At 65.2% G+C, this 57,671-nt stretch carries 52 protein-coding genes and 2 pseudogenes (1 of these 54 running past the window's edge); 30 read left to right on the forward strand and 24 right to left on the reverse strand.

Features of this window, described 5'->3' with window-relative positions; genetic code table 11:
• Positions 1-20: 20 nt before the first annotated feature.
• Positions 21-155 carry an SDR family oxidoreductase gene (locus tag VKI00_RS12945; protein WP_324438014.1) on the forward strand — a complete coding sequence of 45 codons (135 nt, stop codon included), beginning with the start codon at positions 21-23 and terminating at the stop codon, positions 153-155.
• 53 nt (positions 156-208) lie between these two features.
• Here VKI00_RS12945 and VKI00_RS12950 read toward each other — a convergent pair whose 3' ends face one another.
• Positions 209-637 carry a hypothetical protein gene (locus VKI00_RS12950; RefSeq protein WP_324437907.1) on the reverse strand — a complete coding sequence of 143 codons (429 nt, stop codon included), beginning with the start codon at positions 635-637 and terminating at the stop codon, positions 209-211.
• 209 nt (positions 638-846) lie between these two features.
• Between VKI00_RS12950 and VKI00_RS12955 the strand changes: the two genes are divergently transcribed.
• The 10 genes from VKI00_RS12955 to VKI00_RS13000 all read left to right on the forward strand — a co-directional run bounded on the left by VKI00_RS12955 (position 847) and on the right by VKI00_RS13000 (position 11,053).
• Positions 847-1,125: a hypothetical protein gene (locus VKI00_RS12955; protein ID WP_324437910.1), complete on the forward strand. Its 279-nt coding sequence runs from the start codon at positions 847-849 to the stop codon at positions 1,123-1,125.
• A 110-nt stretch (positions 1,126-1,235) separates the two neighbouring features.
• Positions 1,236-1,391: a hypothetical protein gene (locus VKI00_RS12960; RefSeq protein ID WP_324437912.1), complete on the forward strand. Its 156-nt coding sequence runs from the start codon at positions 1,236-1,238 to the stop codon at positions 1,389-1,391.
• 75 nt (positions 1,392-1,466) lie between these two features.
• A complete protein-coding gene (locus VKI00_RS12965; RefSeq protein ID WP_324437914.1) occupies positions 1,467-1,778 on the forward strand; it encodes a hypothetical protein in 312 nt (103 codons plus the stop codon).
• A 23-nt stretch (positions 1,779-1,801) separates the two neighbouring features.
• A complete protein-coding gene (locus VKI00_RS12970) occupies positions 1,802-3,610 on the forward strand; it encodes a dihydroxy-acid dehydratase (RefSeq protein ID WP_324437916.1) in 1,809 nt (602 codons plus the stop codon).
• Positions 3,607-4,335 carry a haloacid dehalogenase type II gene (locus VKI00_RS12975; RefSeq protein ID WP_324437918.1) on the forward strand — a complete coding sequence of 243 codons (729 nt, stop codon included), beginning with the start codon at positions 3,607-3,609 and terminating at the stop codon, positions 4,333-4,335. Before VKI00_RS12970 ends, VKI00_RS12975 begins: the two co-directional genes overlap by 4 nt.
• 21 nt (positions 4,336-4,356) lie before the next feature.
• Positions 4,357-6,006, forward strand: coding sequence for an alpha-keto acid decarboxylase family protein (locus VKI00_RS12980; RefSeq protein ID WP_324437920.1), 1,650 nt, complete (start codon positions 4,357-4,359; stop codon positions 6,004-6,006).
• A gap of 459 nt (positions 6,007-6,465) precedes the next feature.
• Positions 6,466-8,469 (forward strand): glycoside hydrolase family 172 protein, encoded by a 2,004-nt coding sequence (locus tag VKI00_RS12985; protein ID WP_324438016.1) that lies wholly within the window; start codon positions 6,466-6,468, stop codon positions 8,467-8,469.
• A gap of 95 nt (positions 8,470-8,564) precedes the next feature.
• A complete protein-coding gene (locus VKI00_RS12990; RefSeq protein ID WP_324437922.1) occupies positions 8,565-10,049 on the forward strand; it encodes an MFS transporter in 1,485 nt (494 codons plus the stop codon).
• Positions 10,050-10,159: 110 nt separating this feature from the next.
• Positions 10,160-10,480 (forward strand): DUF732 domain-containing protein, encoded by a 321-nt coding sequence (locus VKI00_RS12995; protein WP_324437924.1) that lies wholly within the window; start codon positions 10,160-10,162, stop codon positions 10,478-10,480.
• 171 nt (positions 10,481-10,651) lie between these two features.
• On the forward strand, positions 10,652-11,053 hold the full coding sequence (locus VKI00_RS13000) for a DUF732 domain-containing protein (RefSeq protein ID WP_324437926.1): 402 nt from the start codon (positions 10,652-10,654) through the stop codon (positions 11,051-11,053).
• Between the two features lie 18 nt (positions 11,054-11,071).
• Here VKI00_RS13000 and VKI00_RS13005 read toward each other — a convergent pair whose 3' ends face one another.
• Positions 11,072-11,236, reverse strand: a complete 165-nt coding sequence (locus tag VKI00_RS13005) for a hypothetical protein (protein WP_324437928.1) — start codon at positions 11,234-11,236, stop codon at positions 11,072-11,074.
• Between the two features lie 634 nt (positions 11,237-11,870).
• Here VKI00_RS13005 and VKI00_RS13010 point away from each other — a divergent pair.
• On the forward strand, positions 11,871-12,848 hold the full coding sequence (locus VKI00_RS13010; protein WP_324437930.1) for a Gfo/Idh/MocA family oxidoreductase: 978 nt from the start codon (positions 11,871-11,873) through the stop codon (positions 12,846-12,848).
• Positions 12,849-12,851: 3 nt separating this feature from the next.
• Here VKI00_RS13010 and VKI00_RS13015 read toward each other — a convergent pair whose 3' ends face one another.
• Positions 12,852-13,697, reverse strand: a complete 846-nt coding sequence (locus tag VKI00_RS13015) for an SDR family oxidoreductase (RefSeq protein WP_324437932.1) — start codon at positions 13,695-13,697, stop codon at positions 12,852-12,854.
• A gap of 124 nt (positions 13,698-13,821) precedes the next feature.
• Here VKI00_RS13015 and VKI00_RS13020 point away from each other — a divergent pair, with 124 nt between their 5' ends.
• Positions 13,822-14,568, forward strand: coding sequence for a GAP family protein (locus VKI00_RS13020; RefSeq protein ID WP_324437934.1), 747 nt, complete (start codon positions 13,822-13,824; stop codon positions 14,566-14,568).
• Positions 14,569-14,580: 12 nt separating this feature from the next.
• On the opposite strand, the gene VKI00_RS13025 is transcribed toward VKI00_RS13020, so the two are convergent.
• Entirely contained in the window at positions 14,581-15,228 is a 648-nt protein-coding gene (locus tag VKI00_RS13025) for a PASTA domain-containing protein (RefSeq protein WP_324437936.1), read from the reverse strand.
• Between the two features lie 78 nt (positions 15,229-15,306).
• On the opposite strand from VKI00_RS13025, the gene VKI00_RS13030 reads away from it, so the two are divergent.
• The gene (locus VKI00_RS13030; protein ID WP_324437938.1) at positions 15,307-17,553 is read left to right on the forward strand and encodes a molybdopterin-dependent oxidoreductase; all 2,247 of its coding nucleotides are present in this window, start codon (positions 15,307-15,309) and stop codon (positions 17,551-17,553) included.
• Between the two features lie 124 nt (positions 17,554-17,677).
• Here the strand turns inward: VKI00_RS13030 and VKI00_RS13035 are convergent, their stop codons facing one another.
• Entirely contained in the window at positions 17,678-17,989 is a 312-nt protein-coding gene (locus VKI00_RS13035; protein WP_324437940.1) for a hypothetical protein, read from the reverse strand.
• Positions 17,990-18,175: 186 nt separating this feature from the next.
• Here VKI00_RS13035 and VKI00_RS13040 point away from each other — a divergent pair, with 186 nt between their 5' ends.
• From VKI00_RS13040 to VKI00_RS13055, 4 genes are read left to right on the forward strand one after another with little or no spacing between them, the layout of a single operon-like run.
• On the forward strand, positions 18,176-19,798 hold the full coding sequence (locus VKI00_RS13040; RefSeq protein ID WP_324437941.1) for a class I adenylate-forming enzyme family protein: 1,623 nt from the start codon (positions 18,176-18,178) through the stop codon (positions 19,796-19,798).
• Positions 19,785-20,558 (forward strand): class II aldolase/adducin family protein, encoded by a 774-nt coding sequence (locus tag VKI00_RS13045; protein WP_324437943.1) that lies wholly within the window; start codon positions 19,785-19,787, stop codon positions 20,556-20,558. The genes VKI00_RS13040 and VKI00_RS13045 overlap by 14 nt, the downstream gene beginning before the upstream one ends.
• A gap of 17 nt (positions 20,559-20,575) precedes the next feature.
• Complete coding sequence (locus VKI00_RS13050) at positions 20,576-21,844, forward strand: amidohydrolase family protein (RefSeq protein WP_324437945.1); 1,269 nt, start codon at positions 20,576-20,578, stop codon at positions 21,842-21,844.
• Between the two features lies 1 nt (position 21,845).
• Positions 21,846-22,184 carry a hypothetical protein gene (locus VKI00_RS13055; protein ID WP_324437947.1) on the forward strand — a complete coding sequence of 113 codons (339 nt, stop codon included), beginning with the start codon at positions 21,846-21,848 and terminating at the stop codon, positions 22,182-22,184.
• 3 nt (positions 22,185-22,187) lie between these two features.
• Here VKI00_RS13055 and VKI00_RS13060 read toward each other — a convergent pair whose 3' ends face one another.
• On the reverse strand, positions 22,188-23,174 hold the full coding sequence (locus VKI00_RS13060; RefSeq protein WP_324437949.1) for an LLM class flavin-dependent oxidoreductase: 987 nt from the start codon (positions 23,172-23,174) through the stop codon (positions 22,188-22,190).
• A 52-nt stretch (positions 23,175-23,226) separates the two neighbouring features.
• Here VKI00_RS13060 and VKI00_RS13065 point away from each other — a divergent pair, with 52 nt between their 5' ends.
• Entirely contained in the window at positions 23,227-23,991 is a 765-nt protein-coding gene (locus VKI00_RS13065; RefSeq protein ID WP_324437951.1) for an SDR family oxidoreductase, read from the forward strand.
• Between the two features lie 14 nt (positions 23,992-24,005).
• On the forward strand, positions 24,006-24,836 hold the full coding sequence (locus tag VKI00_RS13070; protein WP_324438018.1) for a sugar phosphate isomerase/epimerase family protein: 831 nt from the start codon (positions 24,006-24,008) through the stop codon (positions 24,834-24,836).
• Between the two features lies 1 nt (position 24,837).
• Here the strand turns inward: VKI00_RS13070 and VKI00_RS13075 are convergent, their stop codons facing one another.
• Entirely contained in the window at positions 24,838-28,089 is a 3,252-nt protein-coding gene (locus VKI00_RS13075; protein WP_324438019.1) for a LuxR family transcriptional regulator, read from the reverse strand.
• Between the two features lie 203 nt (positions 28,090-28,292).
• On the opposite strand from VKI00_RS13075, the pseudogene VKI00_RS13080 reads away from it, so the two are divergent.
• Positions 28,293-29,453, forward strand: a pseudogene (locus VKI00_RS13080) (cytochrome P450); the annotation flags it as partial.
• Between the two features lie 90 nt (positions 29,454-29,543).
• Here the strand turns inward: VKI00_RS13080 and VKI00_RS13085 are convergent.
• The 6 genes from VKI00_RS13085 to VKI00_RS13110 form a co-directional block, all read right to left on the reverse strand.
• Complete coding sequence (locus VKI00_RS13085; RefSeq protein ID WP_324437953.1) at positions 29,544-30,140, reverse strand: hypothetical protein; 597 nt, start codon at positions 30,138-30,140, stop codon at positions 29,544-29,546.
• A 117-nt stretch (positions 30,141-30,257) separates the two neighbouring features.
• Positions 30,258-30,944: an alpha/beta hydrolase gene (locus VKI00_RS13090; protein ID WP_324437955.1), complete on the reverse strand. Its 687-nt coding sequence runs from the start codon at positions 30,942-30,944 to the stop codon at positions 30,258-30,260.
• A gap of 1 nt (position 30,945) precedes the next feature.
• Positions 30,946-32,034, reverse strand: coding sequence for a diacylglycerol kinase (locus VKI00_RS13095; protein WP_324437957.1), 1,089 nt, complete (start codon positions 32,032-32,034; stop codon positions 30,946-30,948).
• 104 nt (positions 32,035-32,138) lie between these two features.
• A complete protein-coding gene (locus VKI00_RS13100; protein ID WP_324438021.1) occupies positions 32,139-32,891 on the reverse strand; it encodes a cutinase family protein in 753 nt (250 codons plus the stop codon).
• 122 nt (positions 32,892-33,013) lie between these two features.
• Positions 33,014-34,120: a DUF1214 domain-containing protein gene (locus VKI00_RS13105; protein ID WP_324437959.1), complete on the reverse strand. Its 1,107-nt coding sequence runs from the start codon at positions 34,118-34,120 to the stop codon at positions 33,014-33,016.
• Entirely contained in the window at positions 34,117-34,692 is a 576-nt protein-coding gene (locus VKI00_RS13110) for a TetR/AcrR family transcriptional regulator (RefSeq protein ID WP_324437961.1), read from the reverse strand. The genes VKI00_RS13105 and VKI00_RS13110 overlap by 4 nt, the downstream gene beginning before the upstream one ends.
• Before the next feature lie 28 nt (positions 34,693-34,720).
• On the opposite strand from VKI00_RS13110, the gene VKI00_RS13115 reads away from it, so the two are divergent.
• Complete coding sequence (locus tag VKI00_RS13115; protein WP_324437963.1) at positions 34,721-35,968, forward strand: sulfotransferase; 1,248 nt, start codon at positions 34,721-34,723, stop codon at positions 35,966-35,968.
• 12 nt (positions 35,969-35,980) lie between these two features.
• Here VKI00_RS13115 and VKI00_RS13120 read toward each other — a convergent pair whose 3' ends face one another.
• The 3 genes and pseudogenes from VKI00_RS13120 to VKI00_RS13130 form a co-directional block, all read right to left on the reverse strand.
• Complete coding sequence (locus VKI00_RS13120) at positions 35,981-36,496, reverse strand: peptidoglycan endopeptidase (RefSeq protein ID WP_324437965.1); 516 nt, start codon at positions 36,494-36,496, stop codon at positions 35,981-35,983.
• A 316-nt stretch (positions 36,497-36,812) separates the two neighbouring features.
• On the reverse strand, positions 36,813-38,480 hold the full coding sequence (locus tag VKI00_RS13125) for a DUF4407 domain-containing protein (protein ID WP_324437967.1): 1,668 nt from the start codon (positions 38,478-38,480) through the stop codon (positions 36,813-36,815).
• 177 nt (positions 38,481-38,657) lie between these two features.
• Positions 38,658-39,673: pseudogene (locus tag VKI00_RS13130) on the reverse strand (DNA topoisomerase IB).
• Positions 39,674-39,824: 151 nt separating this feature from the next.
• On the opposite strand from VKI00_RS13130, the gene VKI00_RS13135 reads away from it, so the two are divergent.
• Positions 39,825-40,388 carry a hypothetical protein gene (locus VKI00_RS13135; RefSeq protein WP_324438023.1) on the forward strand — a complete coding sequence of 188 codons (564 nt, stop codon included), beginning with the start codon at positions 39,825-39,827 and terminating at the stop codon, positions 40,386-40,388.
• A gap of 75 nt (positions 40,389-40,463) precedes the next feature.
• Positions 40,464-40,892 carry a type II toxin-antitoxin system Rv0910 family toxin gene (locus VKI00_RS13140; RefSeq protein ID WP_324437969.1) on the forward strand — a complete coding sequence of 143 codons (429 nt, stop codon included), beginning with the start codon at positions 40,464-40,466 and terminating at the stop codon, positions 40,890-40,892.
• A 38-nt stretch (positions 40,893-40,930) separates the two neighbouring features.
• Here VKI00_RS13140 and VKI00_RS13145 read toward each other — a convergent pair whose 3' ends face one another.
• Positions 40,931-41,227, reverse strand: a complete 297-nt coding sequence (locus tag VKI00_RS13145; protein ID WP_324437971.1) for a LapA family protein — start codon at positions 41,225-41,227, stop codon at positions 40,931-40,933.
• Positions 41,228-41,279: 52 nt separating this feature from the next.
• On the reverse strand, positions 41,280-41,462 hold the full coding sequence (locus tag VKI00_RS13150) for a hypothetical protein (RefSeq protein WP_324437973.1): 183 nt from the start codon (positions 41,460-41,462) through the stop codon (positions 41,280-41,282).
• On the opposite strand from VKI00_RS13150, the gene VKI00_RS13155 reads away from it, so the two are divergent.
• The gene (locus VKI00_RS13155) at positions 41,441-42,112 is read left to right on the forward strand and encodes a hypothetical protein (protein WP_324437975.1); all 672 of its coding nucleotides are present in this window, start codon (positions 41,441-41,443) and stop codon (positions 42,110-42,112) included. The two genes, VKI00_RS13150 and VKI00_RS13155, sit on opposite strands and share 22 nt — an antisense overlap.
• Before the next feature lie 30 nt (positions 42,113-42,142).
• Here the strand turns inward: VKI00_RS13155 and VKI00_RS13160 are convergent, their stop codons facing one another.
• Both VKI00_RS13160 and VKI00_RS13165 read right to left on the reverse strand, forming a co-directional pair.
• Positions 42,143-43,249 (reverse strand): PDR/VanB family oxidoreductase, encoded by a 1,107-nt coding sequence (locus tag VKI00_RS13160; protein ID WP_324437976.1) that lies wholly within the window; start codon positions 43,247-43,249, stop codon positions 42,143-42,145.
• Between the two features lie 11 nt (positions 43,250-43,260).
• Positions 43,261-44,160, reverse strand: a complete 900-nt coding sequence (locus tag VKI00_RS13165) for a metal-dependent hydrolase (protein ID WP_324437978.1) — start codon at positions 44,158-44,160, stop codon at positions 43,261-43,263.
• A 97-nt stretch (positions 44,161-44,257) separates the two neighbouring features.
• On the opposite strand from VKI00_RS13165, the gene VKI00_RS13170 reads away from it, so the two are divergent.
• A complete protein-coding gene (locus VKI00_RS13170; protein ID WP_324437980.1) occupies positions 44,258-45,457 on the forward strand; it encodes a glycosyltransferase in 1,200 nt (399 codons plus the stop codon).
• A 97-nt stretch (positions 45,458-45,554) separates the two neighbouring features.
• Complete coding sequence (locus VKI00_RS13175; RefSeq protein WP_324437982.1) at positions 45,555-46,739, forward strand: glycosyltransferase; 1,185 nt, start codon at positions 45,555-45,557, stop codon at positions 46,737-46,739.
• Positions 46,740-46,741: 2 nt separating this feature from the next.
• Here the strand turns inward: VKI00_RS13175 and VKI00_RS13180 are convergent, their stop codons facing one another.
• Genes VKI00_RS13180 through malQ form a run of 3 tightly spaced genes read right to left on the reverse strand, consistent with a single transcriptional unit; the run spans position 46,742 to position 50,269 of the window.
• Positions 46,742-47,212, reverse strand: a complete 471-nt coding sequence (locus VKI00_RS13180) for a nuclear transport factor 2 family protein (RefSeq protein WP_414687185.1) — start codon at positions 47,210-47,212, stop codon at positions 46,742-46,744.
• A complete protein-coding gene (locus VKI00_RS13185) occupies positions 47,212-48,093 on the reverse strand; it encodes an LLM class F420-dependent oxidoreductase (protein ID WP_324438025.1) in 882 nt (293 codons plus the stop codon). Before VKI00_RS13185 ends, VKI00_RS13180 begins: the two co-directional genes overlap by 1 nt.
• A 22-nt stretch (positions 48,094-48,115) precedes the next feature.
• A complete protein-coding gene (malQ, locus tag VKI00_RS13190; RefSeq protein ID WP_324437986.1) occupies positions 48,116-50,269 on the reverse strand; it encodes a 4-alpha-glucanotransferase in 2,154 nt (717 codons plus the stop codon).
• A 412-nt stretch (positions 50,270-50,681) separates the two neighbouring features.
• On the opposite strand from malQ, the gene eccB reads away from it, so the two are divergent.
• Both eccB and eccCa read left to right on the forward strand, forming a co-directional pair.
• Positions 50,682-52,199: a type VII secretion protein EccB gene (eccB, locus tag VKI00_RS13195; protein WP_324437987.1), complete on the forward strand. Its 1,518-nt coding sequence runs from the start codon at positions 50,682-50,684 to the stop codon at positions 52,197-52,199.
• Positions 52,196-56,416: a type VII secretion protein EccCa gene (gene eccCa / locus VKI00_RS13200; RefSeq protein WP_324437989.1), complete on the forward strand. Its 4,221-nt coding sequence runs from the start codon at positions 52,196-52,198 to the stop codon at positions 56,414-56,416. The genes eccB and eccCa overlap by 4 nt, the downstream gene beginning before the upstream one ends.
• A gap of 30 nt (positions 56,417-56,446) precedes the next feature.
• Here eccCa and VKI00_RS13205 read toward each other — a convergent pair whose 3' ends face one another.
• Entirely contained in the window at positions 56,447-56,686 is a 240-nt protein-coding gene (locus tag VKI00_RS13205) for a hypothetical protein (RefSeq protein ID WP_324437991.1), read from the reverse strand.
• A 358-nt stretch (positions 56,687-57,044) separates the two neighbouring features.
• Here VKI00_RS13205 and VKI00_RS13210 point away from each other — a divergent pair, with 358 nt between their 5' ends.
• A protein-coding gene (locus VKI00_RS13210) for a PPE family protein (RefSeq protein WP_324437993.1) crosses the window boundary here: on the forward strand, positions 57,045-57,671 show its 5' portion. It continues 624 nt past the right edge of the window; the window shows 627 of its 1,251 coding nt (coding positions 1-627); it begins with the start codon at positions 57,045-57,047; its stop codon lies beyond the right edge, outside the window.

The following is a 57,671-nucleotide window of genomic DNA, read 5'->3' on the forward strand; positions in this document are numbered from 1 at the left end:
CGGACGGCAATGACGCGCTGATCGCCAAGGTGCCGATGCGTCGAAGGGGAGAGCCCGAGGAAATCGCGAACGCCGTCGTGTTCATTTCGTCCCCCGAGGCTTCCTACATTTCCGGCACAGTGTTCGAAGTGGATGGTGGCACGTCGGCCGCCTGATTACCCACCCCTGAACTAGCCAGGGCCGCAACAATGTTCGCAAGCGTTCACCCTCAAGATGGAATCTTCCGGCCTCGTACGTAGGACCCGACGATGTACAACAGGGCACCCAAGAGTATTGCGAACTTGATGATCGCCGCGCCGCGAGCCCGACGCGCGTTGAGGTCGATGTTGTTGCCCGCCAGAACTTTTAAGAGCGCAACGCCCTCCACCGCGTCGGTGATAACAGCGGGAGCGACGCCAAGCCGAACTGCGGCTGGGTGGCCCAGCCGGCGCCGGGCGCCGTCCACCAGCAATGTGGTCAAAGCGCCATAGGTGGCCATGTAGCCGAAGTCGAGCTGAAGGGAACGACGCGCCGCCCGTCGACCATCATCTCCCCACGCGCTCATAATCCGTTGTGCGCGTTCGCCGTTGCCCGTCAATTCGAAAGCAATGATGCCCGGTCCGCCGCAACGGTGCATCTTTCGCTCGAGCGCCAGCATCACCGACGTGTAACCGGCGAAAGCCGATAGGGCCCAAATCAGGCGATTGCCGAAAAAGCTCACGCGAGGTTGCCTGAGGCATTGACGCTCCTTCCTCCAGACTTGACTACCTAGGAGCGAACCACGGTCGGCGCCAAACCGGTACCGGCGATGAGGAATACGACGGATCTGTACAAGCGACCGCGAACCGATCGCTTCATCCTTGAAAGGTGTTGTACGAATCCAAGATCGCGCCCGAGTTGGACCATGTGCAAGAGACATTGCTGATTCCGCTGTACGCCAGGGCGCGTGACGCGGCTCGGCGTCACGCGGTGCTTCACGATGAACGGGCGCGCGAGCTTGTCGACGGCATCGACTATGACTTCACCCCGTTCGGCGGCCCCTCGCTGCCGGGTTGCGTGCTTCGATCGGCCATCCTCGACGGCTGGGTGCGCGGGTTCATGTCTCGGCATCCAGCTGGAACCGTCGTCGAACTTGGTACGGGCTGAACACCCGGTTCGATCGGCTCGACAACGGCGCGGTCCGGTGGTTCGATCTCGATCTTCCCGACGCGATTGCGCTGCGCCGACGGTTCTTCGCCGACCGACCGCGGTGCACAATGCTGGCGGGTTCGGTGCTTGACACCGATTGGTTCGACACCGTTGCCGCTACTCGCGGTCCGTATTTGTTCGTCTGCGAAGCCGTCTTCGTCTACCTGGCCGAGGAACAGGTCCGCAGTGTGCTGTCGCATGTTAGGGCCCGCAGCTACGCTTAGCCACACCGTGCGTTTAGAGGCGAAGCGGCGGGTACGGGTGCGATGAAGCTGGTTGACCGGCGGGCCGAGTGCAGCATGCTGGACCGGCTGGTGGAGGCGGTGTGCGCTGAAAACGGCGTGAGTTGTGCGGCCATCCCCGCCGAGGCGACTGAGCGCACCGTGGGCGAGCTCATCGCCAACCCGAGCCCTGCGGAACGACAGGACGTTCGCCATGCGCTGCTCGGCCTCGAGGTCGTAGTACCCGACGGACATGCGCCGGCCCGTTTCGGCGGTGAAACCGTGAAAGACGTTGCCGGCTATGACACCAAGCGCCTCTTCATCGGCGGCCGCGGCGCCTTGGGCGCCATCACCAGCGCCATCTTCAAGATCACCGTCAACGCCGCCTAATACCCACAGAAGGAGAATGTGCCATGACGACAGAACCCACCGCGACGGGCAACGGCCACTCGCGGAAGCGCCCCCCGCGCGATGCCGGCGCCGGGGGCGGTCCCCCGGTCACCGGGGATCACTTCGCCGGTGATGGCGAAGGAACGATCATGCGGGCGTTTCTGCGGGCGGGTGGTTTGAGCAAGGAAGAGGTGCGGCGGCGCCCGATAATCGGGATCTGCTCGAGCTTCAGTGAGCTCAACCCCTGCAACATGGGCCTGCGCGATCTCGCCGAATCGGTGCGACGAGGAGTCACCACGGCCGGCGGGACTGCTGTGGTGTTCCCGACCATCTCGCTGAACGAGAACATGCTCAAGCCGACCTCGATGCTGCTGCGCAACCTGATGTCGATGGACGTCGAGGAGATGATCCGATGCAGCCCCATCGACGGGGTGGTGCTGCTGGCCGGTTGCGACAAAACCGTACCGGCACAGTTGATGGGTGCGACCAGCGCCGGCAAGCCGGCCATCATGCTGACCGCGGGCCCGCGCAGCTGCGGCTTTTTCCAAGGACGTTCCATTGTCACGACCGACATCTGGGACCTCGCGCCGGACCGCTTCGCGGGCCGCATCGATGACCAGGAGTGGGACGAGCTGGAAGGGACCTTCGCCCCCACCGTCGGGGTCTGCAATGTGATGGGGACCGCCACGACAATGGCCATCGCCGCGGAGGTCCTCGGCATGGCGTTGCCGGGCTCGGCAGCGGTGCCGGCGGTCGAACAGCGCCGGCGAGACCTCGGCGAGCGCACCGGTGTACGTGCAGTGGAGTTGGCCCGCACCGGCATTCGCCCCGACGACGTGATGACTCCGGATGCCTTCGATAACGCCATCCGGGTGTTGTCGGCTACCGGTGGCTCGACGAACGAGTTCATCCACCTGGTCGCGGTCGCCGGGCGGCTCGGGATCTCGTTGGGGCTCGATCGATTTGAGGAGCTCGGCGAACAGACCCCGCAGGTGCTCGGTGTGCGACCCTCTGGCGAGTTCGCGCTGGAGGACTTTGACCATGCCGGCGGCGTCCCCGCTCTGTTGGCGGTCCTGGAGCCGTTGCTGAACCGCGAGGTCGTCTTGGCCGACGGGCGGACGGTGGCCGATGTCGCTGCCGATGTTCGCAGCGCGAAGCCAAAGCCCAGTCCCTGCCTGCGGTCGCTCGACGATCCGTTCCTGGACAAGAGTGGCCTGGTTGTATTGCGCGGTTCGCTGGCTCCCCGGGGCGCGATATTCAAGCGATCGGCGGCGCCGCGCAAGTTCTGGACCCATCGCGGTCCGGCCCTGGTGTTCGACTTCCACAATGCACACGAGCGGGCTGCGGATCCGAACCTGCAAGCCTCACCGGACAGCGTCATCGTGTTACGCAATGCGGGAATCGTGGGTGCTCCCGGTATGCCCGAGATCGATTTCGTGCCAATACCTGCGGTGCTTCGCGAGGCGGGCGTCACAGAGCTGGTGTGCGTGACCGACGGACGGATGAGCGGAACCGAAGGCGGCCCCACGGCATTACACGTCACCCCGGAAGCGGCCGTCGGCGGCCCCATCGGACTCGTCCGCGACGGCGATGAGATCGTGCTCGACGCCATCACCGGCCGACTCGATCTGCTGGTCGACGAAGAAGAACTGGCTCGTCGGGCCGCCGAAGCGCCACCCGGCGATTCGAAACCGGCTCGTGGCTATGAGCGGCTGCACGTCGAACACGTATTGCAAGCCGACCAGGGCTGCGACTTGGACTTCCTGGTCGATTACGACTGGCAGCAGCAGTCCCTGGACTCGCAGCACGCAATAAAGGAGCTACACCAATGAGCGAGATTCGGGCGTTGCTGTTCGACACCTTCGGAACACTGGTGGATTGGCGCAGCGGGCTAGTCACCCAACTCGAGCAGTGGGGTAGGGTGCGCAATATCGACGCCGATTGGCCCGCCCTGGTGCTGGCCTGGCGGCGCGATCACGTTCCGGCGTTAACCAAAGTGCGTACCGGGCAACGCGAATGGGCCAACTACGATGAACTGCAAAGCGAAACCATGCGCCAGCTTGCCCCGCAATTCGGGTTGCCCGCACTCAGCGACGACACCCTCGACCACCTGGCCAGAATGTGGCACCAACTACCCGGCTGGCCTGACACCAGCGAGGGCATGGCACGGTTGCGCAAGAAATATCTTGTCGCACCGCTTTCCAATGGCCACCTCGCCCTGGTGATGGGACTGGCCCGGTCCGCAAATATGACCTTCGACGCCGTTTTCGGCGCCGACGTCTTCCGGCAATACAAACCCGACCCGAAAACCTATCTCGGCGCGGTCGCTCTGCTCGGATGCTCACCGACCGAGGTGCTCTTTGTGGCCTCTCACCCCTCGGATCTCGAGGCTGCTGCGTCGTGCGGACTGCGCACCTGCTTTGTCTCCCGGCCCCTGGAATACGGCGCCGGCGTCGTGATGGAGCAACCGCCGGCCGAAGGAGACTTCGATCTCATGGTCGGCGATCTCCTGGAGTTGGCGACCGTCATGGAAAACAAAGCGCTACAACATATCTGACCACTAAATACGGAGGACCTCATGGCTGAAACCGTCATTCAATACGTCTTGCGGCGGCTCAACGAGATTGGTATCGACGACGTCTTCGGCGTTGCCGGGGACTACGCGTTTCCGGTCAATGATGCGATCGTCGGGCACCCGGCCATCAATTGGGTCGGATGCTGCAACGAGCTCAATGCCGCCTACGCCGCGGATGGGTATGCCCGCGCGCGCGGCGTCGGCGCGTTGTGCACCACCTTCGGGGTGGGCGAACTGGCCGCGATGAGCGGTATCGCAGGTGCCTACGCCGAGCATCTGCCGGTGTTCCATCTGGTCGGCACGCCGAATTCGGCGACGCAGGAGGGCCGCGCGCTGGCGCACCACACGCTGGGCAACGGCGAATTCGACCTGTTCCACAAGATGGCCGAGCCGATCGTGTGTGCCAGTGCCGCGCTGACGCCGCAGAACGCAGCGGCGGAGACCGAGCGGTTGATCGCGGCGGCGCTCTACCACCGACGGCCGGTCTACCTGGCGATTCCCAGCGACGTCGCGGACACGCCCGTCCTTGGGGAGGCGCCATCGGCGAGCGCGCCGACCAGCGATCCCGAGGCGCTGGCGGCGGCCACCGACGCGGTCGCCGCCGCACTCAACGACGCCGGTCAGGCCTGCGTGCTGCCAGGGATCCTGCTGCGACGGCTCGGCCTACAGGCTGCCGCCACGGCGTTCGTCGACGGCGCGGGCTTACCGTTTGCGACGATGTTCGCCGACAAGTCGGTGCTGGGCGAAGACCACCCCAACTACATCGGCATGTACGTCGGGCGGCTGATGGGCGAGCAGGTCCGCGCCTTCGTCGAGTCGTGTGACGTGGTGATGATGCTCGGCGCCAGGCTGACCGACGGCAACGCCGCCGGCGGCACCGTGCGGGTGGACCCGGCCAAGGTCATCACCGTCGACCATCACCGCACCACCGTGGGCTCGACGGTGTACCGCAACGTGGAGATCGGCGACATCCTCGCGCGGGTGTCGACGCGTATCACCAAACGTGCCGAGCGGCCGGCTATCGCACCGGAGACGCTGGGGCCGATCGCGGGAGGTGGCGAGGACCCGATTACCGCTGACGCTCTGTACCCGCGGTGGGCGGACTTCTTCCGTCCCGATGACGTGATCATCACCGACACCGGGACGTCGTCGCTCGGTTTGGCGTTGGCGCAACTTCCTCAAGGGGCGGAGTTTCACAACCAGACGCTGTGGGCGTCGATCGGATGGGCGACTCCGGCGGCCTTCGGCGCCGCGAAGGGGGCCCCGGATCGGCGGCTGATCCTGATCACAGGGGAGGGCTCGCATCAGATGACCGCTCAGGAGATCAGCCAGCTCGGTCGCCACGGGCTGCGCCCGATTGTTTTCGTGCTCAACAACTCTGGCTATCTCAGCGAACGGATGCTGTGCAAGGACATGGCCCTGGGTTACAACGACATCGCGGCGTGGAGCTATGTCGAGCTACCCCATGCCCTGGGCTGCCAGGGGTGGTTCACCGCGCGAGTGAGCAGCTGCGGCGTGCTGGATGACGCGCTCAAGACGGCCGGGCAAGCCGATGGCGCCGCCTACATCGAGGTGATCACCGGCCCCTACGAGGCCCCGCCGATGTATAAGAAGCTGCACGAGCACGTCGAATCCTTCTACAACATCCACTAGGCGGGCGCCGTCACGAACGACGGTAGCGGCGAGTGCCTCGGTGCCCCGATGCAATTCGCCACGACACCAGCTCAGCCTGCATCGTGGCCAGCATCACCCGTTGAATCCACAAAACGATGGTCGTACTAGCACTACGTGAGGCGACCATTCTCATGTAGGCCCTCAAACCAGTATCGGTGTGCGAGTACCACATAGCGAGTCCGTTCCTCCAACGTTACGAGCAGTTGTCCTGGACGCGAACACCTCGAAGCTGTACTACCGGTGGCACTTTCGTGCCGTGAGCAATTCTGACAGCCCCGCACCCGGTACAGCGGTTGCCCGATCGGCGTGTCGGTTGAACGCTCAAAGCTCGACGTAATTCGCGTTTCGCTCGCCGAGCAGGGAGCGGCGGTGATGGACTGGTGCGTGGTGAGTAATTCCGTCGCACCTATGCCGGTCGCTGTTCGCGCGTTGTCGGCGATGTTCGCGTTCCTGCTGCTGGGGATTGCCGCCGCTGCTCCGGCAGCCGCAGCGCCGGCCGCGCCGGTTATCGGAGCAGTCGGCGAGAAGACAATTGGCTGGGACACCTACCGTCGATTGGATCGGCTGCCGTATCTGAGCGCCGACACACGAAGCCAGCAGCTGTCGAGCTTCGATCGAACTGGTGGCAACTACGACATCTCCACCGGTAACAAGAACGGCAGCGGTGGCTGTCTGGCGTCGGGTGGCGCCGGGTGCGTCGTCGCGGAAGATCGCGGCGCCGGCGAGATCGACTCGATCTGGTTCACCCGCGACGGCGGAAACGTGACGGCGCTTGGAACGATCCGCATCGAGCTGGACGGACACCCGGTGATCGACGCACCATTGCAATCGCTGGTCAACGGCGCGCTCGGTGCGCCCTTCGTCTGGCCGCTGGTAGCCAACGCCACCCAGTCGCCGGGAGGCGTCTACATCAAGGTGCCGATGCCCTATCGGCAGTCGATGCGGATCAGCGTCGCATCGCATTTGGAGTATTACCACGTCGACTATCGCCGGTTTTCGACAGCAGACGGCGTGACGACATTCTCACCCTCCGACCCCGCACTCGACGTGCTCGCGACACTCCGGGCCGCCGGCACCGTCGACCCCAAACCCGCAACACCGAAAGCAACGCATAGCCATCGCGTCAATCAGATTCCCGCCAAGGCTAGCGTGGTGATCGCGGAATCGACTGGCTCAGGCAGCATCTCGGCACTGCGCCTGCAGCTTCCACCGCCGGCGGATCAACTGCTGGCCGGGTTGCGCCTACAGATCGAGTTCGACGGTCGAACAATGGTTGACTCGCCACTAGGAGAATTCTTCGGCGCAGGACTGGGCACCGACAGCGTGCGATCGCTGATGTTCGCCACGACCCCACAGCCCGAAGGATCGTTGTCGTTATCGGCTTGGTGGCCAATGCCTTTCGCCCATACCGCCCGCGTCACCCTTGTCAACGCCACCCTCGGCCCGATTACCGGGATCGACAGCGACGTCGCGTTTACGCCCGACCCGCAGTGGGCACCCGCGCTGGCCAGCGGCCGCGCAGGCTACTTCACCGCACGTTCGCACGCCGGACCAACGACGCTCGGTCAAGACTGGATATTCGCCGACGAACACGGCCACGGAAAATTCGTCGGCGTCAGCCACACCATCCGCGGCTCGCGGATCAAAACGGATTTCGGCGACGACGCGCCCTACTTCCTCGAAGGAGCCGAACGGGTCTACACGGACGGTTCTGAGTCGCCGCAGTGGTACGGCACCGGCACCGAGGACTTGTACGAGGGCGGCTGGTACTTCCACAACGGCACCATCTATAGCGACCCGCTCACCGGTCAACCCGACCAGCGCACAGCCACCGGTGGATGCGCGGACTACTGTGTGGCCGTCTATCGTGTCATGCTCGCCGAAGCGATCGACTACCATTCCGCGATCCGATTCGGCATCGAACACGGTAAACGCAACATGGTCCAACCCGACTACAGCTCAACGGCATTCCTCTACACACAACCAGACGACACCGCCACACCCAGCGACGACGTCAACCCCACCGATCCGGTAAGTCGACTCCTGCACGGCTACTCCGACGGCGAAGCCACCGATCAACTGCTTGTCAGCGGATACGAGGGCACCGATGACGCCCGCCCCATTCCCGGGTTAGTCCATGCCACCAACGCCGCGATCACGTTCCATGTCATCATCAATTCGGACAACAAGGGCATCCTGCTGCGCCGCACGTCCGACCAAGCGACCGGCTACCAATCAGCGGACGTTGCCATCGACGGCACACCCGCCGGGATCTGGTTGGAGCCGCGCAGCAACAACGCACACCGCTGGCTCGACGACACCTACCTCGTCCCGGACCGTCTTACCGCAGGTAAAAACCTCGTCACGGTCAGCATTACGCCGACCCCTGGCACGCCGCCATGGACTGCGAGCCGCTACCACATCGATGCGCTGACGGGGTAGTCCGAGGTTCGTCCGTCGATCGAAGAAGTAGTTTCGTTGAGGCTTGCGATACGCGATTGCGGGTAAACGTCGGGGTCGACACAGAACGGAGCAGCATGAGCGACAGCGTCCAGACCGGAACCATCACCACGCAGGTGCCGGCACGGCTGGACCGACTGCCCTGGGCGCGGTTTCACTGGCGCGTCGTTGTCGGTCTCGGCGGGGTGTGGATTCTCGACGGACTCGAGGTCACGATGGTCGGCAACGTGTCGTCCCGGCTCACCGAGAAGGGCAGCGGTATCGAACTCGACCCCGCACAGATCGGGGTGGCAGCGGCGATCTACATCGCGGGGGCTTGCCTAGGCGCATTGTTCTTCGGTCACCTGACCGACCGCTTCGGACGGCGCAACCTGTTCATGCTGACCCTTGCGGTGTATTTGATCGCGACCGTTGCAACCGCATTCGCTTTCGCCCCTTGGTATTTCTTCATCACCCGGTTTTTCACCGGCTCCGGGATTGGGGGCGAATACGCCGCGATCAACTCGGCGATCGACGAGTTGATCCCCGCGCGTGTGCGCGGTCGCGTGGACCTGGTGATCAACGGGACATACTGGCTGGGTTCGGCGGCGGGGGCGGCCGGTGCGCTGGTACTTCTAGACACGTCGAACTTTCCGGCCAACATCGGGTGGCGGCTCGCCTTCGGAATCGGAGCCATCTTCGGCATTTTCGTCCTCCTTGTCCGGCGCAACGTTCCGGAGAGTCCACGCTGGTTGTTCATTCACGGGCGCGATCAGGAAGCCGAGCACGTCGTCGCTTCGATCGAAGCCGAAATCGAGCAGGACACCGGGCAGCCACTGCCCGAGCCGCAGGGGCGCCCGCTCACAGTTCGTCAGCGCGAGACGATTTCGTTCCGCGAGATCGCCAGGGTTGCATTCAAGCTTTACCCGCGGCGCGCCGTTCTGGGGTTGGCACTGTTCATCGGGCAGGCGTTCCTCTACAACGGCGTGACGTTCAATCTCGGGACCCTGTTGAGCGGGTTCTATGGCGTCCCATCCGGAAAGGTGCCGCTCTTCTACATCCTCTGGGCGCTCAGCAATTTCATCGGCCCTTTGGCACTCGGGTCGCTGTTCGACACTGTCGGCCGCAAACCGATGATCACCTTGTCGTATATCGGTTCCGCGGTGGTGGCCGTCGTCCTCGCGGGGCTGTTCGTGACCGGGGCCGGCGGCGTCTGGATGTTCATCGTCGTGCTCGCGCTGACGTTCTTTTTGGCGTCGGCGGGCGCGAGCGCGGCGTACTTGACCGTCAGCGAGATCTTTCCGATGGAGACCAGGGCGTTGGCGATCGCATTCTTTTACGCGGTTGGCACGGCGATTGGTGGTATCACCGGGCCGCTGCTGTTCGGTCAGCTGATCAATTCGGGCGAGCGCGGCCTGGTGATCTGGTCGTTCCTGATCGGAGCGGCGGTGATGGCCGTCTCGGGGTTGGTCGAATTGTGGCTTGGTGTCGCGGCCGAGCAACGCCCGCTGGAAGAGCTGGCGTTGCCGTTGACGGTGGCCGACGCGGAGCGCGAGGAACAGGCGGGGAACACCCCGGGGTAGGCGTGGCATGGGCCAACGTCGGCGTTAACGCCGTCTGAACACTTGTCGCATATCTCCTCGGCGTTCGATGTGGGATGCAGGGGCGACGCGAGTTTGGAACAGTGGGAAGTATGAAACGTCTGCTGATGCTGACCAGTGTCGCCGCCATGATCGGTATGGCCGCACCCGCATACGCCGACGATCCCCCGTCCAGCGCCGACGAGGACTTCATTTCCCAACTCAAAGATGCCGGGCTTGCCGAGCAGGATCCGGCCGCCGCGATCGCGATCGCCAAGGACATGTGCTCGCAGGTCGACGCGGGCACGCCGGGCACGGAAATCAAGAAAAACCTGGTGTCGCGCAATCCGGGCTTATCGGAGCAAGGCGCCATCAAGTTCATCATCCTCGCGTCCGCCGAGTACTGCCCGAAATACGTGACCGGCCAGGGTTGACCGCCGAAACCGCCAGGCGCAGTGGGCAACTGAGCAGCGAGGCCGAGCGGGTCACGCCCCGCTGCGGAGGGCGAGGAAAAAGCGGGACGTCAGCGTTAACGCCGTCTGAACACTTGTCGAATGTCGCCCTGGTGTTGAATGCGGGATGCGTTCTTGGGAACACTGGAAGGCATGAAACATCTGCTGATCCTGACAAGTGTCGCCGCCATGATCGGAATGGCCGCGCCGGCATACGCCGACGATCCGCCGTCCGGTGTCGACGCTGACTTCATTGACGGACTCAAAGCCGCCGGGCTTACCGAGCAGGACCCGGCCAAGGCGATCGCGGCTGCCAAGGACATGTGCTCGTTGATGGACAACGGCACGCCGGAATCAGTAATCCAGAGCAACCTGGTGTCGCGCAATCCGGGCTTGACGGCGCACAACGCCACCGAGTTCATGACAATCGCGAAAGGCAAGTACTGCTCGAAATACCTGACCGGTCAGGGCCAACCCCCGAAACCGCCGGGCGCTGAGGGCACCAACCCGCCGGGACCTGAGGGCAACAAACCGCCGGGTGCTCCGGGCAACTAAGCGGTCAGCCCTAACGGGTCACGCGCCGCGGCGGACCGCATCGTCGGCGCTGGCCCGCATTCGCTCGGACAATCGAAGCAGGTCGTGCTCGCCTATTCCGTTCTGCAGCGTGTACGCAAGTTGTCGTAACTCGACGGAGCAGTTGCGCAATTCTTCGCGGAGCCGCGCTTCAAGGGGAGGCATGGCCTTCTTCCTCAGCTAGGGCGGGCCAAAAGCCCGGCAATCCAACTTAAAAAATGTACCCAGTCCAGTGGCTTGAGTGCGAGAGACCTGAGGGCTTTTTTACGGGACTTTGACATGCCGTTTACGCCCCCGGGTGTCTCGCGCCACTTGTGAACTGCAATCCTCACTACGATTCGGCCGTCGTTGGACAAGCTTGGCGAGTCGCGTTATGCCTGCAGGCACCGCGGGCCGGCGAGGCAGAACGCATTTCTCGCCCAGCTCGGGCCTATACGTTACGGCGCCACAGTGACATCGCCACGTCAAGTGGCGTCCACACGAGCATTCAGTGCTGCCGGACAGCATCCGTTCCCGCCGCATCAGATGACCGCGGGGGCACCGCAACGGTGGGCGCCCCGACCACTGACTCGTCGGGAACCGGACCAGCTCACCGACCTCAGTCATGGGGCGACGGTAGGCGTCCAGCCTGCGTGCGACATTAATAATTCAAGTGAGGTTGCTGAGAAAAAACGCATTTCGGCCCGCCGCACACTCAGATGACGGGGTTTGTTCAATTCGATGTAATTCAAGATCGCAAGGCTTAACGTTCGACGTTTATCTTCCGCCAAAATTCCGCGTCGCCAAGTAGCCTGATCCCGTGCAAATTGGGGTACTGGGTGCAGCGCGTATCGCGCCGCCGGCGCTCATCAAACCGGCCAAAACAAACAACGACGTCGTGGTAGCCGCCGTGGCTGCGCGCGACGTCTCACGCGCTCGGGCATTCGCGGCCAAACACGACATCGCCCGCGTGCACGACAGCTATGACGCGCTGCTCGCCGACCCGGATATCGACGCCATCTACAACCCGCTGCCGAACGGCCTGCACGGCAAATGGACTCGGGCCGCACTGACCGCCGGTAAGCACGTGCTGTGCGAAAAGCCGTTCACCGCCAACGCCGCCGAAGCCCGCGAGATCGCCGAACTGGCCGCACAGTCGGACCGAGTCGTGATGGAGGCGTTCCACTACCGCTACCACCCGATGACTCTGCGTATCGAGGAGATCATCGCCTCAGGCGAACTAGGCAAGCTGCAGCGGGTCGAGGCGGCGCTGTGCTTTCCGCTGCCGAAGTCCTCCGACATCCGCTACAACTACGCGCTCGCCGGCGGCGCAACCATGGACGCTGGGTGCTATGCGGTCCACATGGTCCGGACGTTCGGGGGCTCAACCCCGGAAGTCGTTTCAGCGCAGCCGAAATTGCGCGAACCACAAATTGACCGGGCGATGACGGCCGAGGTGCGGTTTGCCGAGGGGCATACCGGCCGGATCCGTTGCTCGATGTGGTCGTCGCGGCTGCTGGAGATCAGCGCTCACGTGATTGGTGACAAGGGCGAGCTGCGTGCGCTCAATCCGGTGCTGCCGCAGATGTTCAATCGGCTCTCCGTCCGATCAGCTGCCGGCAAACGTGTCGAGCGTTTTCCGCGCCGCGCCTCCTACGCCTACCAGCTGGATGCCTTCACCGCGGCCGTGCTACATGGCCAACCGGTGAAGACTACGCCCGAAGACGCAATCGAGAATATGACGGTTATCGATGCGATCTACCGCGCCGCCGGCATGCCGCTGCGCGAGCCGAGCTGACCGTCACGGCGCGACGGGGCGATTCGTCCATTCCCGGTCGGGTCGGCGCGACGAGCGAAACCATCCACCCGCTGCGCCGGTGCCGCCGTCGGTCGGGATCGTGTGGCCGGTGACGAACGCCGACAGGTCGGAGGCCAGGAACAGGATCACGCGGGCCTGGTCCTCCGGCAGTCCCATCCGTCCGACCGGAACCCATTGCGGCCATTGCCGCTGCTCTTCCGCGGAGAGCCACCGCGAGTACGGCACCTGCAGTGATTCGGTGACATCGGGGCCGATCGCGTTGACGCGTACGCCGTCGCGGCCTACCTGCACGGCGAGGCTGCGGGTGAAGTGGATGACGGCGGCTTTGAAGGCAGCGTAGACCGGGTCCTCGGGGTAGCCGCGCAACCCCTCGACGGACGAGACGTTGACGATTGCGCCGGCGCGCCGCTCGATCATGGCCGGCAGGAAGGCGTGGGTGACGAGAAAGACGTGGTGCAGGTTGATCCGGTAGAGCTCGTCCCACAGTTGGGGGTCGGTATGGACGAAGTCGCCCGGGTGACGCAACCAGTGGCCGACGTTGTTCACCAGGACATCCACCTGGCCATGGCGCTCGAGTACCGACCGCGCCAAACCGCTGACCTGGTCGGCGTCGCGGACGTCGACGACGAACGCGACGGCTGACCCGCCAGACTTGCTGATGTCGTCGGCAGTCTGTTGAGCAAGTTCGGTGTCGATATCAGCAATGACGACGTGGGCGCCGTGTTGCGCGAATAACCGCGCAGTCGCCGCGCCGATACCGCCGCCGCCGCCGGTCACGACCGCCACTCGGTCGGCAAGCAGTGCGCCGGCAACCGTTGCATCGTCCATCGTCATATCTTCGGCTTTCTCGGTGGTATCTATCAGCAATTGTTGAAAGCGCAAGTCCGATAGCCAATTTCACGGCTAGGCCTCGGCTCTCTGACGCCCGGGGCGGCAGGCTAGGTTTTCCGACATGTGGAGCTCGCTGGCGCTGCTGGCGCTTCCGATAGCACTCGACCCGGTGCGCCTCGGCTTCAACGTTCTTCTCATTTCCAGGCCACGGCCCGCGCAAAACCTGCTCGTCTACTGGGTCGGTTGCGCGCTGGGCGGTGTTGTCTTATTACTGGTCCCGATTTTGACGTTGCATTTCACACCGGTGTTTTCATCTTTTGTGCACGACTTGGCCAACCCTGCCAAGCCCGCCAATTCCGCGGTCCGGCACATCGAAATTGCGATGGGTGCGCTCGTGCTATTTGTCACCGCCCTCATGGCAGTGCGCTTTTTCGCGCGTCAGCGCGCGCGACTGCCGGCACCGGGCGCCAACGCATCCACCTTGGTAGCGGACTCCAATGCATCCAACCCGATCTCGCGGCTACTGAGCCGCGCCAACAACGCGTGGGAAAGCGGCTCGCTGTGGGTCGCGCTGGCGATCGGCCTCTTCGCGGCGCCCAACCCAGCTTTGGTGGTTTTGGGACTCGCGGCCATCGTGCCGTCGGGAGCCCTGATCGGCACGCAGATCGGCGCCGCCATCGTGTTCATCGTCGAGACGCTCACGGTGGTCGAGATCGTTCTGCTCAGCAATCTGGTCGCACCAACCAAGACTGAAGCATTGCTTCGACGCCTACACGACTGGGCGCGGTCACATCGCCGCCAGGTCCTGGTGGTCATGTTGACATTCGTCGGGCTCGCGCTCGTAGCCCAGGGCATGGGCATCATCTGAGCTCGCCTTCAGTTACCCGATGGCCTGGTCGTGCGGGTCAGGCAACATCTCGCGAGCCGATCGGGGCGTGGGTCGCGGGCGTCGCGGCTCACGGACACCGGCATCGCCGTCACCCCGCAGCCACAATCGGACCACCGATCCGGCCCTGACCCGTGCGCCGGACTCCGGGCTCTGGTCGGTGACAACCCAGCGTCCGCATGTCGGGTCGGTTGGGGTGTCCGGTTGGGCGTTGATCGCCGTCAGTCCCTGGGTGGCGAGCACGCCACGGGCCTTCGTCCATTCCAGTCCAACAACGTTGGGCACCAGCACTTTCGATGCCCGACGCTGCTCTTGGGCGCGGATCTTCACCAGATGCGAGGCGGCGTCAGCAAGAACACCGCGCTCGGACTCGCCACTACCGGGGGAGTCGTCGAGGTCACGCCATCGCTCCCACGCAGACTGCCTTGTGACGCCTAGATAAGTAGCGATCTCAGCCCAGGACTTGCCGTGCAGGCGAGCGGCTCGAACCGCCGCTAATTCCGCTTGGTCGAGCATCCGGCGCACCACAGCGATATCGGATAGGAGGCGAAGCCCGTCGTCACCGTCAGGCGGGTGTCCACTGTCCGCCGCCAGCCGCCGCCACGCTTGTCGGGCCTGCTCCCAGCCATCCGCGACGCTCATGCTGTCAGGATAGCCTGACACACCGAGCGCCACCCCCCACCACTTCCGTTACCACAAGTAGCGGAATAGAGTGAGCGGATGGTGAACGCCGAAGACGGCAGGTATGTACGCACCTGTCCACTCTGCGAAGCGATGTGCGGTCTGGAGATTCACGTCGAAGGCGGCAAGGTCTCGAAGATTCGCGGCAACCGCGACGATGTGTGGAGCCGCGGACACCTCTGCCCGAAGGGCACCTCGCTGGGCGCGTTGCACGACGACCCGGACCGCATCCGCCGCCCGATGATCAAGGTCGATGGGCGTTGGCAGGAGGTCAGCTGGGACGCGGCGTTTCGCCGCTGCACGGAGTTACTTATGCCGGTGATCAGCGAATACGGGATCGGTGCGGTCACCGCCTACACCGGTAACCCGCTGGCGCACTCGTTTTCGCTGGCCCGCTACGCGGGTGTGCTGCTGGGCATGTCCGGCATGCCGGTCACCTATTCGCCAGGGACAGTCGACCAATGGCCAAAGAACCTGTCGTCGCACCTGATGTACGGCGGCTGGTGGACCTTTCCGGTGCCCGACATCGAACGCACCGACCTGCTGGTGATCATGGGTGCCAACCCCGCTGCGTCGCAGGGTTCCCTGCTGGCCGCGCCCGACGTGATGGGCCTGATCGACGCGATTCGCAAACGCGGCAAGGTGATCGTGATCGACCCGGTGCAAACGCTGACCGCGGCCCGCGCCGACGAGTGGCTTCCGATCGTTCCGGGCACCGATGCGGCGCTGCTGCTCGCCGTCGCCCACACCCTGTTCGACGAGAACTTGATCAACCCCGCACCGCACGTCGACGGCATCGACACGATGCGACGGGTCGCCACGGATTGGCCGCCGGCGCGGGTAAGCGCCGTCACCGGCATCGACGAAGATCGAATCCGTCGGCTGGCACGTGACCTCGCCGGCACCGAGAAATCAGTGGTGTACGGCCGAATCGGGTTGTGCAACCAGGAATTCGGGAGCCTGGCCAGCTGGCTGGTCGACGTGATCAACATCTTGACCGGACATTTCGACAAACCCGGTGGCGCGATGTTTCCGCGACCGACAGCTTGGTCGATCACCACGCAGCCGTTGCCGGGTCTGGAGGGTGGCATCCCCGAGTTCGGCCGGTGGCGTACCCGAGTGCGCGGCGCAAAGGAGGTTCTCGGACAAACGCCGGTGTCATGCATGGCCGAAGAGATCGCCACGCCCGGCGACGGCCAGCTCAAGGCGTTGATCACGGTCGCGGGCAACCCGGTGTTGTCCACGCCCGGCGGTGACAAACTCGACGAGGTGCTGCCGATGCTGGACGCGATGATCTCGGTCGACCTTTGGCTCAACGAGACGACGCGTCACGCCGATGTGATCCTGCCTGGGCTGTCGGCCCTCGAGCAGCCGCATCACGACGACCTGGTACTGCAATTTGCGATCCACAGCGTCGCGAACTACTCGGCCCCGGTTTTCGACCCCGGCGACCGCCCGCACGAGTGGGAGATTTTGATCCGGCTGACCGGCCTATGCACCGGTACACCCGCCGAGGACGTCGACGTCGGCGCAATCGACGACGGCTATTTCGATTACTTGGCCTTTACCCGGGGACTCGACGGCGCGACGCTGCGCAAGCTGTACGACCACGGCGGCCCGGAGCGGATGTTGGACCTCACATTGCGTACCGGGCCGTTCGGGGACCGGTACGGCGAGAACCCCGGCGGGCTCACCTTGGACATGCTCAAGGCCAACCCCAACGGAATCGATTTCGGCCCGATGGTCTCGCAGCTGCCTGACGTCCTCGGCACCCCCGACAAGAAGATCCGGCTCGCCCCGCCATATCTACTCGATGACTTGTCGCGGCTGGCCGCCCGCATGGAACGCCCCGCCGAGCCGCTGGTCCTGGTCAGCCGCAGACACTTGCGGTCAAACAACACGTGGATGCACAACGTGCCCGCGCTGATGAAGGGCAAGGACCGGTGCACGCTGCTGATCCACCCCGACGATGCGGCACGGTGCGGCGTCGCCGACGACGATGTCGTCACGGTGAAATCCGCGGCCGGCGAGATCACAGTGCCCGTGGAAATCACCAGCGCGATCAAACCCGGCGTGGTGTCGATGCCACACGGCTGGGGACACGGCAAGCCTGGAACCCGCATGTCGGTGGCGAACAATTCACCGGGCGCAAACACGAATGCGCTTTCCCCGCCGACGTTTATCGATGAGCCGTCGGGCAACGGTGCGCTCAACGGCATCCCGGTGACGATCATCGGTGATCGAGCCCGAACGCGACCCTCGCAATCCGCCGGCGCGGCGAGGTGACATGATCCCGGTCAGTCTTCGTGATGGCGCTGATAGTCCCAACGCTCGAGCCGAGGCTGCAGGTCGTAGATTCCCGCCGCGGCCATCACCAGAAATATCGCGGAGCCGAAAGCGATGATGGCGTTCACAGCCGGTCCATTTCGCGTGCCATCAGGGCACGTTCGAGGAACTCGTAACGCCTCGGGACGCTCGGTCGAGGTGGACGCGCTGCCTCCGCCGTAACCGCGTACATCCGCTTCATCAGTGCGACAAATCGCCGGCTGATGCTCTCGCGCCGTCCCGGCACCGCAGCCGCGGTGCCAAAAAGCACCTCTTGTTCGGTGATCAGCACCTCGGCCGATGCCGCTTCATCCGCGGGCGCGGGCGAGGTTGGTCGAGATATAGGCACCTGTGGGGTATCGGCCGTGGTGGCCGACGCCGTTCCTGAATTGACCATTTCAGTCGTCTCCTTTGTGATGTGTCGTTGACCGGTTCAACCGGCCATCTATGCAAAGGAACGTATGGTCGGCGGGTACCTGGGAACACGAGTAGCGCACTACCTGTTTCTGCACCTCACGACGCGAAGGGGGTGCGAGTCGGTAATGCCGCTGGCAAGTAGGGTGCTTCGCCATATCATCGGGTGATGAGCGCCGGTGGGCTGGATACCGTGGGCTCGCCGGCATTTACCGACGAGGAATCGGCGCGGTATCGCGCCGCCGGCTGGTGGTCCGAGTCGACGTTGTCCGACGCGGTGCGTCTCAACGCCGAACACTCACCGGACCGGTGCGCTTACGCCGACGATCCCGGCACAGCCCTCACGTGGCGTGAATTCGACCGTTCGGCAGACGCTCTGGCGCGGCAGCTGGCCGGCGTTGGCGTGGAACGGGGCGACCGTGTCGCGGTGTGGCACGGCGACTCCACCGCCATCCACGTCTTGTTCGTCGCGATCGAGCGGCGCGGCGCCGTCGTCGTCGGGATCGGCGCGCGCGCCGGCACCCGTGAGGTTGCCGCGATACTCCGTAGTTCGCGACCGATGCTGCTGATCAGCGATGAGCAGCGCCGCGACGCCGCCGCGCGCGTAGCAGCCGAATTCCCGGTGCCGTCCCTGGTCTTGACCCATGATGCGGACGTTCCGCGTCTCAACACCGACGCGAAGCCGCGGACATTGGGCGTCGGGGCGCAACTCGGTCCGGACGATGTGTTCCTGATCAACTCGACGTCCGGCACCACGGGGCTGCCCAAATGCGTCGTGCACACCGAGAACCGTTGGCACTACTTCCACCAGAAGGCGGTCGCCAACGGACAACTGACGTCAGACGACATCTTCTTGCCGGTCATCCCAACGCCCTTCGGTTTCGGGCTGTGGACCAGCCACACCACCCCGATCTTTCTCGGTGCCACCGCGGTGATCCTGAAGCGCTTCACACCGCAGTCGACATGCGAGACGATAGCCCGCGACAAGGTCACCGTACTTTGCTGTGTCAGTACACAACTCACGATGCTGATGGCCGACCGGGCTTGCCGGGATTACGACCTGAGCTCGTTGCGTGTCGTTTTCACCGGCGGGGAGGCATTGCCATACCGGCCGGCCGCCGAGTTCGAGGACCTGACCGGCGCAAAGATTCTGCAGTTCTATGGCTCGAATGAAACCGGTCTGCTCAGTGGAACCACCTTGGCAGACCCGCTGGAACGCAGACTCCGAACCAGCGGGCGAATCGTGCCCGAGATGTCGGTCCGGCTCTTCGACGGCGATCAGGACGTCACCGCGACCGGCCGAGGCCAGCCCGCGTGCCGGGGTCCAGCGACGAGCCTGGGCTACCTCGGCGGTACCGACCATGACCAGTTGTTCACCTGCGACGGCTGGATGCGGATGGGCGACCTCTGCAAGATCGACGCCGAAGGCTATCTGACCGTCACCGGCCGAATCTCCGATTTCATCCTGCGCGGCGGCAAGAACATCAGCGCGTCGCAGGTCGAGGACGCGGCGATGACGCACCCTGCGATCGCGATAGCGGCAGCGGTGGCCATGCCCGACCCGGTGTTCGGTGAAAAGGTTTGCCTCTACGTCGAACTCACTGACTCGGCGACCATCGATCTGCCCAAACTCGTCGAACACCTATTGGCACTTGGCGTTTCCAAGGAGCTGTTACCCGAACGACTCATTGTGGTCGATGAACTACCCCGGTCATCCGGCGCAAAGATCGCCAAAGGCCGGCTCCGTGAAGATATTCGGGCCAGGATGGAGGCCAGTGATGAACGCGCGTAACGCACGACGAGGTGGGCTGGAGGTGTGGGCACCCTCGGTGGTGCCCCCGATCGGCGTCGACCTGTCCGACGAGCAGGCGCTCGCGGTGGCTTTTCGCCACCTCGCCGCCACCGGTTTCGCCGAGAACATGGCCGGACACATCACCTGGCAGCCCGACGGACACACCGACATGTTCGTCAACCCGTGGGGATTGTGGTGGCAAGAACTGACCGCATCCGATATCTGCGTGGTGGACAGCGAAGCGCGGGTAGTCCGCGGACGCTGGGATGTCACGCCGGCGATCCATATCCACACCGAGCTGCACCGCGTCCGCGATGACGCGCGAGTGGTCATTCACAATCACCCGTACTACGTATGTGTGCTCGCCGCGCTGGGCAGGCTTCCCGAGCTGGTTCACCAGACCGGTTCGCTGTTCCTCGACGACCTCTGCCTCGTCGACACCTACGACGGTGAGATCGACAGCGCCGGCCGCGCAGCCGATCTCGCGGCCCGCATCGGCGGCGCCAACCTGACGATTCTGGCCAACCACGGTGTCATCGCAACCGGACGCAGCCTGCCCGAGGCCGTCTACCGCGCCGCGTCGATCGAACGAGTATGCAAGCTGGCCTACGACGTGATGCTCACCGGAAAGGAACCGGTGAAGATGAACTGGTCCGACATGGCAGGCATGCAGGCATCGCTGATCGAGCGGGCCGCCGACGTGTATTGGGCCGGCGCGGCGCGGATGACGATCAAAGCCGATCCCGATGTGCTGAACTGACCGGATTGGGTGAAGAAATGAAATCGATCGACGACCTGGCCGCCAACCTGAACTTCACGACCGCCAAGACCGGCGACGATCGCTCGGTTACGTTCCTGCCCGATCCGCCTCGGGCGCAACGCCGCTACACGGTGATCTCCGTCGACGATCACATCGTCGAACCCCCGGACACGTTCGCCGGACGTCTGCCGCGCAGATTTTCCGACCGAGCACCCAAAGTCGTCGACACCGAAGCCGGCGGGCAGACCTGGGTCTACGACGGTCGGGAATTGCCCAATGTCGGGTTCAACGCGGTGGTCGGGCGGCCGGTGTCGGAGTACGGCTTCGAGCCGGTCCGGTTCGACGAAATGCGCCGCGGGGCATGGGATATCCACAGCCGCGTCAAGGACATGGACCTCAACGGCATCTATGCCTCACTCAACTTTCCGTCGTTTCTACCGGGGTTTGCCGGACAGCGGCTCCAGCAGGTGACCGACGATCGCGATTTGGCGTTGGCCTCCGTGCGCGCATGGAACGACTGGCACCACGAGGTTTGGGCGGGCTCATATCCCGGCCGGATCATTCCGTGTCAGTTGCCCTGGCTGCTGGACCCCGAGCTCGGCGCCAAAATGATCTACGAGAACGCCGAGCGCGGATTTCACGCCGTCACGTTCAGCGAGAATCCGGCGATGCTCGGGCTGCCGAGTATTCACTCCGGACACTGGGATCCGATGATGGCGGCGTGCGCCGAAACCGGCACTGTGGTGAACCTTCACATCGGATCTTCGGGTTCGTCGCCGTCCACCACCGAAGACGCGCCGCCGGATGTGCAGGGGGTGCTGTTTTTCGCCTATGCGATTTCGGCGGCGGTCGACTGGTTGTACTCCGGGCTGCCCAGTAGGTTCCCCGATCTGAAGATCTGCTTGTCCGAAGGTGGAATTGGTTGGGTCGCGGGCTTGCTGGATCGCCTCGACCACATGCTCAGCTATCACGCGATGTACGGAACGTGGGCATCGATAGGTGAGACATTAACTCCCGCAGAGGTTTTCACCCGCAACTTCTGGTTCTGCGCGGTGGAGGATAAGTCGTCGTTCGTCCAGCACGACCGCATCGGCGTGGACAACATCATGTTGGAAGCCGATTACCCGCACTGCGACTCCACCTGGCCGCACACCCAGGAAACGATCCATGAAGAAATCGGGGATCTTCCAACGGATCTGATCCGCAAATTCACCTGGGAGAACGCTTCGCGCCTGTATCGCCATCCGGTGCCGCTCGACATACAGCGGGATCCCGAGGCGTTTTGAGGTGGCAAGCCGCGGTCGCAAGTTGCCGTGGGGGATTGCGCTCGTCGCGTTTTTTGCGGGCATCGGCGGAGCGCTCACCCGCGGATTCTGGGGCGTCAGCCAGGACTGTCGCACCTGGGTCAACAGCAACGGCTATCAGCTCCTCCAAAACGATTGGTGGCCCAAGTCGCGAGGTTGTGTCGCAAGAACCCCCGGCGGTGACGAGGTCGCGCACAGCGAAGATCTCCGCAGCAAAGCGACCGGCTGGGCGTGGCAGTTCGCAATTTTCGCCGTCGGCGCCTTGCCCGCGGTCGGCATGATCGTCTTCGTCAGCAGCCATCCGCGCGCCACAGATGCGTAAGCGCTATCCGTCGCCGGCAGCGCGTAGCGCGGGCATGACCGCTTCGTCGACGTAGCGCAGATACTTCCAGGCGATGTCGGGCGGGATGCCTCCGCACAACGGCGAAAGGGTGAGCATGCCACCGCCGTGCACATGCGCGATTGCTTCGTCAGCGCTGAAGATGCGGTGCGTGCGCGACATCGCGCGCAGCTCGTCGACGTCGTTGGCCTCCCCGATACCCGCCGATGTCTGATTTTCCGGGTTCCACTCGGCGTACGCGCGCGCGTCGTGCAGCAGGTGCGGTCCGATCTCCCGCCAGGCGAGATCGACGTCGGGGGCGACGAAACACACGCTCGGCGTGTCGCGATTCGGCAGCAGCGTCATACCGGGCTGATGACCGTGTGCGCGGCACGCTTCTTCGTAGGCCTCTTGCGAACCGGGCACATCACCCTGCGCGAGATAGCCGAGGCCGTAGCGGCCGGCGCGTCGCGCGGCAGCCAAACTTCCGCCGCCCCACATCATTAGCGGGCCCTGCGGCGAGAACGGCTGCGGCGTCACCCTGATTCGCCGGCCCTCGTGCTGCACCACCTCGCCGGCAAGCAGGCGACGCAACAGGTCAAGCTTCTCGTCGGCCATTCGCCCGCGCGCCCGCACGTCAAGCCCGAAGTGCTCGAATTCCTCGGCCCGATACCCGAGCCCGAACACGTAGCTGGCCCGGCCCTTGCTCAGGATGTCCAGGACGGCGATCTCTTCGGCGAGCCGAACGGGCTCGTAAAACGGGAGGATGACGATGAGCGTCATCATCAACTGCTTGGTGCGTGCGGCGATGGCGCTGCCGAGGATCATCGGTGTTGGCAGATAGCCGTCCGGCGACCCGTGGTGCTCGCAGATCACCGCCGCGAGGCAGCCGCGTGTTTCGGCCCACGCGCACATGTCGACGGCGGCCTCATATAGCTCGGTGGTCGCTGCCCCGAAATCGGGGGCGCGCATGTCGAACCGCATCGAATACATGGGCCGCCGTTACCTGACATTGGCTCTCTAGCGACGGATAGACTCCGCGGCCATGACCGTACCTCATTCACCGTTGACGGGCCGGCGCATTCTGATCACCGGCGGCGCCACCGGTATCGGCGCCGCCGCGGTGGGGGTGCTGCACGCAGCGGGCGCGCGCGTCGTCGCGACGTACCATCGCACCGATCCTGCCAGCGACGCCGCGCCGGTGGTGTGGTTGCAGTGCGATGTGCGGGATGCGGAGTCGGTCGAATCGACGTTCTGTACCGCGGTGGAGGAACTCGGCGGCCTGGACGTGCTGGTGAACGCCGCCGGCTTGTGGCAGGCGGGAGTGCCCGGACATATCAGCAGCGACGACATCGACTTCCTGCTGGCAACCAACGTCAAGGGAACGATTCTCACGAATCAGGCGGCACACGCTGTGATGCGCGGCAACGGTGGACGGATCATCAATTTCGGTTCGGCCGAAGCGGTTATGGGCAGCCCGATCGCCGCCGTGTACTCCGCCACCAAGGGCGCCGTTCAAGCCTGGACGCGGTCGGCGGCCAAAGCCTGGGGCGCGGACCGGGTGACCGTCAATGCGCTGGCGCCGGCCGTGCAAACTCCGGGCGCAGATCGGTTCCGGGATTTCCTGGGTCCGGATGCCGCGGCGTTCATGGATCAGCAGATGCAATTGTCAATCCCGCTGGGAGGCAAGCTCGGCGACCCGGCCAGTGACCTGGGTCCGGTGTTGGTTTTCCTTGCCGGTGACGGGGCCGGATTCATCACCGGGCAGTTGATTCCCGTCGACGGCGGGCTAGCCATGGTCGGCGGGTGAGCGGAACGACGCCAATGGACCGCCTCGGCATCGAGATGCTCTGCGTCTTCGGTATGCCCCCAGTCGAATACGTCCACCTTGTCGCGGATCTGGGGTGCCGTTACATCACCACCGGAATGGTCGGGTTCGCACCACTGAAGACGCTTGGCTACCAACCGTTTTCGCTGCGCGATGATGCCCGCCTGCGCAGCGAACTTCTTGCGGTGATGGATGACCGCGGCGTATCGATTTCGTTGGGGGAGGGCCTGCTGATCGCGCCGGGCGTCGACGTTCGTTCGTATGCCGCCGATTTGGACATCATGGCCGAACTGCGGATCCCGCGGATCAACACGGTCAGCCTGGAGGCGGACCGGCCCCGCACGTTCGACGAACTCGCCGTGCTCACCGACTTGGCCGCCGAACGCGGCATTTTGACCAGCGTCGAACCCGTTCCCGGTCTGGCCATCGCAGATCTGCCGAGCGCGCTGGCCGCCGTCGAGCATGTCGGCCGGGATGAGATCAGCCTGCTGATCGACACGATGCATGTGGCCCGCTCGGGTGCCGGGCCGGACGACCTTCGAGCGCTGCCCGCACAGCGTATCGGTCATGTGCAGCTGTGTGACGTGCCGTTGCGGTCGACGAGGGAGTACCACTACGCCGAGGAGGCGATGTATCACCGGATGGTGCCCGGTGAAGGCGAGTTGCCGCTGGCCGAGATGCTGGCGGCCCTGCCAGCCGACCGCGTCGTCGGGTTGGAGGTGCCGCTGCGGTCACGCGCCGAAGCCGGCGTCAGCGCCTACGAGCGGATACTTCCGTGTGTTGAGCGCGCGCGGGCGCTGCTGGCTCAAGCGGACGAAATCCGTTGATTCAGTCGTGGCGAGCCGCTTCCTGGACGAGTTGTACGCGCGAACTCAGGCCCAGTTTGGTGTAGACGTGGGTGAGGTGGGCCTGCACGGTGCGCGGTGACACGAAAAGCCGCGCGGCGATGTCTTTGTTGGCCAGCCCTTCGCTGACGAGTCGCACGACGTCGACCTCGGTCGGCGTGAGTGAGGCCCATCCGCTGCTCGGGCGTTTACGTTCCCCGCGGCCGCGCCGTGCGTAGGCGATCGCCTCTTCGGTCGACATCGTTGCGCCCTCGGCCCACGCGGCATCGAAGTCGTTGGCGTCCATGACACTTCGCACTGCAGCCACCGAAGCTTCGCAGCCGGCGTCCCAGACCTTGAACCGCACCACGCCCACGCGCTGCCGGATGGCTTGTGCCGCGCCGAAAAGCCGTGCCGCTTCGCGGTGACTGCCGGCATCGCCGGCCAACCCGGCGAGGCACTCCAGGGTGTCGGAAACGCCCAAACGGGAACCTTCGGGAATGCTCGCCAGCGAGTCATGGGCGTCGCGCTCAGCCTGCTCGGGCTCACCCTGTGCTATCGCCACGCGGGCGCGTGTGGTCAGCCCCCACATCAGCCCGGCCCAGCCCGGCGCCATCGCGACCGCGTCGTCGGCCCAGCGCCGGGCCGCGATCAGATCCCTGCCCGCCAGTGTGGCAAGCGCGATGATGGGGCGCAGGTGCGCCGCAAAGCCCGGCGCGAAACTCCCGTGCTCCCAGGCCGCCGCGGTCGCGTCCAGGGCCGTCTCGACATCGCCGGCGGCCAAGGCCGTGTTTCCCAATGCGAAATAACCAACGCTCGCGGCGAGCCCGCCGAACTCGGATGCGAACCCCAGGCTCGCGTCGGCTGCGGCGCGGGCCGCAGCCGTGTCACCCTGCCACGCCAGCGCGGTGCCCTGGTGCCCGAGGCTCACCGCCTCAGAGATCCCATCGTGAGCGGTCTTGGCCTCGGCGGCCACCGCGCGGAATTGTGCGACGGCTCCGGCTAGTTCGCCCTGCCATATCTGCGCCACACCCAGGCATACGCGGCAGTGGCGCGAGTTGAACCCGTCCCCGATCGTGTCGGCGAGGTCGCGTCCTTCTTCGGCGACCATGCGCGCCGCGATCGGGTCACCGGCGGCGATCGCTGCGTCGGCCTGCCAGGCCAGAATCTGGCTGAGCCTCCACCGATCGTCCAAGGCTCGGGCGAGTTCGATCGCCTCGGCGAAGTAGGTTCCTGCCAGTTCGGCGTTGTAGGCGGCGGTCAAGCCGCAGGCGGTCAGCGCCCTGGCCAGCACAGCCGGGTCATCGATGTCGCGCGCGAGCGCCAAGGCTTGCTGCGCCCGATCCACGCTGTCGGCAGCGCCCAACACTAAGTCGATCACCGCTTTGTCGGCTAGCGCCCGGGCGCGTATCGCGGCCGCCACCTCGGCGTCCTGTGCGACCTCGTGGGTGAGGACGCTGTCGAACCAAGTCAGCCCTTCGCGGACACGTCCCCGCGCTTGCCAGAGCGGTTGCAGCGAGGACGCCAGCGTCAAAGCAAGCGCGGTGTCGGAGTTTTCGCGACTCCACGAAAATGCGGCGCGCAGGTTATCGATCTCGGTTTCGGCCTGATCGAGACGATGCTCATAATCACTGCCTGCCGGCGCGTCGACCGTAGCAGCCAGCGAGGTGTAGTAATCGCGGTGACGCGTGCGCACGGCGTCGGCTTCGCCGGACTCTCCGAGCTTTTCCTGCGCGTATTGGCGCACTGTCTCCAGCAGGCGGTACCGGGTTCGGCCCCCGCTGTCGTCGGCCACCACCAGCGACTTGTCGACCAGCAGGCTGAGCTGATCCAACACCTGATAACGCTCCACCTCACCGGAGCCGGCGACTGCTTGGGCGGCGTCGAGGTCGAAGCCGCCCAGAAACACCGCTAGCCGGCGAAACAACACCCGCTCGGGCTCGGTCAACAGCGCATGCGACCAATCCACCGAGGCGCGCAGGGTCTGTTGGCGGCGCACCGCGGTGCGTGCACCGCCGGTCAGCAGCCGGAACCGGTCATGCAGGCTGTCGAGGATTTCGACCAGCGACAGGGCACGCACTCGCGCGGCGGCCAGCTCGATCGCCAGCGGCAAACCGTCCAGGCGACTGCAGATTTCGCCCACCGTTGCGGCGTTGCCGTCGCTGAGGGTGAAGTCGGGCCGAGCGCGGCGGGCCCGGTCGGTGAACAGTTCGAGGGCCTCGTCGGCCAGCGACAGCGACGGCACCCGCCAGCTCACCTCACCGGCCACCCCGATCGGCTCACGACTCGTCGTCAACAGGGTCAACCCCGCCGCTGCGAGCAGCGCATTGACCAACGCCGCACTCGCATCCAGTAGATGTTCGCAGTTGTCTAGCACGATCAGCATTTGATGGTCTGCGACAAATCGGGTCAGCGTGTCCATCGTGGAGCGGCCGGGTTGGTCGGGCAGCCCCAGCGCGCGGGCCACCGTGATTGGCACAACCTCGGGGTCGGTGATTGGTGCCAGATCCACATACCAAACCCCGTCGCTGAATTCGCCGGTGAGTTGTGCCGCGAGCTGTATCGCCAGCCGGGTCTTACCTGCTCCACCGGCACCGGTCAGGGTCAGCAATCGGCTCTCGCTCAAGAGCTCGCGGACCTGAGCCATCTGGGCGTCACGACCCACGAAACTCGTCAACTGCACCGGAAGACGCTGAGAAATAACGGCTTTGGAGACTCGTAATGGCGGAAACTCGTTCACCAAGTCGGGATGGCACAGCTGCGCCACCCGCTCCGGACGGGGTAGATCGCGTAACGCGTGAGTGCCCAGATCGGTCAACCAGCTATCGGCGGGCAGCCGATCGGCCACCAAGTCTTCGGTGGTGCCCGATAGCAGGGTTTGGCCGCCGTGGCCGAGATCGCGCAGCCGCGCGGTCCGGTTGATGGTCGGACCGGCGTAGTTGCCTTCGTCGCGCAACTGGATTTCGCCGGTATGCACACCGATGCGCAATCGGATCGGGGCCAGCGGGGCGCGCTGCATCGCCAACGTCGCGGCAACCGCATCCGAGGCGCGGGCGAACGCGGCCACGAAGCTGTCGCCCTCACCCTGTTCGACTGGGCGCACGCCGTCGTGGGTGGCGATGATCTCCGACACCGTTTGATTCAGCCGCGCGATGGCGGCCGTCATCTCGTCGGGCTGGGTTTCCCACAGCCGCGTCGAGCCCTCGACGTCGGCCAACAGCAACGTCACGGTGCCCGTCGGCAACAGACCGCTCACGTCTAGCTGACTCCAGTCCATCAGGGGCGTGTCGGCACGTGGATCGATCTCGCTCATGCTAGCCAGCATGCGGCAACCACGAACCGCAAAACATCAGCACAAACGCGTAGATCGCGACCGGCGGCGCAATCTACGACCCTGCTCGCCGAAATCTAGGACTTACGGCGGATGGTCTGGACCTCCCGACGCGCGATCGTCGAACCATGACGACCAGCATCTGCACGACCGTTTCTGAGGCGGGCCTGCCATCGATCGCCTACGACCATCTCGACGACCCCGAAGAGGCGCACCGCGTCATCGGGCAGGCACGCCGGCGGGGGCCGATCGCAATCGGACCACACGGACCAGAGCTCTTGAGCTACGAACTGGTCCGCGCCGTGCTGCGCGACTCCCGCTTCGCCCCTGCGGTGAAGCCGGTGATGGCCGCACAGGGCATCACGTCAGGCCCGGTGTGGGACAGAGCGAACCAGAGCATCCTGGGACTCGAGGGCGCGACGCACCACCGGCTGCGCCGACTCGTGTCGAAGGCCTTCACCCCACGTGGCGCCGAGCGGCTACGGACGCTCATCGTCGACGTCATGACCGAACCCATCGACCCGCTCGCAGCCGCCGGGCGCTGCGAGGTGGTCGTCGATATCGCCCGCCGATACCCCACCCCGATCATCTGCGCGCTGCTTGGTGTGCCGCGTCAGGACTGGCAGCTGTTCTCCGCGTGGGCCGACGACATCAAAAAGGTCTTCGACTGGAACGTCGCCAACGACGAGCCCGTGATCGTGGCGGCGTGGGAAGAGCTCGACGCGTACCTCGAAGAGATGCTTGCGCAACGCCGCGACAACCTCACCGACGACCTGATCTCGGACCTGATCCGCGCAGAGGAGGACGGTGACCGCCTCAGCCGCCGCGAACTTCTCATGCTGGCCAGCACTCTCCTTATCGCCGGTACCGACACCACCCGCAACCAACTGGCGGCAGCGGTTTATGTCTTGGCTCAACACCCCGACCAGTGGGCACTGTTGGGTGAGCATCCGGAGCTGGCCGGCGATGCCGTCAACGAGCTGATGCGTTATTGCCCAATCGTTTTCGCCCTCGTCCGAGTGGCGGCCGAAGACGTCCACTTGGGCGGTGTGACCATTCCGGCCGGGTCCATGGTGGTCGCCAACGTCGCGGCGGCCCACCGTGACCCAGCCGTTTACGACGACCCCGATCGCCTAGACATCTGCCGCGAGCTGTCGGCGCCGTTCCTGTCCTTCGGTAGCGGCGCCCACTACTGTCTGGGCTCGCACCTGGCCCGACTCGAACTCGTCGAAGCTCTGCGCGTCATCACGAGCCGCATGCCCAATCCGCGCTCCGATGGGCTTGCCCACTGAAGGCAACTCACCGGTATCACCGGCCCGATCGCGCTGCCCCTGGAATTCGACCCCGGACACTGAATCCGCCAGACACGCTGATACTGATCAGCTCCCGAGACCCTTCTTGATCGCGTCGTCTTGCTTGTGGCCGACGTCGAGGACGAACTCGGGCGGTGCCAGTGCAAACGTTGGGCCGTCGAATTCCAGCGTCACGAACGCCTTGCCCTCGGTGAACACCAACACCGTCTCTCCCTTGGAGTGATCCGGTGACGTTCCCGAGATCGTCGCGCCATCCACCCCGACCTCAGCCGATAAGGGCTTTGCGAGCAACGCTTCGCGGTGAATCCCCTTTGCCGAATCCAGCTCGTTCGCGGCAGCCGCAGGGTCCGGCAGGACTTGGATGGTGTCGATAATCGTGTGGGACTTGTCTTGGTCGCTGAACGTTATCGTCGCGCCCTGCTGGCCGTTCGGGTTCAGAACGGGTGGACCGACGGCGGTAAAGGGTTCGGGTGCGCCGATATCAGTGGCCTTGATCAGCAGCGAGATGTAATCGCCTGGCTGCACATGTGAGGTGGTGGCGGTGGTGGGTGATCCCGATGCCGGCGTCGAAGACTTCGAATGGCTGCTACAACCGGTTAGCGACGCTCCTGTCAGCGCTGACGCCACGATTACTCCGGCGATCACCGGGTGAGAAATCCTCATCGGGCCGCACTCCCTTCCACCTAGCTAATCGGGAAACCGTAACCCAAGGGGGATTTATCTGGTCGGAGGACGCGATCCTCGGTGGTGTCAGCACACTCGGAACGGCTCCAGCCCAGTCTACGAAATATCGCTGCGCACGGCCTCGAAGATGATGTCAAGCACCGCTTGCGGTCTGGTGATCAGGGGAGCGTGGTCCGCGTCGTGGGTATGGACATTCGCCTGCATGCGTTCGGCCATGAACTTCTGGGTGATCGGGTTGATCATCCGGTCTTCTTCGGCGACAAGACACCAGGACGGCAGGTCTTTCCAACCCGGCCTGGGCACGGGTTGCTGGATGCATGGCGCGGCGATCGGCCGCTGGACCGCCGCCAGCACGGCATGTTCCTCGGCAGTGCCCTGCTGGGCGAATGCCTTGGCAAAAGCGTTGGCCGGCAGCCAAATCCAGCCCTGGTCGTCCGGCTTGAGTTCGGGCGCGTCGGGATGCGAGGGATCGCGGTAGAAGACATCGGCGACGGTTTCGCCCTCGTCGGGCGCCAGCGCGGCGACGTACACCAGCGCACGCACGCGCGGACGCTTGGTGGCGCCGATGACTCCGCCGGCATAGGCGTGTCCCACCACGACGACCGGCCCTTCGGTTCTGTCGATCGTGCGATCGAGCGCGTTCACGTCGTCGGACAGAGTGGTGAGCGGAATCGGGGCGGCGACGACTGGAATCCCGGACTGGTCCAGACCGGCGATGACTCGACTCCAGCTGGATCCGTCGGCCCAGGCCCCGTGGACCAGCACCACCGTGGGGGAGCTCATATCAGACCGCTGCGACTCCCGCCGGCGCGTATAGCCCGCTTCCGGTGACGAACGGCAAGTCGAGCGTGGTCCTGATTCCGGGCGGCGCGGCGACCACGGCCGGGATCGCGTTGACGATGCGCCCCGCCGCGCCGACGATAGCCGCGTGGTTGTGATCGCCCTTCCGGCTGGTCGGGCAGATGTCGACGGTGTAGGACGGCTCGCCGATGATTTCCACGCGATACGAGCCGCCGGGCTGGGCGGGTTGCGGCCAGTCGGGTCGCAGATCTTCCCGCAATCGGGTGATGTGTTCGACGACGATGGCTGGGCGCCCGTCGCACATGCCCTTGATTTCGAATCGCAGCGCGGCCGTGGTCCCCTTCGCGACGCGCCCCACCGCGATGTCGAAGTCTTCCGGCGCCGGCTCGCGCTGGTAGGACTCGGTGATCTCGTCCAGTTCGATACCCAGACCCACGGCCAGCTGACGGATCGCCGAGCCCCAGGCGATGCTCAGCACGCCCGGAAGCAGCAACATCGGCGTGTCGTCCAGGGGCCTGCCGAAACCCATGTAGTGCATGACCTCCGCGCCGTCGTAGGTCGCGTAGTCGGCGATCTCCATGCAGCGCACCTGTTCTATCTGCTGGCAGGTGCTTGCGAGCGCGAACGGGATCAGGTCGTTGATGAACCCCGGGTCGACGCCGTTGATGAAGATGCTCGAATTACCTTGCCGGGCAGCGTCTTCGACGCGGGCGATGTACTTCTCGGGCATCACGCCCCACGGATACTGCAACATCCCCGGCGACGACCCGACGACGTTGATGCCCGCGGCGAGGATACGCATGACGTCCTTCATCGCTTCGGGCAGGCGCGTGTCACCCATCGCGCAGTACACGACGCATTCGGGTCCGGTGGCGAGAACCGCATCGAGGTCGTCGATGGCGGCGATGCCGGTGGACACGTCCACCCCGGCGAGTGTTCCGGCGTCCTTGCCGACTTTCTCCGGCGACGAGACGCACAGCCCGGTCAATTCGAATTGCGGATTGGTGACCAGCTCGGTCAACGCCAGACGACCGACGTTTCCGGTGCCGACGTGTGCGACGCGGATCGCCATGACTGTCCTCCGTCCCTGGATGCGAGCGCACAGACTTTCTAGACGCTAGTCCAGGGCAGGGAAGCCGACCACGGCGGCGTTGCGCCGCCCGCTACGCGTTGACGTCAGTCGCCGAAGCCTTGATGTGGAGTCGTTGTTGCCACATGAGTGCCACCCGCGCCGAGGTGGCTGGCGGCGAAGTCGGCCCCTTGGGATATCACGCCCCCGTCGTCTGCGTACCCATCGTGCGCGGCGAAATTCATCCCGTCCGAGCAGATCGGGTCCTCGGGAGCACACACCTTGATGGTCTTGGCCTGATACAGCGGGCCGATCACAATCTGCGGTTGGCCGAGGAAGTTCATTGCCCGCACGTTGGGTGTTCCGAATAGCACGACCGCGGCGACGTGGTTGGCCACGGCAGGGTCCAGCGGTTTGGGGATGGTCGCCGGATCGACGTCGGGTGGTATCGAGTCCGGGACGGCAGGCGAGGTGACGAAGCCCATCACGGCGGCGCCTTGTGAGTAACCGCCGAGCACCATCTGGGTGTTCGGGCAGGCTGAGGCCTCGTTGACGACATGAGTGGTCACGTCTCTAATACCGTCGAGTCCGGTCGACCACTGGTCGCTGGCCGGGTAGTTGACCGGATATACGTCCATGGACTTACCGCCCAGGCGCGCGCGCAGGGAGTCGACGAATGCCTGGCCCGTCGGGCCGACACCCGGGTCCTCACCGGTGCCACGAGCGAACACCACCTCGGTGTCCGGGCAGCCCTGGGCGGACGCGAAAGGAACTGCGGCGGTTGGGAGGACAGTGGCAAGCAGCCCTGATGTGGTTGCTACCGCCGCGCCAAAGAGGCGAGTGATGTGATGAGCAATCATGCCGCAGAAGATTCCCTCGAGGTTGGCTACATAAACTACGAATCTCCACATTACATAGGGGTCGCCGAGGGACTCACGGCGAACGGTTAACGCAGGGTTAAGCCGAGCGACTCAGCGCCGTGTTAGTCAACGCTCGTCGGCGCCTCGGACAGCTTCACCAACCGCACTTCAGGCCGCGCCGGAACCTCGTCGGCAAGGAACCACCGGAAGGCGAGGTTGCCGCGGGGATAGCCAAGCGTGGTCAGGGAATTCGGGTGCGTCGTCATGTCGCGAGAGATCACGATCGTCGCCGTCCCGTCTGCGTTGAGCACCGCGCTATGGCCGTTGACCGAGCTGCGCGCATCGGTGACGCCGTGGGTGGCCATGAATTGGTTCCACACCACCAGGTTCCAGAACCGGCACCGCGGCGGCCGGTGGGTGATGACGAGCGCTTCGTCCTCCTCGAGGACGTAACTGCCGTAGGAGTAGCACGCGTCTCGGGCCGACCATCCGAAGTTGGCGTCCGGGGTTTGATACGGGTCGGCGAACTGATTGGCCGCGTGCGCGATCTCGTGGCCCAACACGTGCGCCTCGTCGACCCGCGCTCCCACGGCCAGCGGGAGGATCGCGAACATCGTGCGCAGCCAGGCGGCACTGGCCCGTAGCCGCACAGCCGTTTCGGCGTCGCCGTGCCGGATCGGTTCCGGTTCGTCGAGCGCCTCGATACGCCAGTTGATCGGGCGACCGGTCAGTGGGTCGGCCTGATAGTCGCGGGTCATCAGAACCGCCGCGTCCGGCGTGGGCCCGAGCTCGAACGAGAAGTTGCCGGCTGCGTCGATCTCGAGGTCGTCGTCGCGCACGATTGCCACGATGCGGTCCGACCAGGCGCCCGGCGACGGTTCGTTGTAGGCGGTCAGTGAGAAGTACACGCTGTCGCCGCGGTTGCCGCTGATGCGATAGCGGCGCTTGGGGTCGACCGGACACATGTAGTAGTAGGCGTCGGTGTTGTCGCCTCCCCATCGTCGGTCTCGGCGGAACGGCGTATTGACCGCGACGAACACCGGTCGACTGGGCTCGGCGAAGAGATAGGTGTCGAAGGCTACGCCCAGCGTGGTCGCGAGCATGCGGTAGCCGTCGGCGACGTGTCGGTCGTCGGTGACGGCGCGATCGCCGTCAAGGAAGGAGCTGTCGAGGCCGCCCAGGGTCTGCAGCAATTCGTGCCACGCGATGGTGGACTCATGGTGGGTCACGTGCTGATCCCTCTCGTGATGAAAGCGGCCGTGCGGTCTACCCAGGAATCGTCGAGCGTGTCCCCGCGCGTGAGCAGAGCCAGGAACGTTGTGCCGGCGACGACCTCGACGATCTCGGCCGCGGTGACGTCGGGCCGTACCTCGCCGCGGGTGACGGCGTCCGCTAAGCGATCCGAAAGGCCGCGCGACAAGATGTCGCCAAAGCGCTCGAGCAGCGCCGAGTGCAACGTCAGATCGGCGGCCATCTCACCGACCAGGCCGGGCAGTGCGGCACGCGCGGCCGGAGTGGTCAGCACCTCCGCGGTGCGGCGAACCATCTCGCGCACGTCGCCGGCCAGCGACCCCGTTTCGGGCAGCGCGGTCGCGTCGCTGATCGGGAACACCGCCTCGTGGACGAGATGCGCCTTGCCGGGCCAACGCCGGTAGATCGCCGGTTTACTGGTGCCGGCCCGCCGGGCAATGGCGTCGACCGAGAGGTCCGCGTAGCCCGTCTCGGCCAGCAGTTCGACGGTCGCCTGCAACACCGCGCTGTCGATGCGCTTATCGCGGGGGCGTCCAAGCTCTGTCGTCATTACGAAACTCAAAGTAACATAAGTCGCCGTGACCGATGCCGCTCCCACCCTTGTGCACCTGGACGACCTTGCCGAGCCCTGCTTCAGCCCGCAAATCGAGCCGATCCGCGAGCTCATGGCCGCGATGGCGGCAGAGTGCCCGCTGGATGCCACGGCGCTGCACGCCAAAGCCACCGCCGATACCGGACTAACCGACTTCGGGGCCGACGATTACCGGGAACGCCTCGACGTCTACCTGGCCGCGCTGCAAGAAATCGGCAGCCTGCACGGGCCGGGAATCGTCAACTTCCACGCACAGCTGTTGCAGTGGCTCAAAAACCGGCTACTGCTCAACGATCTACTGGCGCGACACCCCGAGATCTACGACATCGAGCTGCTGCCGCCGGTCGTCATCGCGGGCCTACCCCGCACCGGAACCACCCATCTGCACAACCTGCTCGCGTCGGCCCCGACGTTTCGCACCATCCCGTACTGGGAGAGCAACGAGCCGTTCCCGCTGCCCGCAGAGCTAGGGGCCGAGCCTGATCCGCGCAAAACTCGGATGGACGCCGCCGTCGAGTTCATGAACGCGGCGATGCCGCACTTTCCGCTCATGCATGAGATGACGACCGAGCATGTCCACGAAGAAATCCAGCTGCTGGCCAACGACTTCTCATCGATGCTGTTCGAGACCCTCGCACACGTGCCTCGGTGGCGCGACTACTACCTGGCGCACGACCAGACGTCGTCATACGAGCACCTGACCTTGCAGTTGAAAGCGTTGCAGTTTCTGCGCGGCGGACGCCGCTGGCTGCTGAAGTCGCCCCAGCATCTCGAGCAGTTGCCGGTGCTGGACGCCGTCTTCCCCGGGGTGATCGTGGTGTGCACCCACCGCGACCCGGTGCCGGTAGCGCTGTCGATGATCGCGATGATCACCTACACCGCGCGGATGCATTGCTCCCCGGTCCCGGTGCGCGAGATCGCCACGTCGTGGATCGACCGCTTGCAGACGATGTTGGACGCGCTCGTGCGCGATCGTGCTGTCATCCCGCCCGAGCGCTCCGCCGACATCCGCTTCGACGACTTCATGGCCGACGAGCTGGGCGTCGCCGAACGGGTATACGACCTCGCCGGCGAGCCGCTGACGAACGCGGCCCGCACGGCAACGGCCGATTACCTCTCGGGCCACCAGCGTGGCCGGTTGGGACAGATTGCGACGTCGGCCGAAATGTTCGGACTCGACGAGCAAGGTCTAGCCGCCCGCTTCGCCCCGTACGTGGAGCGGTTCTTGGCGTGATTGCCGGGCGGCCTAGGTAGCCGCGGGCGCCTGGTCAGGGGCCGGAGGAGCGTCAGGAGCAGGCGGCGGCGGCGCGTCAGGAGCGGGCGGCGGCGGCGCGTCAGGAGCCACCATGTTCACCAAGACCGGAGCAGGCGGCGGTGGGGCGTCCGCTGGTGCATCCGGATCCATGGGGAGGTACATGTGATGGGTGAACTGGGGCTGGTAGGCGCCGCCGCCACCAATTCGCACACCACCGCGTTCACCGCTGGACACCGGTGTGCCATCCGGCAGCGTCACCGCGGTGTGACCGCCATTCCAGCCGATCACCAGAGCGCCCGGGGCGGTTCCGTATTTGAAGCCGCGTGCCAACAAGGCCGACTCTTCATTTCCGGTGTTGAACCTTCCGGCGAAAGCCGGCCGGTCGGCAGCGACATTCGATACCAAGGAGGCCAGACCCGAACAGTCCGTTCCGGCGCGCGAATAGCCGTGGCTATACGGCGTGCCCGACATCTGCTGAACCAGAGCCATGATCGTTTCTAAAAACATGCGCCGGGACGTTAACAACAAGATCAAAAACGGCCAAAAATTCTGGCAGCCATCACTTTCCACATTATTGAATGGCCTACGCTACATTTCTGCACAAAAAGCCCTGTTAGGCAACGGCTTAGAACTAGTTAATTAGACATGTGTCAAAGATTATGTAATTCTTGGCTTTCCGCAATTTTGGTCTCAGTTGTGCAAAACCTTACGGCACAAATGGTTGCGGGCAAAAGACTTATTTTCGCTGGTGAGCGATATTGCGCTGCTAAGCGATCGCTCAGCACGCTTCGAACCTGCGATCACGACATGGTGTCGTTCGCCACTACTCCGCAGGCGGCAACTGGCGTGGGCCGTCGGCTGCACGCACTTCACGTGGTCCCTCGCGCTCAGTCAGACCGCGTTGGGACCCACGCTGCGCCAGCGGCAAATCGTCCGCATGCTTAGCGGATAGACGCTTTGACGTCACGGGTTGCGCAACATGTTGTGCACCGAGGTGATCGTCGTCAGCGCCACTGATGGCGGCCGATCCGCTTGAGTGCGTATTGCCGGCACTCTCTTCGCTATCGAGGGTGATCTTGCGAGTACGCCTGAGCGCGAAGGTGATTTCCTCGACCTCCTCGTACACCTGACGCACGGTACGCAACGGATGAGTCGAGGTGTCGATCGCGCGGGCAACAAAGCCCGGAACCAGCGGACGAATCCAGCGAGCGGCGGCTTTGGTGACGTCTGGAATGGTCGGGATAGCCGGCGTGGCCGGCACGTCGGGTGGTTCAACCGGTGCGGGCAGGTTCGGTGTCTCACTCGCATCGACTTTCACCCCGGCGTCGGGCAATTCGGTCGCAGCGAAGCTCGCGGCCTCGGCCTCGGCGGCGATCGGCAGGTAGATGTCTTCGACCACCGGCTCGGCGACGGGTGCCGACCTTTCGACCGCGGCGCTCACCCGCTCGCGTAGCTGCGCGCGGTCGATCTCGGTCTGAGCCTCGACGGCCAGTCGGGCTTGGACGAGTTGCTGCTCGGCCCACATCGTTTCGGCGGCCGCACGCACCTCGGCTCGTTTGACCGCGATCGCGGTGTCCGCCTCGATCTCGGCGCGTTCGCGTTCGGCACGGGCCTTTGCGAGGCGATCGTGGGCCGTTTCACCGCGCCACAGCCGCAAGATCAAGGGCAGCAGGCTCAGCAATATGAAGAACGCGATTGTGACGAGGCGCAGCATCAGTGCGCCGGCGTTGGCCAACGTCAGGTCGTGCATGGCGAGCCAGCGCGCACCCAAGCCATGCTCAGCAGTCGCCGATTGACGCCCTCGGGACAGCGCCCGCTCGCCGTCGGTGATTTTCGCGTCCAGTTCAGCAGCGTCGCGGTCGCGGGCGGCGATGGCGGTGTCCAGCTCGCGCTGGGAATCTGCGAGAAGCTCATTGGCGGTCCGGGTTTCGGGCCCGGAACCGGACACACCGGTGATCCGGGTCTGCGGGCACGCCGGCGTGGGATGGTATTCGCAGCGCGCGACCACCAACGCCTCATCCCGGTGGACACGTGCGGTGTCGACGGGCCCGTCGAGCGCGACTCGGGTGTTGCGCAGCTGCGTCAGGCTCGTCGAGGCCTGCACGACCGCCGGTGCCGAGTCGGCATCGCGGGCCGCCTGCAGCTCCAGATGACGGTCGATCGAACCCGAGAACACCGCCAGGGCGGCGAACTCGCCCACGATCGTGCCGAGCGCAACTGCGACCAGTCCACGTCCCACGATTCCGTGCAGGCCGCGGATCGGCCCGCTGGCGATCCCACGGGTGATCGCGCCGACCAGCAACCCGAACACCAGGGTGAAGGGAATGATGGCCAGCATCGGCCAGCGGGACGCTTCCAGCACGGCGAGGGTCGTCACCAGCCACGCCAGCGCAGCGTTGAGGATCACGACCACGCCGGCGATCGCATGCGCCGACCGCTCGTGACCTTCGTCGAGTTCGCGGCGTTCTCCGCCGCCTACCCAGGTGAGCATCGGACTCAAAACACCTCCTGGTTGTGCCAGCCTGACAGGCCAAGGCCGTGGATACCGAATCAGCGGGTGGATGTGTGGCGCGGCTAACAGCGTGACCAGAATCGCCCAGCCCGGTTCGCACCGGTGCGACAGCCGAATTCTCTCATAACAACCCCCTGCGGGGCTCAAGGCGCAGCCCTATGCGACGCGTTTGATCATCCGCGCGGTAGCCCGCTCGATTGTTTCGCGCTTCGCCTCAGGCGTTCGCTGACGTCGGATTCTGTGTAATGCGGGCGCGATGGTGATGCCTCGTTCATAGGCGGTGATCACGCGCGGATCGACGTAGGAGCGCCGCGCTACCGCCGGCGTGTTGCCCAATTCTTCAGCCACCGCGCGCATTACGGCCGCTTCTTCGCGACGGCGAGCCGTTTTTGACGTCGGCTCGCGTGCGATGGCGAACGCCTCGGCGGCCAGCACCGTACCGTGCCACGTTCGCAGATCCTTCACACTGAACTCTTCGCCCACCAGCTGCCGGAATCGATCGTTGAGGTCGTCGGCGTGGACCTCGGACCAGCCATCCGCCGTGTGGTAGGCGAGTAGCCGTGGCGTCTTCGTTTCGGCACGCAACAGCGACCGCACCGCCCGAATCACCAGCGGGTCTTCTAGGGAGACCGTCCGACGCACCCCGCTTTTGGCCGGATAGTCGAACTCAACACTGTCCCGGTGTACGCGCACATGATCACGAAGCAGTGTGGCCAATCCGAAGCTGCCATTCTCCTCGGCATACTCCTCGCCACCGGACCGGAAATACCCCTGATCGATTAAATGCTGCGCCAAGGCCAGCACGCGATCGCGTCCCAGCCCGCGACCACGCAGGTCGGTGAGGAGCTGCAGGCGCCAGTCCGGCAGATATTTGGCCAAGCTGACCGCGCGGTCGTACTTCTCTTCTGACCTTTCGGCTTGCCATTGCTCGTGATAGATGTACTGGCGACGGCCGGCTGCGTCGGTGCCGATCGCCTGGATGTGGCCGTTGGGGTACGGGGAGATCCACACCTTCTTCCACGCCGGCGAATCACCAGCGCCTCGATCCGCGCGAGCGTCTCGGTATCGACCGAGTCGCGGTGATCTCTCGCAGTCGAGGCATAGGAAAAACCGCGGCCCCGACGAATGCGGCGAAACCCGGGGCCGTCAAGAACGCTCCTGCGCAACCTCACCTGGGTCCCTCGCTACGGCCTGAACGCTGACCTGTGACCGGCATTCGTTTACCCACGGCGTTCTTTGCTAACACCTCCGGTGCAGGCGGCTTCGGCCGACACGATCGGATCAGCCGCGCTGTCGGAAGCTGACGTGAGACGGTATCTGCTTATGCAGGGCTACGACTATGTGAGCTACGAGGCTTTCGGGCGGCGATTCTTTGAAGTGGCCGTGACGGAAGAACGTGTCGGCGCCGCATTCGCTTCAATCGCGGGGAACGAGTTCGACATGGAGCCGATGGCTCAGGGGCCCGGCAAGATCGCCAAAGTCAGCGCCAAGGTGACGATCAAGGAGCCCCAAGTCAGCCGCAACGTCGGCGACGCCATCACTTTTGACATCCATATCCCGCTGCTGATCGATCTACTCCTCGACCTACGACTGGACAAACAACGGTTCCGGGTTGACGGCGACATCGCGCTGAGCGCGACAGCGCGCGCAGCCGAACCGCTGCTGCTGATCGTTGACGTCGCCAAGCCGCGGTCGTCGGACATCACCGTCCACGTGTCGTCGACAAGCATCCGCGGCGAGCTGTTGCGCATCATCGCCGGCGTTGACGGGGAGATCCGGCGTTTCATCGCGCAATACGTCAGCGAGGAAATCGATTCACCGCAATCGCAAAAGGCGCAAGTGATCGACGTGGCCGAGCAACTCGATCAGACCTGGACCGGCATCTGACCGCCGGTTTATCGCATGGCCGCGCCCGGGTATTCAGGCCCGGCCGCGTTCCAGCAACAGGGAGAGTGACGCCGGGTGGCACGAGTTGACGTTTCGACGGAGTCGGACCTGGCGCCCGAGTCGGCGTGGAAGCTGGCGTGCGATTTGAATCGGTTCGGCGACTGGATGACGATATTCGCCGGCTGGCGCGGTCCGGTTCCCGCCAAAATCGACAAAGGCACCCGGGTGTCGTCGTGCATCAAGGTCAAGGGTTTTCGCAACGTCATTCATTGGACGGTCACTCGATACGAAGAGCCGAAAGCGATCGAGCTCAAGGGGCGCGGCCGCGGCGGGATTCGCATCGGGGTGGCGATGACGGTCACCGATAACCATCCCGGATCGACTTTCCACATGACCGCTGATCTGAACGGGGGCCTGCTGAACGGGCCAATCGGGCGGCTGGTCGCGCGGATCATCAAGTCCGATGTGCACGACTCTGTTTGCAAACTCGCTGCTTTGCAATGACTTTCGTCACGCGGATGCCGGGTTGATCGATACGCCAATCATTGCGTCCCAGCGCCGTGGCTGACTTTCCATTCCCGCTGGACTTGGCGAATTCGTCGCGATTCCATGCCCAGCCAGGCGAAGCCGGCGCCGCTCGCTAGCAAAGCAACCGCGGCGGCACCGACGCCGACCCCGACTTGGCGTTCGGCAAAGCTGGCCAGGCACACCACGAATGCGACCACGCCGGCGCCGAACAGCAAGAGCGCGCGCGTCTTCGCACCGCTCTTCATCGATTCGCCGGCGCGCGGCTCAGTGGTGCGGTGATGGTCGATAGGGTCGCGCGAGGTGTCTCCCATGCGGACCGACTACCCAGATCGTGAAGCGAAAAAACGGCTCTGGAACCGTGGTTCAGGCTCCGACGGTGAAACCGGCCAATAGGGCGCGCATGGACTGCGCGACCGCATGCCTGGTCCCGACGGGATCTTCGGAGTTGGCGATCAACATCGCGCCGCGAGTTAGGGCACCCAGCAGCAGCCGGGTGACTGTCGGCGGCGCACGTGGTCGCCGACATGGGTGAGTACACCGAGGCACTGACCAACCACGTCAACGGCGACCACCCCGCGATAGACATTCCAGACGGCTCGCCGGCGCAGGCCAGGACCGCGGTCAACGACCGGCATCTGACCGACGTCTCCGATCGGGACATGAGCCGGCTCGCCGACATGCTGGAGGAAACCGCGGCGCGTTACCTTGCCGCCGCCGCTGCCCTCGACCCATCCGAACGCGCTTCGATCCTCACGGCCGACGGCTTGGCCCTCGAGCCGGCCGTGATGACCTGCTTGCTGCCGGGGGAGCAGTTGGCGCACGGCCTGGATATCGCGCGCGCCGCGGATCGGCCGTGGGGCATCGGCCGCGACGACGCTTTGCTGGTCATACCTGGTGTACTCGCGCTGGCACCGAAATACCTGAGGCCCTCGCGGACCAGGGATCTCGACATCAGCTTCGAATTGCGCATGCGGGGCGGGTGTCGCTATCGGATGGCGATCGCCCACGGCACGGGCGTCGTCACGGAGGCAGGGGAGAAGGCCGATTGTGTGATCACCGCCGATCCGGTCGCATTCCTGCTCATCGGTTTCGGTCGAGTTCCGCAGTTGCCACAAATTCTCCGCGGCAAGTTGCGGGCGGGCGGGCGCAAGCCGTGGCTGGCCGCCGAGTTCGGCACCCTACTGGCCGCCCCGTAGCGGCGGGAGACGACTACGACGCGCAATCGCCTACAGGTCAAGGGTGAGCCGCTGTCCTTTTGCGGCGCGCGAAATGCAAATCAGCATCATTCCGTCGGCGCGCTCGGGCTCGGTGAGCAGCGTGTCACGATGGTCGACGCGGCCGTCGAGCACCCGAGTACGGCAGGTTCCGCAGAAGCCCTGTCGACACGAATACGCTGGCCAGATATCGGCCCGCTGCAACGCCGATAGCAGTGTCTCCTCGGCGCCGACCCGCACCGCGGCGCCCGTCGAGGCGACGCAGACGCCGAACTCCTCGCCGTCGATCACCGGAGGCGCGGCGAAACGCTCGAAATGCAATTCGACGTTGTCGCGGCCCGCGAGCTCAGCGCGAATTGCCGTCAACATCGGCGCGGGCCCACAGGCGTAGACCGCGGTTCCGTCGGGGCAGTCGCCCAGTAGCTGAGCCGCCGTCGGAACACCGTGCACGTCGTCGGTGCGGATTTCGATGCGGTCGCCGAACTCCGCCACTTCGTCGAGGAACGGCAGGCTGTCGCGGCTGCGACCGGCATAGATCATCGACCACTCGACGCCAAGGCGGTCGGCGTGGCGCAACATCGGCAGGATCGGCGTGATGCCGATACCGGCGGCGACGAAACGCAAACGCTGCGTTGGTGATCCGTAGCCGGGCACGGTCAACGGAAAGGCATTACGGGGCCCGTTCGTGGTGACCCGACTGCCGACATCCAAGACGTCGTGCACTTCAGCCGAGCCGCCGCCACCGTCGGGAATGCGCCGCACCGCGATCCGATAGTCGTACTGGCGGCTCGGGTCGCCGCACAGCGAGTATTGCCGCACCCGGCCACTGGGCAGGTGGATATCGACGTGCGCACCGGGACTCCAGGACGGCAGTGACGCACCGCCGACAGCCGCGAATGTCAGCGCGACCACGTCTTGATCGCGGGCAACCACGTTGCGTCCCACCACGGTCAGCGTGATGCTGCTGTCCTGATGGGCCGGGGCCGTCACACGCCTGATCGATCCCGACAACGCCCATAGGCCGGTAACCGCGGCGTCGGCCAGACCGAGCAGCACATCATGCGACGAGCGACCCGAGGCGCTCGGCGGCGCCTGCCGGAACCGGTCTAGGAACCCCAATCAAGGCCTCATCAATAATGTGCCGCGCGCGCCGCCGGAGAACTTGCCAGGTACGCGACCGCCTGCGCCGTGGACCCCATCTGCTCCGGCGAGAAGCCGGGCCGGAAGTACATCAACGTGTTGGAGCCAAACAACTTTCGGAACGTCGGAAGCAGCCCATGCTTCGAATCCATCGCCCGCAGCCATTGCATTTTCCACCAGCCGATGTCGATGTCGGGGTCGGCTTTCATCAGGTACCAGGTGCCCCGCTGGAAGAAGACGAAGACCATCGTGACCGCCATCAGCATCGACCGGATCCGGTCGGGGTAGCTGTTGTGGAAATAGGCGGCGACGTCATGAGCGACGTTGCGGTGTTCGACTTCCTCGCTGCCGTGCCAGCGGAACAGGTCGGCGATGGTGGGATCTGCGCCGTAGTCCTCCCAGTGGCAGTTGAGGACGAAGTCACCGAGCACCGCGGTGTAGTGCTCTATCGCGGCGATGAGCCACAGCCGGTCGCACAGATGGCTGAGTCGGCGTTTCGGGTCCAGGGCCGTGCTCGGTGCCAGCGTGCGGGAAAAGATGAAATCCACCTGGTCAAGCAGCGGCTTGGGGTCGATGCCGCGGGCCACCATCAGCTCGTGCAGAACCTGGTCGTGGACGTCGGCGTGCGTTGCCTCCTGGCCGATGAATCCGCGCATGTCCTCGGCGAGTTTCGGGTCTTTGACGAGCGGCAACGCTTCGTTGAAAACGGCGACGAACCACCGCTCGATCGGGGGCAGCACGATGTTGAGCAGGCTGGCGAAATTCGAGGCCACCGGATGGCCGGGAATCCACTGCAGCGGAACGCCGGACACATCGAAGTGCACCCTGCGCGCCTGGATCTGCACCGGACCCGGGTCGTATTCGTGCTCGAACCGGCGTGGTCGCAGCATGAAGCCTCCTGGATTTGCGCTCAATTCTGATCACGACGAGTGCAAAGGTCAAAGCAGCGGCCTCCCGTCGCCCGCGGCGCCCTGTTAGGTTCCGCCCATGAAATTTGTGATGGCGGCCTATGGAAGTCGCGGCGATGTCGAGCCGTGCGCTGCCGTCGCTGTAGAGCTGCTGCGCCGCGGGCACGACATACGCATGGCGGTCCCACCGGAAATGCTTGGCTTCATCGAGTCGGCGGGCCTTGGCGCGATCGCTTGCGGGCCGGACTCGCGGAAGCAGATGAGCCCGACCTCGGATTTGACCGGGAACGTGATGCCGAATATGCAGAATCCGCTCAGCGCGATGCTCGGCGTGGCCGAGCATTTCAGCCAGGTATGGGCGGAGCGCTCCACGACGCTCACGGCGCTCGCAGACGGGGCCGACCTGATATTGGCGGGCATCGCTGAGCAGGGGCTCGCCGCCAACGTCGCAGAGTATTACGGCATTCCGCTGGCTGCGCTGCACTTCTTCCCCCCAGAGCATTCGCGTCCAAAGGGGTGGATTGGGCGCGTGACGAAGCTTGCGGAAGACGCCCAACGCCGAGCACTCGGCTTGCCAGAGGCAGCCGGACTTTCGCCGCCGTCCCTAGAGATCCAGGCCTACGACGAGCTCTGCTTTCCCGGGGTGGCAGCGAAATGGGGAGAGCAGGTCGCGCGGCGGCCCTTCGTCGGGGCGCTGACACTTCAGTTGCCGACGGGCGCCGACGAGGAGGCCTCGTCTTGGATTGTCGCGGGACCGCCGCCGATCTACTTCGGCTTTGGCAGCAACGTCCACCTCGCGCACCCGGCGCACACGGTCGCCATGATCAGCGCGGCCTGCACGCAGTTGGGCGAGCGGGCGTTGATTTGTTCCGGCGCGACTGACCTCAGTGACATCGCGCACGACGACCACGTCAAGATCGTCGGCGCGGTGAACCACTCGGCGATCTTTCCCGCGTGCCGCGCGGTCGTCCATCACGGTGGCGCCGGCACCACGGCCGCAAGCCTGCGGGCCGGAATTCCCACATTGATCCTCTTTTCAGTCCTGCTCGAAGATCAGCCGCTCTGGGCAGCCGTGGTCCAACAACTGGGCGTAGGTCTTGGACGGAACTTTTTGGGAAGCAGCCTGAAAACACTGGTCGCCGACCTGGGCTCCGTTCTCGCCCCGCATTACCTCACCCGAGCCCGCGAGGTGGCCGCCCATATGACCAAGCCGGCCGAAAGCCTTGCCAGCGCAGTTGATCTCCTGGAAGACACCGTGCGGCACGCGCATTTCGGCTGACCGGCGAGCGGTTGCGCCGAGCAGTCGAGAACACCGTTGCAGTACGGTTCTGTGCGTACTTGGACGTGTCGACATCACCACCAGTTAGGTTCCGCCGATGAAATTTGTGGTGGCAGGCTATGGCGGTCGCGGCGATGTTGAGCCGTGCGTGGCCGTTGGACGGGAGCTGCTGCGTCGAGGACACGACGTGCAGATGGCAGTGCCACCGAACATGCTTGGCTTCGTCGAGTCGGCGGGGCTTGCCGGTGTCGCGTTCGGACCGGACTCGCGCGAGGAGATGAACCCGGGCTCGGATTTGGTCCGCAGGATCATGCCGAAGATCAAAAACCCGCTCAGCGTCGTGCCCGACGTTATCGAGCATGTTACCCAGGTCAAGCTGGACAAGAGCGCGACACTGACAGCGCTGGCAGATGGGGCCGACTTGATGTTGGCAGGCTTCAACGAGCAGGGCCTGGCCGCCAATGTCGCGGAGTATTACCGCATTCCGGCGGTTGCGCTGCACCCCTTTCCGGAGCGGTTTTGGTCATCGGACTGGCTGTTCGCCCAAATGACGAAGGTTGCGGAAGGCGCTCAGCGCCAGACTCTGGGGTTACCGGAGGCGACCGCAGCGTCGGCCCGATCGCTGGACATCGAGGCATACGACGAGTTCTGCTTGCCCGTACCGGCAGCCGAGTTGATGGAACCGAACGGGCGACGGGCCTTTGTCGGGGCGCTCACATTGGAGTTGCCGACGGATGCCGACCAGGAAGTCCTGTCGTGGATTGCCGCGGGAACGCCGCCGATCTACTTCGGCCTTGGCAGCGCGCCGATCAGCACCCCCGCTGACACCTTCACCATGATCAGCGCGGCCTGCGCGCAGATAGGCGAGCGGGTGTTGATCTGCTCCGGGCCCAATGACGTCACCCACGTCGAGCATTTCGATCACGTCAAAGTGGTGCCCGCAGTCAACCACGCGGCCATCCTTCCGGCCTGCCGGGCGGTCGTTCACCACGGCGGCGCCGGCACCACGGCGGCAGCACTGCGCGCCGGGATCCCTGCCTTGATCCTGTGGCTCTGGCTCGATCAGCCGATCTGGACAGCCGGCCTGCAACGCCTGGAAGTCGGCTTCGGACAGCCCTTTTCGGAAACCACCCAGGAATCACTGGTCGCGGGTTTGCGGGTGATCCTGACTCCGCACGTCGCCACCCGAGCCCGCGAGGTCGCCAGCTATATGACCAAGCCCGCCGAAAGTCTCGCCAGGGCTGCCGATCTTCTCGAGAACACCGCCCGCCGGGGACGGTAGGCCTATTCGGATTGGCCGGCGGACAACACCCTGCGCGCCGACCGGGTTTCGATCGCGTTGATGGTCAACGCGCGGAGGGTGATCCGCCATCCGGCGTCGGTCCGTCGATACTCGTCGTCGTAACGCAGATGCCAGACCACGTCGGTCAGCTGGTCGCCGTGTCGACTCCAGTGATGCGCCACGCAGGCGATGCGCCCGCGCGCACTGTCGGGTTGCTGGCCGGCGTCGAAGACCTCGCCGACGATCGCGTGTTCGGTGCGGATGGTCGCGGAGACCGCTTCGACCGCGGTGCGAATCGCAGCATGACCGATATGCCTGCGGACGGGGACCAGCGTGGTCGGCGGTTCGGGCAGAATCAGCTCGGCCGTTTCCGTGAAAAGTTCTGTCACAGAATCGAATTGGCGATCATCGACGCCGGCGGCGTACCGATGCACCAAGTCGGTGAGAGCGATCCGCTCCGTTGCGCTGAGCATCACGCGGGCAGTGAAAGACGTTGCGCGCAGGCAGACAACTCGTCCTTGGCCTGTTCGAGATCGGTGATCGACGGCATGGCCAGCACCAGCCGGTCGGCGCCCTGAGCTGTGAGCCTCTCGGCGCGTTCGGCGTCGATCTTGGTAACCGAATGCCCCAGCGACACTTCGATATCGGCCGGATCGCGGCCGGCCGCCGTTGCCTCGTCACGCATCAGAGCCAGCAGGCCGTCCAACTGATCACCGGCTACCCCCAACGGTTGGAAGCCGTCACCGAAGCGCCCGGCCCGTCGAGCTGCCGCTTTGCTGTGCCCGCCGATATGTAGTGGAAGATGTTGACCGGCAACAGGTTTCGGGCTACTGATGACATTCTCGAAGTGAAAGAACTCGCCATGATGGGTGACGCCCTCTGCCCCGTCATCCCAGAGTGCCCGCAGCACCGCCAACTGCTCATCGGCGCGCCGGCCCCGACTGTGAAACTCGGTGCCGCACGCCTCGATCTCTTCGCGCAACCAGCCGACGCCGACACACAGCCGAAGCCTTCCGCTCGACAGCACATCGACAGTCGCCGCTCGTTTGGCCAGCACAACCGGATGATGGTTGGGCAGCACCAGTACACCGGTGGCCAACCCCAGCCGGTCGGTGTGACCGGCCAAGAACGACAGCAGGTCAAGCGGATCGGGAACCGGGCAGTCGGGCGCCAATTCGACGCGCCCCGAGCGATCATAGGGGTAGACGCTGTCGTACCGGGTGGCCAAAACACTGTGCTCGACGACGACGATCGATTCGAAACCGCACGCCTCGAGATGGCGGGCGAAAGCCGCCATCCAACCCGGATCCGCGGTTATCCCGGTGGCGACCGGTGCGACCACGCCGAACTTCAAGACGTTCATGGCTGACAAGAAACTAACAGCTGGTCTCGGTGGGGGTCACCGCCGTCTCGGCGCGCATGGCATTGGCCAACGTGATCGCCCGGGGATCGTTGAAGACGTCCTCGAGCATGACCGGCTTACCATCGGGGCCGCTCAACGGAATCCGCCAATTGGGATACTCGTCGGTCGTGCCCGGCTGGTTCTGGGTACGCCGATCTCCGACCGCGTCGGTCAACGCGACTCCCAGCAGCCGCGACGGCGTTCGGCCCAGGTACTCGTAGAGGGCGAGGACGGTGTGCTCGATGTCGGCATGCTTGGCCAGCAGGCCGACGCGGCGCAGCTCGGCGATCCAGGCCGCCTGTTCGGTTTCCGCGGCTGCCAGCTCCTCCTCGACGGGTCGCGTCAACAGCCCCAGCGAATCCCGCAGGCGCACATGCTCGCCGGCCAGATAACCGGCGGTCGGTGGCAGGTCGTGGGTGGTCACCGACGACAGGCAGTACTCCCGCCAGCGCTCAGCGGGCAGCGGGCCGCCACCGGTGCCGCCGCGATCGAGCTCGAACCACAGAATCGAGGTGCCCAAAACCCCGCGGTCCCGCAGGTAGTCACGGACCCATGGTTCGACGGTGCCGAGATCCTCGCCCACCACCAGCGCCGCGGCGCGGTATGCCTCGAGCGCGACGATGCCGATCAGCGCCTCGTGGTCGTAACGCACGTACGTGCCTTGAGTGGGCCCCTCGCCGTGGGGAATCCACCACAGGCGAAACAACCCGATGATGTGGTCGATGCGCACCCCGCCGGCGTGCCGCAGCACGGCGCGGATCAACGCGCGGAATGGCTGGTACTCCTGCTCCGCGAGCCGGTCCGGGCGCCATGGCGGCTGCGACCAGTCCTGACCGAGTTGGTTGAATTCATCCGGCGGTGCGCCCGCCGCGACCCCGACCGCCAGCACATCCTGTAACGCCCAGGCGTCGGCCCCGTCGGGGTGCACGCCGACGGCGAGGTCGTGCACGATGCCCAGCGGCATCCCGGCCGCCACCGCGTGCGATTGCGCGGCGGCGAGCTGCTCGTCGAGCTGCCATTGCAGCCAGCGGTGGAAATCGACGGCCTCCGAATGCTCAGCGACGAACTCGGCGACACCGTCGGCGCCGGGATGCTGCAGCGATTCGGGCCACTGATGCCAGTCGCCCCCGTATTCCTCGGCCAGTGCGCACCAGGCGGCGAAGTCGTCGAGCGCCGAACCTTCCCGGGCGCAGAAAGCGGCATACGCCAGTTCACGACCCGCGGTGAGCGCGACCCGATAAACCTGTTCCAGGGCCGCCCGTTTGGCCGCCCACGCGGTGTCGCGGTCGATGGCGTCGAGCGAGGCCGCGTGCCGCTGCACATCCTCGCGCAACCGCCACACCCGGCGACGCTTCCGCAGGTAGGCGAATTCCGGGATGGCCTCGACGCGCAGGTAAAGCGGGTTGACGAAGCGCCTTGATGTCGGCAGGTACGGCGACGGCTCCATCGGCTTGGTCGGTGCGGCGGCGTGCAGGGGATTGACGAGCACATAACCGGCGCCGTGCGCGGAAGCCGACCAAACCGCGAGGTCAGTGAGGTCTGTCAGGTCGCCGACGCCCCAGGACTGTCGGGACCGGACACTATATAACTGGGTGGCCAGCCCCCAGATCCGACGGCCGCCCAGCCGCTCCGGTAAGCCCAGCCATCCCGGTGTCACGATCAGCGCCGCGCTGGCCTCTTCGTCGTCGGACCGCAGATGCACCCGGTGGTAACCCAGCGGCAGGTCGTCCGGCAACACGAAGCTGGCCTCGCCGACCCAGCGCCCGTCCAGCTCGAACGGCGCGGCGAAGTTGTCGACCTGGCGTACCCCGGCGCGGACCGTCCCGTCCTCGAGCTGCACCCACACCTCGGCGGGATGACCGTGGGTCACGTGCACCCAGAACTGCGTCTGGGTGCCGGCACGTCCAAGGATGGTGGCCGGCAGTGAACGGGACCAGTACGCGCGATCGTGAGCGGTCACCGCAGTGCGGCGCTCCAGCTCGGTTTCGGCGGCCACGCCGAACGCGGCGAGGACCGCTACCAGCGTGGTTTCCGCAACACTCACCCGCCGACCGGCCCAGTCCGCGTAATCCGTGGCGATTCCGAACCGCTCGGCGAGTTCGACCAACGAGGGCGCCAGCCGAGTCATGCGCCGCTCCTACTCATCGCCTCATCACATCGCGGGATCATCGTCGCTGGCGGGCCATGCCGCCATCTTCCTTAATCAGATGGCAGAATGCGACCCGAGTGTTCACCTCACGGCAATTTTTTCGCGGACCCGAGTTTGCTCTTCGCCGTACGATGCGCAGTGAAGTTTTCAATTTTTTGGGGGACCCGAGTTTGCTCTCCACCGTACGATGCGCAGTGAGTTTCATCGATCTCCCCACTACTGATGGCAGGTGACAGCACTGTGGTGCAGACCACTCACGCCGCGGCCGCTAATGCGCCCGGCGCCCATACGCTCGTCTGGCGAGGTGGCCGACGGTGCCCTACGGTTATCCCTGTGAATCGTGGGACTACTCCGTATTCAGCCGTTCCGTCGGCTTGGAGCGTGATTAACCGTGGCTGATTCGAATAGCGGCAGGGGGTCGGGCTACGGCCTCGGACTCTCCACCCGGACCCAGGTAACCGGTTACCAATTCTTGGCACGCCGTACCGCCATGGCGCTGACCCGCTGGCGGGTCCGGATGGAAATCGAACCCGGCCGGCGTCAAACGCTGGCCGTGTTGGCGTCAGTGTCCGCGGCGGCGGTGATTTCCCTGGGCGCACTGCTGTACTCATTCATCAGCCCCTCCGGGCAGCTGAACGAGTCACCGATCATTGCCGACCGTGATTCGGGCGCACTGTACGTCCGGGTGGGGGACAAGCTGTACCCGGCGCTGAACCTGGCGTCGGCCCGGCTGATCGCCGGCCGGCCGGACAACCCGCACAAGGTGCGTGCGAGCCAGATCGCGCAGCAGCCGCACGGACCGCTGGTGGGTATCCCCGGCGCGCCGTCGGATTTCTCCCCGACCACCCCCGCATCGTCGTCGTGGCTGGTGTGCGACTCGGTGACACCGACGGCCGGCGTCGGGGCACCGTCGCCGGTGACCGTCACCGTGATCGACGGAAAACCGGACCTGTCGAATCGCCGGCACGTGTTGAACGGGTCGGACGCGGTGGTGCTCCGCTACGAAAAAGACACCTGGGTGGTCCGGCAGGGACGCCGGTCGCGTATTGATGCGTCCAACCGCGCGGTGTTGTTGCCGCTCGGATTGACCCCCGAAAACGTCAACCAGGCGCGGCCGATGAGCCGGGCGCTCTACGACGCCTTGCCGGTGGGTCCCGAGCTGGCGGTGCCGAAGGTGCCGGACGCGGGTAAGCCCGCCGGATTCGCCGGCGCGCCGGGACCGGTGGGAACCGTGATCGTGACACCGCAAATCAGCGGCCCGCAACAGTATTCGGTGGTCTTGGCCGACGGCGTGCAAACCGTGACGCCGGTGGTCGCACAGATCCTGCAGAACGCCGGAACGCCGGCGGGCAATGCGCCGGTGGTGGTTGCGCCGGCGTCGCTGGCGAAGATGCCGGTGGTCAACGGACTCGACTTGTCCGCCTATCCCGACGGGCCGCTGAAACTGGAGGACATCCGCGACAATCCGGCGACCTGCTGGTGGTGGGAGAAAACCGGCGGTGAAGAGCGCGCCCGCGTCCAGGTGATCTCCGGGCCGACGATTCCGGTGTCGGCGGGCGACAGCGACAAAGTGGTGTCGCTGGTGAAGGCTGACAGTTCCGGCCGAGAAGCCGACAAGGTCTTCTTCGGCCCCGACCACGGCAACTTCATCGAAGTCACCGGCAACGACCCCGCGTCGGCCACATCCGAATCACTGTGGTGGCTCTCGAGTTCCGGTGTGCGCTTCGGCGTGGAAAACTCTCGTGACGCCCGCTCCGCGCTGGGGTTGACTGGTCAGCCCAGCCCCGCCCCCTGGGTGGCGTTGCGGCTGTTGGCGCCTGGCCCCACCCTTTCGCGCGCCGATGCGTTGGTGCGCCATGACACCCTTCCGACCGATATGAACCCTGCAGAGTTGGTGGTACCAAAGTGAAGCAAGGATTTGCACGTCCGACGCCCGAGCGCGCCCCCGCCGTTAGGCCCGAGAACATTGTCCTACCGACGCCGCTGAGTGTTCCGCCGCCCGAAGGCAAGCCGTGGTGGCTGGTTGTGGTCGGTGTGCTGGTGGTCGGCCTGCTGGTCGGCATGGTCGGTATGACCGTCGCCAGCGGCTCGCGCATGTTCCTAGGCGCCGGCTCGATCTTCCCGATCTTCATGATCGGCGGCGTCGCGATGATGATGTTCGGCGGTCGTTTCGGTGGCCAGCAGCAGATGAGCCGGCCGAAACTGGACGCGATGCGTGCCCAGTTCATGCTGATGCTCGACATGCTGCGCGAGACCGCCAACGAGTCGGCCGACAGCATGGACGCCAACTACCGCTGGTTCCACCCGGAGCCGACGACGTTGTCCGCCGCGGTCGGAACGCAGCGGATGTGGGAACGCAAGCCGGACGGCAAGGACCTCAACTTCGGCGTTGCCCGCGTCGGTGTCGGCATGACCCGCCCCGAAGTGACCTGGGGTGAGCCGCAGAACATGCCGACCGACATCGAGTTGGAGCCGGTGACCGGTAAGGCGCTGCAAGAGTTCGGTCGCTACCAGAGCGTCATCTACAACCTGCCGAAGATGGTGTCGCTGCTCGTCGAGCCGTGGTACGCGCTGGACGGCACCCGCGATCAGGCACTGGGACTGATGCGGGCCATCATCTGCCAGCTGGCGTTCTCGCACGGCCCCGACCACCTGCAGATGATCGTGGTCACCTCCGACATGAGGAAATGGGACTGGGTCAAGTGGCTGCCGCACTTTGGTGACCCGCGCCGCCGCGACGCGGCCGGCAACGCCCGGATGGTGTACGGCTCGGTACGTGAGTTCGCCGCCGACCAGTCCGAATTGTTCGCCGGCCGTGGCTCTTTCACTCCGCGGCACGCTAGCTCGTCCGCCGAGACACCGACGCCTCACCACGTGATCATCGCCGATGTCGATGACCCGCAGTGGGAGTACGTGATCAGCGTCGACGGGGTCGACGGAGTCACGTTCTTCGACTTGACCGGCTCGGCGCTGTGGACGGGTAACCCCGAGCGGGTGCTGCGATTCACCAACGATGTCGGGGTGATCGAGGCGCTGCCCCGTGACCGCGACACCTGGATGGTGATCGACGACAACAGGTGGTTCTTCGCCCTGGCCGACTACGTCACCGAGCCGGAGGCCGAGCAGTTCTCGCAGCGCATGGCGCACTGGCGACTGGCCGAGGCCTACGAGGAGATCGGCCAGCGGGTCACCCAGATCCGCGCTCGAGACATCCTGTCCTACTACGGCATTGAGGACCCCGCCGAGATCGACTTCGACTCGTTGTGGGGTAATCGGCGCGACGGACTCAGCAGCCGGTCCCGGCTGCGGATCCCGTTCGGCAACCGTTCCGACAACGGCGAGCTGCTGTTCTTGGACATGAAATCCCTCGACGAGGGCGGCGACGGCCCGCACGGGGTCATGTCGGGTACCACCGGTTCCGGTAAGTCGACGCTGGTGCGTACCGTGCTCGAATCGCTGATGCTGGGGCATCCGCCGGACGAGCTGCAGTTCGTGTTGGCCGACCTCAAGGGTGGATCGGCTGTTAAGCCGTTCGCCGGAGTGCCACACGTGTCGCGGATCATCACCGACCTGGAAGAAGACCAGGCGCTGATGGAGCGCTTCCTGGATTCCCTGTGGGGCGAAATCGCCCGCCGCAAGGCGGTTTGCGACGGCGCCGGCGTCGACGACGCCAAGGAGTACAACGAGATGCGCGGCAGGATGCGCGCACGCGGCCAGGACATTCCGCCGCTGCCGATGCTGGTGGTGGTCATCGACGAGTTCTACGAGTGGTTCCGCATCATGCCGACCGCGGTCGACGTCTTGGACTCGATCGGCCGGCAGGGTCGTGCTTACTGGATCCACTTGATGATGGCCTCGCAGACCATCGAGAGCCGGGCCGAAAAGCTCATGGAGAACATGGGTTACCGGTTGGTGCTGAAGGCGCGGACCGCCGGTGCGGCACAGGCGGCCGGTGTTCCGAACGCGGTGAACCTGCCCGCTCAGGCCGGTTTGGGCTACTTCCGTAAGAGCCTTGACGAGATCATTCGGTTCCAAGCGGAATTCCTGTGGCGCGATTACCGCCGCGGCGTTTCGCTCGACGACGATGGTCCGAGCGCGCTGACGCATTCGCTGGATTACATTAGCCCGCAACTGTTTACCACGGGCTTCACGCCGATCGAGGTCAGCGTCAGTGGACCGGACGACTTCGACACGTTGAGCAACGGCGAGGTGACCGGCAACGGAGCCCTCGATCTCGACGACGAGGACGAGGAAGAGGAAGACGAGGCGATCAGAACGCCAAGAGTCGGCACGGTGATCATCGATCAGCTGCGCCGGATCGACTTCGAGCCGTACCGGCTGTGGCAACCGCCACTCGACGTGCCGGTGTCGATCGAAGACTTGGTGAACCGCACCCTCGGTCGGCCGTGGCAGGAGGAATACGGCACGGCCAGGAACCTGGTGTTCCCGATCGGAATCATCGACCGGCCGTTCAAGCACGACCAGCCGCCGTGGACGGTCGACACCTCGGGTCCGGGGTCCAACGTGCTGATCCTCGGTGCGGGCGGCGCGGGTAAGACCACCGCGCTGCAGACGCTGATCTGCTCGGCCGCGCTGACCCACACGCCCGAGCAGGTCCAGTTCTACGTGCTGGCCTACAGCAGCACCGCGCTGACGACGGTGGCGGGGCTGCCGCACGTCGGTGAAGTCGTCGGCCCCACCGACCCCTACGGTGTTCGCCGCACCGTGGCTGAGTTGCTGGCGCTACTTCGCGAGCGCAAGCGCACTTTCCTCGAGTACTACGTGCCCTCGATGGAAGTGTTCCGACGGCGCAGGTTCGGCGAGGCTGGCGACGTGCCCAACGACGGCTTCGGCGATGTCTTCCTGGTGATCGACAACTACCGGGCGCTCGCCGAAGAGAACGAGGTGCTGATCGAGCAGGTGAACCAGATCATCAACCAGGGGCCGTCGTTCGGGGTCCATGTGGTGGTCACGGCCGACCGCGAATCTGAGCTGCGGCCTCCGGTGCGCAGCGGTTTCGGATCCCGGATCGAGCTGCGGCTGGCTGCGGTGGAGGACGCGAAGCTGGTTCGCTCCCGGTTCGCCAAGGAGGTTCCGGTCAAACCGGGCCGCGGCATGGTCGCGCTCAACTACACGCGGCTGGACAGCGACCCGCAATCGGGTCTGCACACGCTGGTGGCCAGGCCGGCACTGGCCAGCACGCAAGACAACGTTTTCGAGTCTGACGGTGTCGCCGCTGCGGTCAGCCGGGTGGCGGCCGGCCATGCGCCGGCGGTGCGCAGGCTGCCCGCCCGGTTCGGGCTCGAGCAGGTGCATGCGCTGGCGGCGGCCGATCGGCGCCCGAACGTCGGGGCTGGCGGAATCGCTTGGGCCATCAACGAATTGGACCTGCAGCCGGTGTACCTCAACTTCGCCGAGAACGCGCACCTGATGGTGACGGGCCGGCGCGAGTGTGGCCGCACCACGACCCTGGCCACGATCATGTCTGAGATTGGTCGGATCTACGAGCCCGGAGCCAGCATCGCGCCGCCGACATCGCGACCCTCGGCGCAGGTCTGGCTGGTCGACCCGCGTCGTCAGCTGCTGACCACGCTGGGCACCGAGTACGTCGAGAAGTTCGCCTACAACCTCGACGGCGTCGCGGCGATGATGGACGAGCTGGGCGCGGTGTTGACTCGGCGCGAGCCACCACCGGGGCTGTCGGCCGAAGAGCTGCTGTCGCGGACTTGGTGGAGCGGGCCGGAGATCTTCCTGATCATCGACGATGCGCAGCAGTTGCCGCCTGGCTTCGATTCGCCGCTGCACAAGGCCGCGCCGTGGGTGACCAGGGCAGCAGATGTCGGCTTGCACGTGATCGTCACCCGTACCTTCGGTGGATGGTCGTCGGCGGGCAGCGACCCGATGCTGCGGGCACTGGCCCAGGCCAACGCCCCGCTGCTGGTGATGGACGCCGACCCCGATGAGGGCTTCATCCGCGGCAAGATGAAGGGCGGCCCGCTGCCACGCGGTCGTGGTCTGCTGATGGCCGAGGACACCGGCGTGTTCGTCCAGGTCGCGGCGACCGCGCTGACGGCCGCGCAGCAGGCCCAGACGCATCAGAAGGCGGCGATTCGCGACAACGGCTAACGCTGCCCGCGCCGTCAGCACCGCGGTCAATCAGTTGGGGACGGCCCAACGGGTTGGGCTCGGTTCGGGTAGCGCCGCGCTGGCCTCGACCAGCTTCGGCGGCAGGGTAAGACCACCCTCTGTCGGCGCGCTGTCGGTGCCGTCGACGGGAATGCCGCCGATGGTGCCGGTGACCAATTTGGCCGGACGCGACGGCTCGGCCGCTCCAAGCCGGTTCGATCTGCGGTCCAGCCTGATCCGGTTATCGGCGGTGGTCGGTTGACGAGGCACATCCACTGGGCCGCGGCCAGCCCAACCGCAGATGAACGGCAGTCATCCGAGGATGAACAATGGTCGTCTGGGAATGAATAGTCGGCGTAGGCCGCGGCAGGGGCCTTTCCGGCCATCTACTGTCGCAGGTGAGCGACTGCTTTAGTGAAGAGCATCCATGCTCAAAGTTGTTGACGCTGAGGGTTACCGAGGAAAGAAAGCGCATTTCGTCTGTGACCAGATACCGCGGTTTACACGTCGACACCGAGCGAGTGACGGCCGGGGCATGCCGATCGCTGAGCAGTCCACGACAACACTGTGGGGCCGATATCGGTTGTTGCCGACCGTTGCCGCCCTGGCTTCCTGACGGAGGGGTTTAGTGCTGGATTTCGGGCTGTTACCACCGGAGATCAACTCGGGTCGGATGTATTCGGGTCCTGGACCGGGGCCGATGTTGGCTGCTGCGGAGGCCTGGGACGGGCTGGCAGCCGAATTAGGTGTCGCGTCCACCGGTTACGGGTCGACGATCACCGAACTGACGGGCAATCCGTGGATCGGCCCCTCGTCGGTGGCGATGACGGCCGCGGCCATGCCGTATGTGGACTGGCTGAGCACCACCGCCGCACAAGCCGAGGAAACCGCCAACCAGGCCCGCGCCGCCGTCGCCGCCTACGAGGCGGCGTTCGCGATGACGGTGCCCCCACCGGCGATCGCGGCCAACCGCGCGCTATTGATGGCATTGATCGCCACCAACTTCTTCGGTCAGAACACCCCCGCCATCGCGGCCACCGAACTCCTATACGCCGAGATGTGGGCCCAAGACGCCGCCGCCATGTACGGCTACTCCGCCGCCTCGGCGGTCGCCGCACAGGTGACACCGTTCGCCACCCCACCACAGACCACCAGCCAGAACGGCGACACCAGCGGGCAAGCCGCGGCGGTTGCTCAGGCCGGCGGGCAAGCCGCCGGCAACGCTGCGCAGACCACCGCCCAGACCGCCGCGTCG

The organism is Mycobacterium sp., from assembly GCF_035314665.1.
In the GTDB taxonomy this organism is placed as follows: Bacteria; Actinomycetota; Actinomycetes; order Mycobacteriales; family Mycobacteriaceae; genus Mycobacterium.

Bases quoted from the DNA above. Each gene is read 5' to 3' on its own strand.
- VKI00_RS12950 (WP_324437907.1), bottom strand. From the start codon at position 637: ATGCTGGCGCTCGAGCGAAAGATGCACCGTTGCGGCGGACCGGGCATC.
- VKI00_RS12960 (WP_324437912.1), top strand. From the start codon at position 1,236: ATGCTGGCGGGTTCGGTGCTTGACACCGATTGGTTCGACACCGTTGCC.
- VKI00_RS12965 (WP_324437914.1), top strand. From the start codon at position 1,467: ATGCTGGACCGGCTGGTGGAGGCGGTGTGCGCTGAAAACGGCGTGAGT.
- VKI00_RS12970 (WP_324437916.1), top strand. From the start codon at position 1,802: ATGACGACAGAACCCACCGCGACGGGCAACGGCCACTCGCGGAAGCGC.
- VKI00_RS12975 (WP_324437918.1), top strand. From the start codon at position 3,607: ATGAGCGAGATTCGGGCGTTGCTGTTCGACACCTTCGGAACACTGGTG.
- VKI00_RS12980 (WP_324437920.1), top strand. From the start codon at position 4,357: ATGGCTGAAACCGTCATTCAATACGTCTTGCGGCGGCTCAACGAGATT.
- VKI00_RS12985 (WP_324438016.1), top strand. From the start codon at position 6,466: ATGTTCGCGTTCCTGCTGCTGGGGATTGCCGCCGCTGCTCCGGCAGCC.
- VKI00_RS12990 (WP_324437922.1), top strand. From the start codon at position 8,565: ATGAGCGACAGCGTCCAGACCGGAACCATCACCACGCAGGTGCCGGCA.
- VKI00_RS12995 (WP_324437924.1), top strand. From the start codon at position 10,160: ATGAAACGTCTGCTGATGCTGACCAGTGTCGCCGCCATGATCGGTATG.
- VKI00_RS13000 (WP_324437926.1), top strand. From the start codon at position 10,652: ATGAAACATCTGCTGATCCTGACAAGTGTCGCCGCCATGATCGGAATG.
- VKI00_RS13005 (WP_324437928.1), bottom strand. From the start codon at position 11,236: ATGCCTCCCCTTGAAGCGCGGCTCCGCGAAGAATTGCGCAACTGCTCC.
- VKI00_RS13015 (WP_324437932.1), bottom strand. From the start codon at position 13,697: ATGGACGATGCAACGGTTGCCGGCGCACTGCTTGCCGACCGAGTGGCG.
- VKI00_RS13020 (WP_324437934.1), top strand. From the start codon at position 13,822: ATGTGGAGCTCGCTGGCGCTGCTGGCGCTTCCGATAGCACTCGACCCG.
- VKI00_RS13025 (WP_324437936.1), bottom strand. From the start codon at position 15,228: ATGAGCGTCGCGGATGGCTGGGAGCAGGCCCGACAAGCGTGGCGGCGG.
- VKI00_RS13030 (WP_324437938.1), top strand. From the start codon at position 15,307: ATGGTGAACGCCGAAGACGGCAGGTATGTACGCACCTGTCCACTCTGC.
- VKI00_RS13035 (WP_324437940.1), bottom strand. From the start codon at position 17,989: ATGGTCAATTCAGGAACGGCGTCGGCCACCACGGCCGATACCCCACAG.
- VKI00_RS13040 (WP_324437941.1), top strand. From the start codon at position 18,176: ATGAGCGCCGGTGGGCTGGATACCGTGGGCTCGCCGGCATTTACCGAC.
- VKI00_RS13045 (WP_324437943.1), top strand. From the start codon at position 19,785: ATGAACGCGCGTAACGCACGACGAGGTGGGCTGGAGGTGTGGGCACCC.
- VKI00_RS13050 (WP_324437945.1), top strand. From the start codon at position 20,576: ATGAAATCGATCGACGACCTGGCCGCCAACCTGAACTTCACGACCGCC.
- VKI00_RS13060 (WP_324437949.1), bottom strand. From the start codon at position 23,174: ATGTATTCGATGCGGTTCGACATGCGCGCCCCCGATTTCGGGGCAGCG.
- VKI00_RS13065 (WP_324437951.1), top strand. From the start codon at position 23,227: ATGACCGTACCTCATTCACCGTTGACGGGCCGGCGCATTCTGATCACC.
- VKI00_RS13070 (WP_324438018.1), top strand. From the start codon at position 24,006: ATGGACCGCCTCGGCATCGAGATGCTCTGCGTCTTCGGTATGCCCCCA.
- VKI00_RS13085 (WP_324437953.1), bottom strand. From the start codon at position 30,140: ATGAGGATTTCTCACCCGGTGATCGCCGGAGTAATCGTGGCGTCAGCG.
- VKI00_RS13090 (WP_324437955.1), bottom strand. From the start codon at position 30,944: ATGAGCTCCCCCACGGTGGTGCTGGTCCACGGGGCCTGGGCCGACGGA.
- VKI00_RS13095 (WP_324437957.1), bottom strand. From the start codon at position 32,034: ATGGCGATCCGCGTCGCACACGTCGGCACCGGAAACGTCGGTCGTCTG.
- VKI00_RS13100 (WP_324438021.1), bottom strand. From the start codon at position 32,891: ATGATTGCTCATCACATCACTCGCCTCTTTGGCGCGGCGGTAGCAACC.
- VKI00_RS13110 (WP_324437961.1), bottom strand. From the start codon at position 34,692: ATGACGACAGAGCTTGGACGCCCCCGCGATAAGCGCATCGACAGCGCG.
- VKI00_RS13120 (WP_324437965.1), bottom strand. From the start codon at position 36,496: ATGTTTTTAGAAACGATCATGGCTCTGGTTCAGCAGATGTCGGGCACG.
- VKI00_RS13125 (WP_324437967.1), bottom strand. From the start codon at position 38,480: ATGCTCACCTGGGTAGGCGGCGGAGAACGCCGCGAACTCGACGAAGGT.
- VKI00_RS13135 (WP_324438023.1), top strand. From the start codon at position 39,825: ATGCAGGGCTACGACTATGTGAGCTACGAGGCTTTCGGGCGGCGATTC.
- VKI00_RS13145 (WP_324437971.1), bottom strand. From the start codon at position 41,227: ATGGGAGACACCTCGCGCGACCCTATCGACCATCACCGCACCACTGAG.
- VKI00_RS13155 (WP_324437975.1), top strand. From the start codon at position 41,441: ATGGGTGAGTACACCGAGGCACTGACCAACCACGTCAACGGCGACCAC.
- VKI00_RS13165 (WP_324437978.1), bottom strand. From the start codon at position 44,160: ATGCTGCGACCACGCCGGTTCGAGCACGAATACGACCCGGGTCCGGTG.
- VKI00_RS13170 (WP_324437980.1), top strand. From the start codon at position 44,258: ATGAAATTTGTGATGGCGGCCTATGGAAGTCGCGGCGATGTCGAGCCG.
- VKI00_RS13175 (WP_324437982.1), top strand. From the start codon at position 45,555: ATGAAATTTGTGGTGGCAGGCTATGGCGGTCGCGGCGATGTTGAGCCG.
- VKI00_RS13180 (WP_414687185.1), bottom strand. From the start codon at position 47,212: ATGCTCAGCGCAACGGAGCGGATCGCTCTCACCGACTTGGTGCATCGG.
- malQ (WP_324437986.1), bottom strand. From the start codon at position 50,269: ATGACTCGGCTGGCGCCCTCGTTGGTCGAACTCGCCGAGCGGTTCGGA.